The following is a 57,671-nucleotide window of genomic DNA, read 5'->3' as shown; positions in this document are numbered from 1 at the left end:
AAAGTATGGGAAGTCTTATTGGAAATTCCGTTTGGGAAGACCAGTTCTTATATGGAGCTTTCTAAAAAACTTGGTGATCCAAAAGCGATAAGAGCAGTAGCTTCAGCAAATGGTAAAAATCCGCTTTGGATCGTTGTTCCCTGCCATCGTGTAATTGGCAGTGATGGTTCGCTTACCGGTTATGCCGGAGGATTACATCGTAAAAAATACTTGTTGGAATTAGAAAGCCCTTCGCCACAGCAAAGCTTATTTTAGTCGAATTTCGATAGTATTTAATAAAGCCAGTGATTATTTCTTCAGAATCCTTAATTTTAGGCTATGAAGAAATTTTTAGGCTTTCTAAAGTACTTTTTGGGCATTTTGATCCTGATTGTTGCCCTACTTTATATTTTCGATTACGATTATATCTTAAAAGGAATTAAAGTCACGTATCTAAATGGACATAAAACTGCCTATATCGATGATTATCCCGAATTTGATAACCGCGTAATTAAAGCAGATAGTCTACATCCACAGCCATGGCCAGAAAGCACAAATTACAACTCGGTTAAAGCGACCGATTCCTTAGAAAAACTAAACACAAAACTAAATACCGCTGCTTTTTTGATCATTAAAAACGACAGTATTTGGTTTGAAAAATACTACGATCAATATTCGGTTAACAGTAAAACCAACTCGTTTTCGATGGCAAAAAGCGTAGTTGTTGCGCTTTTAGGAAAAGCTATCCGTGACGGTTATATCACTAGTATTAATGAGCCGGTGAGTCATTTTTTTCCGCAGTTCGATATTCGGTTAACGGTGGGTGATTTAGCATCGATGTCGTCCGGGCTTAATTGGGACGAGAGCTATTATAATCCTTTTGGGCAAACTGCTAAGGCTTATTTTGATGATAATATTCGTGATCTGATTTTAAATCTTGAAGTAACTGGAACACCCGGTAAAAAGTTCAAATATCTTAGCGGAAACACAGAGCTTTTAGCAATGGTTTTAGAAGAAGCGACTGAAAAAACACTTTCTGAATATTTAAGCGAAAGTTTTTGGCAACCTTTGGGAATGCAAAGCAACGCACTTTGGCAACTCGATAGTGAAGAAAGCGGGATGGAAAAAGCTTATTGTTGTATCGCTAGCAACGCACGAGATTTTGCAAAATTTGGTAAGCTTTTTAACCAAAATGGACAATGGAATGGGCAACGACTTATTAATCCTTCTTTTGTTCGCAAAATGAAAAATCCGGCATTTAAAGATGCTCCATATTACGGATACGGGCTTTGGCTTAGTGACTACAAAGACAAAGAAATCTTTTATATGCGCGGAATTTTAGGGCAATACGTTATAGTAATTCCTGAAGATGATTTGATCATCGTTCGCTTAGGCCAGGGACTTTTAAAACGTAAAGGAGAAGAGAAACATAGCCCAGATTTTTATAGATATATTGATGAGGCTTATAAGATGCTGGAAGAAAAATAAGCTTTCTGTATAATTTTTTAAATAAGCATTACGTTAATATCTTCAAGCAACCATCAAAAATTTATGAATTTAAGAATACTAAAGTTCGCTATGATCATAGCGTTACTTAACTCATCATTTTGCCTTGCCGGCAACCAGAAGACAATCAAATTTTCCGCAAAATCGTACCAAAAAGATTCTATAACAGGATCTGGTATTACATTTACTAAAATCAATGATCAGGAAGTTAAAAACTTAGCGCTGTTAGGTGAAGTTTGGGGCTTTTTAAAATACCATCATCCTGAAATAGCCAGTGGAAATTACAATTGGGACAACGAACTTTTCAAAATACTTGAAGAAACAAAAAGCGCTTCAACTAATAAAGAACGTGATCAAATTTTGCTAGATTGGATAAATTCCTTCGGAGAAATTAAGAAGAACAAAACAAATGATACTGAATATGATGCATATCTAAAGCCAGATCATGAATGGATTACAACCGAAATAAGTTCAGCAGAATTACAAAATAAACTATTAGAAATCTACGAAAACAGAATCTCTTCATCAAAAATGCACTACGTAGATTATGCCAGCAAAAACGTAAAAAATCCAGCATTTCTAAACGAAGAAGCTTATGAGAATATCCCCTATCCTGAAACAGGAATTAGGCTAGTAGGACTTTTTAGATATTGGAATATTATTCATTATTTCTATCCCTATAAAGATATTATTGACAAAAACTGGAATAGCATTTTATCTGAATACATTCCAGAATTTGTGGAAACCAAAAACGAGTTGGAATATGAGAAAGTATTTTTAAAACTAATCGCAGAAGTTAAAGATACTCATGCCAATTTAGCCGGAGAAACAAATGAAATTAGCAAAGAACTGGGCACTTATTTTCCTCCAGTCCATCTTCGTTTTATTAATGATCAACTGGTTATAGATGACATTTATGAATCTGAAAAAATAGATCAATTGCCTGTTAAAGTTGGAGATGTGATCACAAAAATAAATGGTAAGAAAATATCTGAGATTGTGGAAGAAAAGATTCCGTACAGCCCGGCATCTAATCAGGCTACTCGATTAAGAAATATAAGTTATCTAATTCTTAGAAATACAGAATCTTCCAGTAACATTCAAATTAAAAATGAAAACGGACTAAAAGAAGTCGAGTTACCGCTCTTTAAATATGACGATCTGGATTTTTACCTTTTATTCAGGCAAAGTTCAGAAACTAAATCATATAAAATCCTGGAAGATAATATTGGATATATCGATCTTGGAATTATTAAGCAAAAGGAAATTAGTGATATTAAAAAAGAATTGATCGATACAAAAGGAATTGTTGTGGATATTAGAAATTATCCTAACGATTTTGTTGTCTATTCCCTTGGTCGATTTTTAGTTCCAAAAAGAAATAGCTTCGTAAAATTCACGACGATGAATCTAAATAATCCAGGCGAGTTTAATTTTGACAGAAGCAAAAAATTAGGTTCTAATAAAAAGTCTGCTTACCAGGGAAAAGTTGTTTTATTGGTAGATGAACGTACTCAAAGTCAGGCTGAATTTACGGCGATGGGCTTTCAGGCTTCACCTAACACCACTGTTATTGGAAGTACTACTGCCGGTGCCGATGGTAATTATTCCAGAATCATATTACCAGGCGGATTAGCTACCGGAATTTCTGGAATTGGAGTTTTCTACCCAGACGGTTCACCAACTCAACGAATAGGAATTCTTCCTGATATTGAAATAACACCCAGCTTAGAAGGAATTAGAAATGGTAAAGACGAACTTCTGGAAAAAGCAATCGAAGTGATTAATAAATAAAAGTTGTATCTTCAGAATATTGAAAATCAGCACTTATGCAACTTCAAAAACTCAATTTAGAGCATATTTTATTTTTGGACATTGAAACCGTTCCAGAATATGCTTTATTTGAGGAATTGGATGAAATAAAACAGGAACTTTGGGCCGAAAAAACAAAATACATTAGGAAAGAGGAATATTCACCGTCTGAGTTTTATCCCAGAGCAGGAATCTGGGCCGAATTCGGTAAGATTGTATGTATTTCAGTCGGATTTTTAAGTTTAAAAGACGGCAATCGTGATTTTAGGCTTAAAAGTTTTTCTGGCGACGAAAAGTCGATTTTGGTTAATTTCAGCTCACTTTTAAACGAACATTTCAGCAAGACCTATCATCTTCTCTGCGCCCATAATGGTAAAGAATTTGATTTTCCGTTTATCGCTCGCCGAATGATTGTCCATAATCTTAAACTTCCGGAGAAATTAAATAGTATTGGCAAGCGCCCGTGGGAAATTCCGCATCTGGACACTATGGAGCTTTGGCGTTTTGGCGATTACAAGCATTTTACCTCCCTAAAACTGCTTACCAACGTACTGGGAATTCCGTCACCTAAGAACGACATCGATGGCTCGCAGGTTTACGAAGTTTTTTATACTGAAAAAAATGTATCCAGAATTATCGAATATTGCGAACGTGATGTTGTTGCGATTGCTCAGATTGTATTGCGACTAAAACAGGAAACACTTTTAAAAGATTCAGAAATCAGCTCTGTTTCCTTATAATCTCATCTCTGGGATTTCCCCCTCAACAATTAGTTTTCCTTCCGTAGCGGCTATTATTTCGTCTACCCTAACACCTGGTGCTCGCTCTAGAAGCTTAAATCCTTCTTCGGTTACTTCGATCACGGCTAGATTGGTTACAATTTTGGTCACACAACCCACACCGGTTAAAGGAAGTGTACATTTTTTAAGCAATTTCGACTGACCCGCCTTATTGGTATGCATCATGGCGACGATGATATTTTCTGCGGAAGCTACCAAATCCATCGCGCCCCCCATTCCTTTTACCATTTTCCCCGGAATTTTCCAGTTGGCGATATCTCCATTTTCGGCAACTTCCATCGCGCCTAAGATCGTAAGGTCTACGTGCTTCCCGCGAATCATCCCAAAACTTAAGGCCGAATCAAAAAAACTTGCTCCCGGTAATGCTGTAATTGTTTGTTTCCCGGCATTGATCAAATCGGCATCTTCTTCGCCCTCTATCGGAAATGGCCCCATACCTAAGATCCCATTTTCACTCTGAAATTCTACTTCTATATCATCGCGCACAAAATTGGCTACCAAAGTAGGAATTCCAATCCCAAGATTTACATAAAACCCATCTTTCACCTCTTTAGCGATACGCTGTGCTATTCCGTTTTTATCTAACATAGTTTAATGTGTTAATTTGATGATGTGATAATTTGGCGATTAAATTATCCTCTGCTCTTATTTGTTGAAATAATTCGACTAAGCAACTTTTGAATTGAAAGTAATTTTTCGTCCAATTCTTCATCATAATTTTTAATATGTTCGGAAGACTTACAAAGTAAAAGCCAGTACTCAACTTCTTTTGCTTCCTTATCTGCTATTTTTAATTTATGTCCAAAATCCTTTCGGCTTTCTGAAGATTGCGCTTCCCAAATATTTGCGCCAATAGAGGTTCCACTTCTAATAAGTTGAGAAGCAATCTCATAATGCTTTTGCTCTTTTAGTTGTTCGGAATAATCAATTATACCCAGTGCAAACGCTAAGGATATATTTAAAATAATATTTTCTTTTTTGTACTCCATTCACCTCAACTCATTAGCATATTTTCGCATTACCACATCATCACACTACCGTTCTCACCGTCCTTTTTTCAATTCGTTTTTCGTAATCTTTTCCTTCAAAAATTCGTTGTACAAATATCCCCGGAATATGTATAAAATTAGGATCTAATTCGCCGGGTTCTACCAGTTCTTCCACCTCAACCACGGTTACTTTTGCTGCGCCACACATCACCGGGTTAAAATTTCTTGCGGTTCCTTTAAAGATCAAATTCCCGGCTCTATCTCCTTTCCAGGCTTTGATAAATGCAAAATCGGCTTTAAAAGCTTCTTCTAAAACATACATTTTGCCATCGAATTCTCGGGTTTCTTTTCCCATGGCAACTTCGGTTCCATAACCGGCAGGAGTATAAATAGCCGGAAAACCCTGTTGCGCTGCCTGGCATCTGGCCGCTAATGTTCCCTGCGGAATTAATTCAACTTCCAGCTCTTCACTCAACATTTGGCGTTCAAATTCAGCATTTTCGCCTACATAAGAAGATACCATTTTATCGATCTGTTTTTTCTGAAGTAACAATCCGAGTCCAAAATCATCAACTCCGGCATTATTTGAAATACAGGTTAAGTTTTTGATATTAAGACGTACCAATTCTGAAATTGCATTCTCTGGAATTCCGCTTAATCCAAAACCGCCAAGCATGAACGTCATCCCATCGTGAACACCTTCTAAGGCTTCTGCAACATTATTTACCGTTTTACTAATCATCGATTACTATTTTAGCTTAAAAATAAAGAAATTTCAAGATAATTGCAATATTTTAAAAAGTCCTTAATAAAATATCGATTTTGGATATTTAGAGAATATAATTTAATTCCGAAGAAAATATAAAAAAAGCCCAAACAGATTATACTATTTGAGCTTTTAGTTGTCGTAAATAATCTAAGGGAAAACCCTTTAGATATCTTTTTAGAAATCCAGTTCTTCTACTACTCCGCTATCTGGATTATTTGATCTTCCGTAAGTATCGCAATCTACCGAGATGGATAGGTTTTCTGGTCGTTCGAACTCGTCTTGAGAAATATTTAAATCTTCGTTAGCATAAACGCTTTTCATATACATTCCCCAAATTGGTAAGGCCATTGTAGCTCCCTGCCCATAAGTAATCCCAGGGAAATGAACAGAACGATCTTCTGCTCCAACCCAAACTCCTGTTACAAGGTTTGGTACCATACCCATAAACCAACCATCACTTTGATTTTGTGTAGTTCCCGTTTTTCCTGCAATCGGATTTTTAAAATCGTAAGGATAGCCTGTCACCGCTCTTTGGTAATCTAATCTTACCTCTCTACCCGTTCCTCTTAAACGAGCACCAGATCCATAGCGTGTTACTCCTTCCATAAGATTTACAGTAACATAAGCAGCTTCCTCGCTCATCACATCGTAAGTTTCTGGCACATTTTGAAATAAAACAGTTCCATTCTTATCTTCGATACGAGTTATAAGTACCGGTTTTACACGAACACCTTTATTTGCAAACGTACTGTATGCTGAAACCATATCATAAAGGCTAATATCTGCCGTTCCTAAAGCGATTGCCGGTCCTGTTGGAAAACCTTCAGTATCTATACCCAATTTTGAAATTAAGCTAATTACGTTACCCGGAGTTGTTTTGTCAATTACTCGAGCTGTAACCGTGTTTACTGAATTTGCCAAAGCCTCTTTTAAGCTCATCATACCTTTATACACATCGTCACCACTACCAGAGTTTCTTGGCGTCCAGTCGTCGATATTACCATATTTTCCTTTCGGAATAGTAAATTTATTTAAAGGCAATGTATCACAAGGGGACATTTTAAGCTGATCGATCGCAGTTGCATACACAAAAGGTTTAAAGGTAGAACCTACCTGGCGTTTTCCCTGCTTAACATGATCATATTTAAAATGTTTAAAATTGGTTCCCCCAACCCAGGCTTTTACTTCGCCGGTTGTTGGATCCATAGACATTAATCCAGATTGCAAGAAAGATTTATAATATCTAATCGAATCTCTTGGTGTCATCGTGGTATCGATATCACCTTTCCAGGAGAAAATACGCATTTCGCGAGGCTCATCAAAAGAAGCTAAAATTTCTTCTTCAGATTTTCCTTCCTGCTTCATTTTCTTATACCTGGCCGATCTTTTTATAGAACCATTAATAATATTGCTGATCATACTTTGATCGATATCTCTAAATGGTGCTGTTCTATTATTTTTATTTTGGCGATCAAATTCCTGCTGAATATGCGTTAAATGTTTTGTAACCGCATCTTCGGCATATTCCTGCATTTTAGAATCGATACTTGTGTAAACCTTTAAACCATCGCGGTATAAATTATATTTTTCACCATCTGGTTTAGGATTCTCGTCGATCCAATCTGATAAAAATTGTCTTGTATATTCTCTAAAATAAGTCGCAATACCATCATCATGTCCTTCAGGAGAGAAAGTGATCTTCATTTCTGTTTGCTGCAACGAATCCTTTTGCTGCTCGGTTAAAAAACCGTTTTTATACATCTGTACAAAAACCTGATTTCTTCGGTTTTCAACCAAATCTGGGCGACGCACAGGATTATATAAAGCAGAATTTTTAAGCATAGCCACTAAAACGGCAGATTCTTCCAGCTTAAGATCTTTAGGCTCTTTATCGAAATAAATTCGGGATGCTGAACGTACTCCTACTGCCTGATAAAGAAAGTCGTATTTATTCAAATACATCGTAATAATCTCTTCCTTGGTGTACTGTCTTTCTAAACGAGTTGCAATAACCCATTCTTTCATTTTCTGAAGCACACGCTCAAAAGTGTTATCTGTAGAAAAGTCTTCTGTAAATAACTGTTTTGACAACTGCTGAGTAATGGTACTCGCTCCACCTTTAGCTCCTAAATAAACTGCGGCACGAACAGTACCACGAGCATCGATACCGGCATGTTTGTAAAAACGTTCGTCCTCTGTAGCTACCAGTGCCTGTACTAAATGCTGCGGAAGATCTTCGTATTTAATTGGCGTACGGTTTTCACGATAATATTTCCCAAGAGTTTCCCCATCTGAAGAAATTAACTCGGTTGCAAGATTGGTTTCAGGATTTTCTAATTCTTCAAAAGTAGGCATTTTACCAAATACGCCCCATCCTGCCATTAGAAAGAAAAGGATAACCGCAAGCACTCCGACACCAAAAAGTGCCCAAAAACCAATAATATATTTACGGTTGCTCTGCTTAGGTTTAGTTTGCTTTTTACGAGATTCAGCCATTTGCTCTAATTATTCTGTGTAGTTTTTTCTATTCTGAAACCAACATCTGTGATTCCCTCTAAATTTTCTATTCCGCTTACATTGCCATTTTTTCTCATGGCCTGCCTAATATTTACCTGATATTCTCCCGGCTCTGTAAATTTCACACCTTCTTTATACCAAAGTTTACTTTCTTTTACATCACCAAAACCTGTACCAAGCCATTCACCATTAGGTAACGCCATTTCGTACTCTAAAGTATCACTAATTACTTTTCCTTTTGGAAACTGAATTTCGGTAATTAAATGCAGGTTGCTATACTTGTAATCGCTGTTATTTCTAACATTAATAAATAAGTTATAAGCCTTTAAAGAATCTAATTCTCCAATATTAAACGAAATAATCGAATCTTTATTCCATTGATTCACAGATTTGTATTCATCATAAACCCGCTTGGAATCACAACTCCAAAAAATCAGGCTAAAAATGGCCAAAATCGGAATAATGTTATTTCGCATTTTTTGAGGAAGATGGTTTAGTTTTCTTTCTTCTTTTCTTATTTCTGCGTTTCTTTTTGGAATGTGGTTTATCGAATCTGGTTAAGCTATCCTGTCCAACAACATTATTAAAGTCTGGTTGCTCTTCTTCCATTTGAAGGATCACTTCAAACTCTTCAAGACTACCAATACTTTCTCTTTTTTTGTTGCTTTCGATAATTTTATTAGCCTGTTCTACGGTTAACTTATGCCACGTCATCCACTCACCTTCGTAAGCATACCATAAAAAGCCTTTAAAAATATCGATTTTCTGGCAAACTGCAGTTCCTTTCTTTGTGTGAAGTTTGATATCAGACTTCGGAAAAGTTTTTAGAGATTCCAGATAGGTGTCTAATTCGTAATTAAGACAACATTTCAATTTCCCACATTGCCCGGCCAATTTTTGTGGATTTAGCGATAATTGCTGATATCTTGCTGCGCTGGTACTTACAGATCTAAAATCTGTTAACCAGGTAGAACAGCAAAGTTCACGACCACAAGAACCAATACCACCAAGTCTTGCAGCTTCCTGCCTTAGACCAATTTGGCGCATTTCGATACGGGTGTTAAACTCACGCGCAAATTCTTTAATTAGCTGACGGAAATCTACGCGATCATCTGCCGTATAATAAAAAGTTGCTTTTGAAGCATCACCCTGAAATTCGATATCGCTAATCTTCATACTAAGATTTAATCGAATTGCGATTTCTCGCGCTCGGGTTTTAATCTTCTCTTCTTTCGAACGTGCTTCTTCCCAAACGTCGATATCTTTTTGGGTTGCCTTGCGGTATATCTTTAACACCTCATCGCTATCCTGGGCAACTTTTTTCTTTTTCATCTGGATTCTTACCAGTTCCCCGGTAAGGCTAACCATACCTACATCGTGACCCGGTGAAGCTTCTGTAGCCACCACATCACCCATACTTAGGCTAAGATTCTCGGTATTTTTATAGAAATGTTTTCTTCCGTTCTTAAAACGTACTTCAACACAATTAAAAGGTTCTACTCCGTTTGGAAGGGACATATTAGAGAGCCAGTCAAAAACCGTAAGTTTATTACAACTATCTGTTCCGCAGGTTCCGTTACTTTTACATCCTTTAGGCTTACCGTCTTTACCGGTAGAGCAACTGCTACACGCCATAAATGTTATATATCTTGATAAGGAGTACTAAAAAGCCGAATCTCTTTTCTAAAAATAACCCGATATCCCGACCATCAATCTCACTCCTAAATCCCGGGACCTCAAAGGTATATTTCAAAAATTCGGCTTTCTAATTACGCTCCTTTAGGTTCATAAATAAGTTCTTAAACAGTAAAGATACCAATATTAATTGGCATCACCATTTAGAACGCAGGCTTAACTCTTATATTTTAAAACTTCAGAGCGGCCTTTCTTAAATATTTTATTACTATTTCCTTTTCCTCTTCTAAGCTCTTTTTGCTCTTCATAGGGAAGGGAATTTACTTTCATACAATCTTCGCTACAGCAATTATTCATTTCCATAGCGCACTCTTCACATTGAATAAAAAGAAGGTGACAAGCCTCGTTTGCACAGTTCACGTGGGTATCACATGGTTTACCACACTGGTGACAATGCGCAATCACATCTTCACTAATTCGTTCAGATCGACGATGATCAAAAACGAAGTTTTTTCCAATAAATTTATTCTCTAATTGTTGATTTTTAACCTGGCGGGCATATTCTATAATTCCGCCTTCTAATTGATATACATTCTGAAAACCACGATGCTTGTAATAAGCACTTGCTTTTTCACAACGAATACCCCCAGTACAATACATTAACAGGTTTTTATCCTCTTTATGTTCTTCAAGATCCTTTTCGATAATAGGCAAAGAATCTCTAAAAGTGTCTACATCTGGAGTTACTGCGCCACGAAAATGACCAATTTCACTTTCGTAGTGATTTCTCATATCTACACAAACCGTTTTTGGATCGTCTAATAACTGGTTAAAAGTAGCCGCATCTACATGAATACCTTTATTGGTCACATCGAAGCTGGCATCATTTAAACCATCGGCCACGATTTTATCCCGAACTTTCACTTTAAGCTTAAGGAAAGATTTAGAATCATGCTCGATCGCGATGTTTAGGCGACAACCTTCTAAGAAGTAAATTCCGTCGATAAATTCTTTAAACTCGTTGAATTTTTTTGCAGGAACAGAAAGCTGGGCATTGATACCTTCGTGTGCCACGTAGATTCTTCCCAGAACATCCATAGAATTCCAGGCAACAAAAAGATGATCTCTAAAAAGTTTAGGATTGCCTATTTTAGCGTAGGCATAAAAAGAGAGCGTAAGCCTATCTTCACCGGCTTCCTCGATTAATGCTTCTCTTTCTTTAGCGCTTAGTTTATTGTACAGTTGCATGCTATACTAATTTTAAGAATTAAAGAAATATTACAGTTTTTTAGTGGTAATTATTTTTACCGGACAGGCATTTTGAGCCTGCAAACATTCGGCAAATATACTATCATCGTGTGATTTAAGCGTATAAAAGCCTTTTTTTTCTTTAGAATGTAATAAGACGCTCTTTCCATCCTTCTTAGACATCTGAAATTCTGAAGGTGCCATCTCTACACAATAGTTGCAGCCAATACATTTTTCTCGCTGCAAAGTTACTACTACCATTAAGCCTTAACGATTTTATAGAGTTTATCTGAATTTCTTATTCTGAATGGTAATTTTATCGTACACGAATCTCCTTTCGATGCCATTTCTAATTGCTCGTCATTAACCATCATTTCAGAAAGTTCTACTTCTTGTGCTCCTGTAGTTGGACCGGTAATTAATAGTGTATCGCCTAATTTAATATCGTAAGCTTCGATCTTAAATTCACCAATATTGGCTTTAGGAAAATAATGCATTCCCTTACCAACATAAACTTTCTTTTGCGTGGCGTGAGATCCTGAACCTTCACTCCACTCCCCTAATTTTTGGCCTAAATAGTAACCACTCCAAAATCCACGATTATAGACTTTTTTAAGCTCCCCCATCCAGGCTTCCACCTTTTCTTCAGAGTATTCTTCAGCATAATAAGCATCGATCGCTTCACGATAGGTTTTTATCACTTTTGCTACATATTCTGGTGCGCGACCACGACCTTCAATCTTTAAAACCTTTGTACCGGCATCGATCACCTGGTCTAGAAAATCTAAAGTACAAAGATCTTTAGGAGACATCATATACTCGTTATCCAGCTCTACTTCAAAACCACTTTCCTGATCGATCACCGTATATTTCTTTCGACAATTTTGTTTGCACGCACCGCGATTAGCCGAAGAATTATGAGAATGTAAGCTCAAGTAACATTTTCCTGAAACTGCCATACACAAAGCACCATGTCCAAAAATTTCTATTTCAACCAAATTTCCGGAGGGCCCTTTAATTTGTTCTTTTTCGATCTGGTCGCAAATCTTTTTTACCTGTCGTAAACTCAGTTCCCTGCTTAATACCATTGTATCTGCAAACAGCGCATAAAACTTAACGGTTTCGATATTGGTAATATTAATTTGCGTAGAAATATGAACTTCCATCCCTATCTGTCTCGCATAAGCAATCACTGCCTGATCCATAGCAATTACCGCAGTTAGATTTGCAGCCTTTGCTTCATCCAGCAATGTTTTCACGATAGATAGATCGTGATCGTAAATAATCGTGTTTAGCGTAAGATAAGTACGTACGTTATTAACTTCACAACGACTGGCGATTTCTGGCAGATCGTCTATCGTAAAATTAATGCTCGCTCTGGCGCGCATATTTAATTGTTCTACGCCAAAATAAACCGAATCGGCGCCATTATCCAATGCTGCCTGCAAAGACTCAAAATTCCCTGCCGGAGCCATAAGTTCTATCTTTCCAGTGGTCGTCATTTTTAATAAAATTAAGGGCTGCAAAGATACATATTCTTTCAATTATTGGTTACATTTAAGCGAATCCAAAATTTCAGAAATTAAAATTCAAAATCGATAAAATCTGGCCGGTTCTTTGCTATAAAAATGTCACTGTGAATAAACCTGGGGATTTAAAATTGTGACCTAGTAAAACTTATAGTAATTTAGCAACTTGCAAAAACAGGAGAACAAAAATGAGTAACGATAAAGAAAAAGACGCAAAACTAAAAGCTCTTAAACTTACCCTTGACAAAATGGATAAAACCTATGGTAAAGGGACGGTAATGAAAATGGGAGATCAGGCTGTTGAAAACATCCCTTCTATTTCTACCGGCTCTTTAGGTTTAGACCTTGCTTTAGGCGTAGGTGGTTATCCAAGAGGAAGAATTGTTGAGATCTATGGACCAGAATCTTCTGGTAAAACAACCTTGACGCTTCATGCTATTGCTGAAGCTCAAAAAGATGGTGGTATTGCCGCTTTTATTGATGCTGAACATGCTTTTGATCGTTTTTACGCTGAAAAACTTGGGATCGATATCGAGAACCTAATCATTTCTCAGCCAGATAATGGTGAGCAGGCTTTAGAAATTGCCGATAACCTAATTAGATCTGGAGCGATAGACATTATTGTAATCGACTCGGTTGCGGCTTTAACGCCAAAAAGTGAGATCGAAGGAGAAATGGGAGACTCTAAAATGGGGCTTCATGCTCGATTAATGTCTCAGGCACTTAGAAAATTAACCTCAACAATTAGCAAAACTAACTGTACGGTAATTTTCATTAACCAGCTTCGTGAAAAGATTGGGGTAATGTTTGGAAACCCAGAAACGACTACCGGTGGTAACGCGCTTAAATTCTATGCTTCTGTACGTTTAGATATTAGAAGATCTACACAAATTAAAAACAGTAGTAGTGAAGTGATGGGTAATAAAACCCGAGTAAAGATCGTGAAGAACAAAGTAGCTCCGCCATTTAAAACAGCCGAATTTGATATTATGTACGGTGAAGGGGTTTCTAAAATTGGAGAGATTATCGATATAGGTGTAGACTACGAGATCATTAAGAAAAGTGGTTCGTGGTTTAGTTACGAAGATACCAAACTTGGCCAGGGTCGTGACGCCGTAAAAACCATCTTAAAAGATAATCCAGATCTAATGGACGAATTAGAAGTTAAGATTAAAGATGCTATTAAATTAGCAAAAGAAGAGGCTTAATTCATTTCTAATCAGAATAATAATTAAAAATCCCCATTTTGGGGATTTTTTTATGAATTTTCTACGCAACCTTTGCAGATTAAATTCATCTAGATTAAAACAAAACCCAAAAGCAAAATGAAAAAAATCAGTTTTATTTTAATCTTAGCCCTAACACTTGCAAGCTTTGTAAGTTGTAATGATGATGATGGCCCAAGTATCGCGTATCAACTTGCAGAAATAACCGGAGAAACCTTACCAGATTTTTTTGAACCTGAAGAAGAGTACGATATTACAGTTACCTATGAATTACCAGATGCCTGTAATGAATTCTATTCCTTTGACGGCGTATATCATGAAGATGAAGATGATGAAAGCGTTTTAATTTATGATATTCGGGTTTTAACGACTTACGACCCTAATGTGACCGAATGTACCGAAGAAGGTGAATTAACTGAAACAAAAACTCTTTTTGAGGATTTTGGAATATCATCAGACTTCCAGTACGAAACAGTACGTTTTCGCTTTTTAACTGGTGCAAACGAAGATGACGAAGCAGAATTTTTAATTGTGGATGTACCGGTTGGCGCACCGGAAGAAGAAACTCCGGCTGAATAAGTAAACTACCTCGAGAAAAGCCCTCAAGGCATTCGTTGGAAACAAATTTTTAATTTCGAGGCATGACTCTGGATATTATACCCTTTGGCGGTGCCAATAAAAACCAGTAAGTGTTTTTAACAATTTTCAAGTAAATTTGAAACAACCTAGCCCAAAAGCTGAAATTTTAAAATTTCAGCTTTTTTAATTTTAAAAACGCAACCTTTTATAAAGTTGCCCATCTAATAACAAATAAACCATTAATAAAATGAAGAAAATTACCCTAATTCTAATCCTAACACTTGGTCTGTTTTCCTGTAGTATAGGAGATGATGAACCAAACGTTTCTTATAGCCCAGTAGGAATTTTAGATGCTACCTTGCCAGAATATTTTGTTATAGACCAGGAATACGAAATTGATATCACTTACGATCTTGGAAGTGATTGTAATAGCTTCCATAATTTCGAATATAGTTCAAGACAAGATCCAGAAGATGATTCGATATTAGAATTTTATGTGAATGCTATCGTCTCTTTTGATCCAAGCAACACCGCAAATTGTACCGACGACGGTATAACCGAAACAGAGAATTGGGCCGAAGATTTTGCAATAACCTCAGATCAATATGATACTATCCGGTTTAATTTTCTAAGCGGAAGAAATGCAGATGGTACCCCAGACTATTTAACTATAGATGTTTTAGTTGGTGAACCAGATGAAAACGAAGAACCTACAGAATAAGCTAATGGAAATACCGTAGTTTTTTCTAAAAAGGCTGAAATTTTAAAATTTCAGCCTTTTTTATTTCGGGCACGCAACCTTTTGGTATTTAGTGTATCTAGAGAATACAAAACACTAAAATATTTTATAGCCTAATGAAAAGAATATTATTAATTTTAGCATGTATCTGTACCCTAACCGGATGCTCTTTAGACGATGACGGTGCGTCTCTATCGTTTAGTCTTGCTGAAATTACAGATGCCCAAATGCCCGAATATTTTGAAACCGGCGAAGTTTATAGTTTTCCCATAAGTTACATACCAGATGATGGATGTGAACAATTTTATGGTTTTGATATTGACCGGGAAATTAATGGTAATGTACGCCACGTCTACGTGTTTGCTGTAACTGCAAAATATCTGGATAGAACGAACTGTGATGATGCAACAGAACAGGAAAGAGACTTAAGAGATATTGTAATTACCGGGGATGAAAATACCGAATATGTTTTTCATTTTTGGACTGGCGAAGAAAATAACGAAGCTCAATATATAGATATTACTATCCCGGTTGGTGAACCAGATGAAACCGAAGAACCAACACAAGAGTAAATCTCTTAAAGATTGATACCGAGAGGTAAATATTAGAAAATTGTTTTTATTGTTAGCAAGTATCCAATGATGTCCCGATATACTTCGGGACCTGTTGGATCAAAAAACAATAACTCATTACGATTATCGAGTAAGACCAACTAAACCAAACATGATCTTTTGACGCTAGAGAAGCTCATAAAAAGATGTAAACAGAATGACATAAAAGCACAGGAAGAACTTTACCGCTTGTATGCCGGTAAAATGTTTGGCCTTTGCCTTAAATATTCTGATAGCTATGCGCAGGCCGAAGATAACCTGCAGGATGGCTTTTTGACCATTTTCGACAAAATTGGGCAGTACAAACATCAGGGGTCTTTTGAAGGTTGGATGAAGCGAATAATGATCAATACCACATTACAGAAATACAGAAAAGAAAAATTATATAGTATAACGAACGAAGATCAAATAGAAGAAACAACAGTAGAATATGAAGAATCTTCATTACCACTGGATTTTCTTCTTAAGATCGTACAACAATTGCCACAACGCTATCGCGAAGTTTTCAATTTGTATGTTTTAGATGGCTATTCTCATAAAGAAATTGCCGAAATTCTACAAATATCAGAAGGAACTTCGAAATCTAATTTATCAAGAGCGCGCAATTTATTGAAAGAAAATATAGAAAGTAAACACTATAATTCTTCTGCAAAAACCCTATGAAAGAGAAAAAGAATATAGATCGACTTTTTCAGGAGAAGTTCAAAGATTTTGAGCAAACTCCAAATGAGGACGTCTGGAAAAATATCGCAGAGAAATTACAGGAAAAACAAAACAAAAAACCTGTAATCTTACCACTTTGGAACAAACTGGGTGGTGTTGCAGCTGTTTTGGCTATAATCTTAGCCAGTGTATATTTTTTACAAAACAGCCCGGCAAATTTTACTGAACCCCAAATCACATTCGATATTGAAGAATCTCAACTTCCTACAATAGAAATACCTAAGGATTCTCCTTTAAATAACGCTAATAAAACATTAGAAGAAATCACGGAATCCTCTAAGAATACTGGCGAAAAAGCCGAAGAAGCCAATACAAATGAGGACGTTTCAACTAACTCTGGCACTTTGGCTAGTCAGAATACCACGGGTGCCTCAGAGACAAATACATCTTCAGAAAAATCAACTTTAGAAAAAACGAACAGCAATTCATCGAATATTGCATCTAATCAATCAAACAACGAACATGAATTGGCAGGTATCGATCAAAAAAACGATGCTGAAATCATCGAAAATCGAGATACCGCAGACGAAATCGCTTCAGAAAAAACTTCAGTTAAAACAACAGAGGAATCACAAATTGCTGCAGTAGATTCTACGCAATCGCAAGCCGACAAAGATTACGAAAATGCAGTAGCTATTTTAGAAGCAGACAAGAACAAGGAAAACGCTTCAGAAGACGTGAAAATTGCTTCCGGTAAAGCAGGAAAAGTGAGTATTGCACCTTTTGCAGCACCGGTATACTATGACAATCTGGGTAGCGGCAATCCTTTAGATCCTTCGTTTGCCGGTAATCAAACCAATAGTGAAGTGACTATGGCTTACGGAGTTAAGGTAGCTTATGCAGTTTCAGAAAAAATAAAAATTCGCTCTGGGATCAACAAAGTGAGCATGAATTATCAAACTCAGGATATTGCTTACAATTATGCGGTAGCTTCCAATAATTTGTCTAGTATCAATTACGATACCGGAGGCGAAAATATTAGAATCGCAAATAATAACGCTGCTAACTCTCCAGCCGATGAATATTATGATAATTTGGAAAATGGTTTTTCATCTATGATTAATATGCCCAGAGAAAATGGTTCTTTGAGTCAGAATTTTGGATATATCGAAGTTCCGGTAGAAATTGAATACAGTTTGATCGACAAAAAAGTTGGGCTAAAAGTAATTGGTGGTGCGAGTAGTTTGTTTTTGGATGAAAATTCGGTTAGCGTAAATGGCCAAAACGGCAGCATCGAACTTGGAGAATCTAATAACCTGGAAAGCCTAAGTTTTACTACGAATATAGGGATGGGTGTAGATTACCAGTTAAACGATAAGTTTAAACTTAATTTAGAACCTACCTTTAAATATCAACTAAATAGCTTTAGCAACACTAACGGCGTTAATCCTTATTTCTTCGGAATTTATACAGGTTTTAGTTTCGAATTTTAATTTGATATTCGAAAAATTCAAGCGAACTAAATGCTGAAATTGGCTATTACAGACTAGGATTTTTTAGCTCATTAAAGATAATTTCCCTGGTCTTTTCTTTAATCTCTTTACGATCGTCCTGCGTTTTACCTTTGGTTGGAATAAAATCATGAATGGTAACACGTAATTTCCCGGGACTACCTGATAAAAAAGTATATGAAAAACGCTTTTTGGTATCGTGAAAAGTTAATGGTGCAATTGGAATTTGGTGATCTATGGCCAATTTAAAAGCACCTTCTTTAAATTCGTCTAAAATGATGTTTTCGTCATCGGGAACACCTCCTTCAGGAAAAATACAAATACTATTTCCCTGTTTTAATCGTCTCTCAGCTTCATTAAAAACTGCCTGGCGACTTTGCTGACTTTTACGATCTACCAAAATGCAGGTTTTGCGATAGAAAAACCCGAAAATGGGAATTTTAGCCAGTTCTTTTTTCCCAACAAACACAAAAGGGTGGTTAACGGTTGCCAACATTAACATGATATCCAACATCGAATAATGATTGGCTACAAACATATAACTACCATCTTTATCCAGCTTATGGCTACCTTGCGTACGGCGGTAAAAACCCATTCCAAAAATGATAAATTTCCCCCACATCCTGGCACAAAAGAAAAACTGAGGATAAAATCGCTCTGATGAGGTGAAAACGATGAGGATAGGCAACATAAAGATTATTGGTACCACGAGCAAAACGTAGAACCATATTCTCCATACCGCAATAGCAATATTTTTAAAAAATCGCATAGATTCCAAAAGTAGTAAATACAATCAAGTGAATTCCACAAAAAAAGTACCTTTGTATAAAAATTTAATAACTACATGTCTAGAATACTAACGGGAGTACAAAGCACAGGAACTCCTCATTTAGGAAATTTACTGGGGGCAATTATGCCTGCTATTAAAATGGCGAATAGCCCAGAGAATGATTCTTTTATTTTTATAGCAGATATGCACTCTTTAACCCAAATTAAAGATGCAGAAACTTTAAGAAATAACACCTACTCTGTTGCGGCAACCTGGCTTGCCTGCGGTCTTGATATCGAAAAAACCGTTTTTTACAGACAAAGTGATATCCCACAAACCAGTGAACTTACCTGGTACTTAAGCTGCTTTTTCCCGTATCAAAGACTTACGTTAGCACATTCATTTAAAGATAAAGCAGATCGTTTAGAAGATGTAAATGCCGGACTTTTTACCTATCCAATGCTTATGGCAGCAGATATCCTTTTATATGATGCTGAAATTGTTCCTGTTGGGAAAGACCAGTTACAACATTTAGAAATTACCAGGGATGTCGCTTCTCGTTTTCATACAAAAATGGGCGAAACCTTTGTAATACCAGAATCGAAGGTTGAAGAAAACACCATGTATGTTCCCGGGACAGATGGTTCTAAAATGAGTAAATCGAAAGAAAACACCATTAATATTTTTCAGACCGATAAAAAACTGAGAAAACAAATTATGGGTATCCAAACCGATAGCACTCCGCTTGAAGAGCCTAAAAACCCAGATACCTGTAATGTTTTCAATATTTATAAATTATTAGGATCTGAGGCTCAAACAGCAGATCTGCGCCAAAAATACGAAGCTGGCGGATTTGGTTACGGGCACGCAAAACAGGCACTTTTTGAATTAGTAAAAGAAATTTTTGCCGAGCCACGTGAGAAATACGAATACTACATCAACAATCTTGAAGAAGTAGATAAAGCTTTAGCGGTTGGGAAAGAAAAAGCAACTGCTGTAGCGAATGATGTTTTAAAGCGTGTTCGTGAAAAATTAGGATATTAATTACGATCTAAATTGCTTCAAATAATTTACCGGGCAAAGGCCTAATTACGCCTTTAAGTTCCATATTCAATAAAATTGAAGCGGTTTTAAAAGTTGGGAAATTGCAATAAAGCGCTATCGTGTCTAATTGTGATTTCCCTTTTTCTTTTAGCTGGTCGTAAATAAGTTGCTCTTCTTCATCCAGATCGATAAACAACTGTTGCTGCACAGGTTTAATTTCTTCATCGAGCTTCCAACCCAACATATACACCAAATCTGCTGCACTGCTTAATAAATGGGCATTGTTCGATTTAATAAGTCCGTTACAACCTTTGCTATATTTATCACCCGGCCTTCCCGGCACCGCAAAAACTTCGCGATTATAAGAATTTGCAATATCTGCAGTTACTAAACTTCCGCCCTTCTCTGCACTTTCGATCACTACAGTAGCTTCACTTAAACCAGCGATAATTCGGTTTCGTTTTAAAAAGTTATTGCGATCAAATTTATCGCTACTCCAAAAATCGCTAAAAAAGCCACCATTTTTTAAAACTTCATCAACATATTTTGCATGCACTTTTGGATAGATTTGATCTAAACCATGCGCCAAACATCCAATCGTTTGCAGATTATGAGTTATAGCAGCCCGATGGGCCGCGATATCTACTCCGTACGCAAAACCAGAAACAATTACAGGATCTAGCGGACTCAATTCTTCAATAAATTCTTCTACAAAAGCTTTCCCGGTACTTGTGATCTTTCGGGTTCCAACAATACTTATAATTCGGCGATTTTGAAGTTTAATAGTTCCTTTAGAAAACAGCAAAATGGGCGAATCGTGGCAATGTTTTAATTTTTCAGGATAATTTTCATCTAAAAAATAATGGGTTTCTAATTGCTCATTTTTGATAAATTCGAGCTCTTTTTCTGCAGCTTCAAAGTTCGCAGGATCCAGTAAGCCTTTTAGTTTAAGCTCGCCTATACCTTCGATTTTCAATAAATTTTGTCGCTTTTCTTTAAAAATTGCTTCCGCACTGCCTAATCTTGCTATTAGTTTCTTCGCTGTTCTATCCCCCAGATTAGAAGCTCTTTGCAAAGCCAGCACATATCTTAGATCACTACTATTCATTCCACCGCTTTCGACTAAAATTACGCAAAAAAAGATTTGTTAATAAAAATTATTTCGCTATTTTTATATACTTCACATTCGTCTTATTTTTGCAATTATGAAAATAGCTAACTACATACAGGATTTACTTTACCGCTACGAATGCGTTATCGTACCGGGATTTGGTGCATTTCTATCTCAAAGAGAATCTGCTTTTATCGATGCAGAAACCAATAATCTTTACCCCCCAAAAAAGACTGTATCTTTTAACCGTCAATTAGTTAAAAACGACGGATTGTTAGCCAATTACATCGCAGATGCTGAAAGTATAAACTACACTACTGCATTAAATAAGATCGCCGATTTTGTACATCAGCTGGAAAATTCTTTAAAAGAAAATGATAAAGCTGAAATCGCTAATGTTGGTGAATTTACTGTTTCTGAAGATTATACGCTTCAATTCGAGCCATTCAACAAAGTGAATTACCTGGCTGATTCTTTTGGACTTGATGTGGTTCATTCAGCAAAAATTCAGCGTGAAGTTTACAAATCTCAGGTTCAGAAAATAGAAGAAAAAGCGCCAATTCATTTCACTCCTGAACGTAGAAGTCGCAAAGCCGCATTCCTTAAATATGCTGCAGTAGGAATTCTTGCTATTGGTTTATCTGGTGTTGCTGGTTTAAATATTTATAGCAATCAGGTTGCTGAACATAATATTGCTGAACAACAGGAAGCTGAAAACCAGTTACAACAACAAATTCAGGAAGCTACTTTTGTGATCGATAATCCGCTACCGGCCATTACTTTTAACGTAGAAAAACAATCTGGTAATTTTCACCTTGTTGCAGGTGCGTTTAGAGTGGAAGAAAATGCCGAGAAAAAAGTAGAAGAACTTAAGAAGGAAGGTTACAAAGCCCGACTAATAGGTGCCAACAAATATGGTCTTCACCAAGTAGTATTTTCCAGCCACAAAACCAGGCGTGATGCGGTAAATGCTTTAAATAGATTAAAGCGAGAAGACAAAGCGGCCTGGCTACTGGTACAGGAACTTTAATCTTTTTTTAGTGATATTTAGCTAAAAGCTCACTATTATTGCCAAAAATTGGCAAATATGAATTCTAAGTACCCAAAAGATTCTAGAACTACATTAACCGATCTTGTTTTACCAAGCGAGACCAATCCCCTAAATAATTTATTTGGAGGCGAATTGTTAGCTCGTATGGATCGTGCTGCCAGTATTGCTGCCAGAAGACATAGTCGACGTATCGTAGTTACTGCCTCTGTTAATCACGTTGCCTTTAATAAAGCAATTCCGCTAGGAAGTGTTGTAACGGTTGAAGCAGCTGTTTCTCGCGCGTTTAAATCGTCTATGGAGATCTTTATAGATGTATGGGTAGAAGATCGCGAAAGTGGTCTTAGAAGTAAAGCAAACGAAGCGATTTACACCTTTGTAGCTGTAGACGAAACCGGGGCGCCAGTTCCTGTTCCTCCATTAGAGCCAGAAACAGATCTGGAAAAAGATCGTTTTGCCGCAGCCTTGAGAAGAAAGCAACTTAGCCTTGTGCTTGCCGGAAAAATGCAACCGGACGATGCTACCGAACTTAAAGCTTTATTTACTAAATAATTCTCTTTCCTTTTATTGAAAATTAACCATTTGGATTGTGTAAATGCACCCGTAATCCAAAACCAACATCTACCAGAAAATGCTTATTTAAATATGAATCATAAGCAGCATTCTCGATATCAAGATTTAAATAATATGGAGAGACTTTAGCGAAAATTGCTATGGTTTGATTAAAACGATAACCTAATTCTCCTGTAACTTTATAACTGGTACCATTCTCTCGAAAAGAATCTGGAGAAAAAGGCACCGTATTATTTAAAGTAACAGCACCTATACCCGCAGTGATCATGTAATTAAATTGTCGATTAATTGCCTGATAATAACCTAGACTAAGCCCATACTCGCTAAAATTGCTATCACTTATATTTCCAATTTTTTCAATATTGGTCACTTCGCCTTCATGCCATTTTCCATAAACGCCGGCAACAAACTGCGGAGTGATAAAAACATTTACTTCAAACTGAATTCCCGCATCAAATGAATAATCATTTCCTAAACTTGAGTCCCCAATACCATTGGGAAAATAGAAAGATAAGCCAAAAAATACAGTTTCTGGATCTTCAGGCTCATACCAGTTTTTATGTGGTTCTGGAATAATTTCAGTTTGTGCATTTCCTACAGAAATACTCAATATAAAGACTAAAAGTAATAATTTCTTCATCTGAAAAATTTATGCTGAAAATCGATAAAATCGGGATATAATTTTCAATTTAAAATTCTAAATCAATAATGCTATTTGCTGAATTTACAGTAATTGTTGTGTCTTTTTCAGCTTCATCGTTTACCGTATATAAGATCTTAATAGGTGATCCAACAGGCAAACGATATGAATTTTGAAAAGAGGCTGTTTCTTCATCCAATCTTTCGTAAGTATTTGATGTATTTTGATATTTTCCTATAGGATTGTTTTCTTCATCCAAACTTATAAACTGTGTGGTATTGTAATACTGTATTCGGAATTCTACACTATCGGTTTCAGGTAATCTATCTATGCTAATATCTACATCCTGAATGGGATTAAGCTTCACCAGATCCAGGTTTACACTTTCTTCCCTATCCATAAACTCTCTTGGATCCACATAACTTAGAGACATAAAATTTGGATTATGATCACCTGAAGAAAGCGGATTAAAATTAACAACTATCCCACGGTTATAAGCTACTAAAGAAACAAAGTCTACCTTACCAAGCGCTTTACTATGAGAAGCTCCTAAAACATTATTTTCTTCACCAACCTTAGTGGTTACATTTACTGCAAGATCTTGTAAAGCGACATTATTAGAATCTAAAAGCGTGGCAAAAACAGCCATTCTTTTATCTTCGGTGACCAGAACATCGTCTTTGTGGCAAGCAGAAAAACACAGAAATAGCACGACAATAGTCGCAAAGTATATTACTTTCATATTGATTAGTTACATCTACTAGATGCAAAATACAAAAAAGGTTGCGTTAAGAATTATCTAACGTCTTAAGATCCAACTTTCTGGATTATACTTTTTAGTATTTTGAAAGATAAGAAAATGTAATGTTGTCTTACCTGAGCTTTTACTTGTAGCGATCACGCCCAGGTCCTGCCCTGTACTTACATAATCACCTTTACGTACATACACGTCTTCCAGGTTATCGTAAATCGTGATATAATCACCATGTCTTAACATCACCGCTTTATTTGCTCCTTTTAAGATCTGAACTTCACTAACGGTTCCCTCAAAAACTGCTCTGGCTTTACCTCCTTTATCGGTATCGATATTTACACCACTGTTGTTTATCGTGATATTTCGTACAATCGGGTGTGGTTGCTTACCAAATTTCATGCTTATTGTTCCCGTTGCTACCGGCCAGGGCAATTTGCCCTTATTACTGGCAAAATCTTTGGCTAAGGCTTTAGCTTCTGGCGTAAGTTCGAAAACATCGCGCTTGGTAGAACCCGATTCTTTATTGGCTTCAGCGATCGATGCTTTGATCATTGCATCAATTTTACGCTCTATTTCATCAATTTCCTGTTGTGTTTTTCTAATTTGAGAAGCAAATTGTCCTTCTTTTGCCGTAATTGTTTTCATTAATTCCTGCTGCGACTTCTTATTTTCTTCCAGTCTGGCTCTAGTCGCTCTATTTTCAGCAATTAATTTATCTTTTTCTTCTTTTTGATTGGCAAGTCGCTTATTTAAACGCTGTAGATCTATCGTACGCTTCTTTATTTGCTCGCCCTGCTCTTTAGGGTAATCTGTATATTGTTTTAAATATTGAAGCCGTTTATAGGCTTGTAAAAAGCTTTCTGAAGAAAGTAAGAACATAATTCGACTTTGTTGTGATTTACTACGATATGATTTTTTGATCATTACCGCATAATCTTCTTTAAGCTCTTCCAATTCTTTTCTAAACCTGGCGATCTTCGCCTCATTTTCGTTCATCTCTTTGGTAAGAAGATTCGCCTGTCTGTTTGTAACTTTTATTAAATTCTCTGTACTTTTTATTTGTTGATTTAAATCTTGAACTTCATTTAAAATCGACTTTTCTTTCTTTTTGTTGCTGCTTCTTAATTCTGAAATTCGGCGAATTTCATTGCGAAGTTCAATTCGCCTTTTCTCTAAAGCCTCACGCGTGTTTTGAGCAAATGAATTAGTCACCACAAAAAAAGTAGCGATCAAAAAAAGGTATTTAAAAAAGCCTAATTTCATTCTACAGAAATTTCGTCGTAACCAGAAGGAATTCTAAATGGAAAACTTACCTCTTCATCAAACTCTATATTTCTATACTGCAAAGTGATATTGGTACTTTCACCACCCTCGTTGGCGATGATCGTAATTGTTTCTGGGATTAGTTTACCTGAAATATTTTGATAATCCTCGTAAGTTACCGTTACACTTCGATTTTCAGATTCTTGTGCCAGTTGCTGTGCTTTTGCCTTGTAAGTTTCAGCATCCAGCATAAACATTTTTTTTACGTCTGAATTTTTCTTCGGAAGTAACTGAAAGCCTCTGGCAGATTCACTTAATGTGTACGCATCTGTTCTAAGATCGTAAATTGCCTGGCCTAGTAATAAATTCTGAAGTTTTTCGAAATCTAAAGGTGTGCCTAACCATTCACTCACTAAACTAAAATCACCGTCAAAATAAGTTTTTCCTACTTTTTCATAATAGCTCACTTTTTGCGGAGTGATATAAACTTTAGCCATCGGAAAACCAAGAATACTCGCACTCATCCAAATAGCTTTATCTTTTTCCATTCTAAAGCTAAGATTTACAGATTGCGTTTTATCGGCATCTTGATAAGTTGCTCTTAGTTTTCCCGATAATGTGTTAAACTGCGTGGCATTATCGTAATGATTTTTAATCACACCGGCTGCTTTAGCGTTACTTTCTTCGAAACCGGTCGCTGCCTTTTTGGTTCCGCAGGCGGCAATACTTAAGGTTAGTAAAACAACCGCTAATATTCTTTTGATCATTTAGTAGCTTCTTTTAAAATTTTTATGGCTTTCGCCTTATACTCATTCGCGCGTTCTTTATCCTCCATCCCTGCGTAAGACACAGCGATCTGCTGATAAAAATCGGCTTCCATTCGCGGATTCTCTATTAAAAAATCTAATCCAAAAGTAAGAATTTCGACCGCTTCAGAATAATTTTTAAGTTTATTTAAGGCAACACCATTTAAAAGATAAAAAATGGGTTGCGCCGGGAAGATATCTTTAGCTTCAGCAGCTAATTCACTGGCGCCTTCAAAACGCTCCATATCGATTCTTAGGATCAATGTATTCTTAATCATTTCGAAATTGGCAGGATCTTCCTTTAGTCCCATTTCAAAATAACGAAGCGCATCTGCTTTATTATCTGATTTTAGATAATATTCGCCTAATTTTCGATATAATGACGGCTCGTTTTCAAGTTTAGAAAGCATTTGACTTACCTCCATAAGCTCGCCTTCCCACTCTGGATTTTGGTTTACAAATAATAAAAAATCGTTCAAAACCTTATATTTTGAGGCTGCATCGATCTCTTCGCTCTTAAAGACCATTTGCATAGATTGCATCGCCTGCTCTGGCTGATCTTTATTTAAATAGAATTTGTACAATGCCAAATGGGCTAAACTAGACCCCGGGCTATATTCTAAAAGTTCCTGCGCAGTTTCAAAAGCTTCCTCTTCCCTACCCTCGTCGCTATATACATAGATAAGGTTTAAATAGTTTTGCTCCTCTTCAGGATTATCTTCGATAGCTGTTTCTAAACTTGCAATTTGGGCATCTGTATTGTTTGTACGAGCATAGATCTGGCGTCTTAATCGCGTGCGATACTCGTTTTTACCATATTGGTTATCCAGGCTATCAATTAGTGATAAAGCATTATCATAACGATCGCTTAGAATATAAAGATCTGCAAGATCTTCGCGGTATTTATTGTCGATCTTTATTAATTTCTGAAGGAGTTTTATGGCGCTTTCGTAATCTATTGAAGCAATTTCGTTCTCATAAAAATCTCTTAGAATATTTTCGTCTTTGGGTTTACGATCGAGAGCTTTTTGAAAATTTGGCTGAGCTTTTTCAAATTCTTCCAGAGAATAGAAGTTTTTAGCCATTTCGTAATAAATTACGGCTTTACTATCATCTATAGAAAGGCATTTTTGAAGTGCTTCGTTGGATTTCCTGTAGTTTTCTATCCCACGCTGCTTTAAAGCTTCAAAAAAATATTCCTGAAATGCATCATTTACTTTACCAAGGTCGCTATTTACGGTGGCATTTTTATCCTCGGGTTGCTGAATTATAGCAAAGGCCTTTCCCGGCACCAAAAAAAGGTATCCAAAAAAGGCCAATATTAAGTTATGTTTCAGCAAAGTTTTTGGGGTTTGGGGTTCAATAACTATTCCAATACTGAATAATCACCGATACTAATCTCGGTAAACTCACCATTGAATTTAGCAAAATTACCGATCATTGCGTTATTCAGTTTTGCATTTTTCACTTCAGCAAAAGTTTGAATTAGACTATTTTTTATCGTAGTATTTTCAATTTTTGTACCGGCTCCAATAGAAACATTAGGACCAATTTTAGCATTGATCAACTCTACATTTTCACCAATAAAACAAGGTTCGGTAATTTCAGAATCTTTTATTTTTACATTATCCGCGATTAGCTTTTCACCATCCTGATGTAAGAATTTAAGCATACGACCATTAGTTTCTACAGTTACATTTTTATTTCCGCAGTCCATCCATTCGTCCACTTTTCCCGGCACAAATTTGAGTCCGCTTGCCTGCATGGCTTTAATTCCGTCATTAATCTGATATTCGCCACCATGAACTATATTGTTATCCAAAACTTTCTGAAGTTCGTCTTTTAGGATGGCAACATCTTTAAAATAATAGATCCCGATTACGGCAAGATCTGAAACAAACTCAGTAGGTTTTTCAACAAGCTCGGTAATTTCTCTATTCTCGTTAAGCTTTACCACACCGTAAGCAGACGGGTTTTCTACCTGCTTCACCCAAATTACACTATCAGCATCTTTATCTAAAGTAAAATCGGCTTTAAACAAAGTATCGGCATAGGCGATCACGGCCGGACCTTTTAAAGAATCCTTGGCACACATAATTGCGTGACCGGTTCCCAAAGGTTTATCCTGGTAATAGATACTTCCTTTAGCTCCTAAACTTTCAGCAATATTCTTTAGATCGGTTTCCACTTTTTCTCCAAAATCTTCACCGATCACAAAAGCTACCTCGTCGATCTTTTCATTTAAAACCTTGGCAATATCCTGTACCAATCGATGCACAATTGGTTTACCAGCGATAGGAATTAAAGGTTTTGGTGTTGTAAGGGTATGTGGCCTAAGGCGTGAACCTCTTCCCGCCATGGGTACAATAATCTTCATCTCTTTGTTTGTTTGATTCTAGAATAAATTTTAGAAAAACCTGAAATTACTTTGTTCCCGTACTGCCAAACCCGCCAGCTCCGCGTACGCTATCTGCAAGTACTTCAACTTCTTCCCAATTAATATGCTCGTGCTTAGCGATCACAAGTTGCGCAACACGTTCTCCATTTTCGATCGTAAAATCTTCGTTCGATAAATTCACCAAAATTACACCAATCTCACCGCGATAATCGGCATCGATTGTTCCTGGTGCATTTAAAACGGTGATTCCTTTTTTTGCTGCCAGGCCACTTCTTGGTCGCACCTGTGCTTCGTAACCTACGGGAAGTTCTATAAACAATCCTGTTTTTACGATCGCTCTTTCTAAAGGTTTTAGAGTAATTGGCTCGGCCAGTTGAGCTCTAAGATCCATTCCTGCGGAAGCTTCTGTAGCATAACTTGGTAAATCGTGTGAACTTTTGTTGATGATTTTAATCGTCATGATCGTTTTAAAATTTTCTTTATGTCTTCTTGTTCTTTAAAATACGTAATTCCCACAAATAAGAGAACAAATAATGCGGCAACTATATAATTTTGCCTGAAGTATATAAAACTTACGGCAGAAAGTGCAACCGAAAGCAGTAAATAAAATCCTATTTTCTTAACGTTATAAGGTACGCGGTAGTATTTTCTTCCGAAGAAATAAGAGATAAGCATCATACTACCATAAGCGGCCAATGTTGCCCAGGCGGCCACCATAAATCCAAATTTGCTAATTAGCGTGATGTTTAAAACAACGGTGACTAAAGCTCCAAAAAGTGAAATATACATTCCCATTCTGGTTCTATCAGTTAGCTTATACCAAACAGAAAGATTGTGATAGATCCCTAAAAACAAGTTGGCCAGTAAAATCACAGGAACTATGGACATCGCTATCCAGTAATCCTGGTTAGGAATTAAATACCTCTTAAAAATATCGATAAAACAAACCAAAACGAGCAAAATCAATCCTCCTGAAATCACAAAGTAATCTAATATCCTTGCGTAAGTACCTTTAGCATTTTTCTCTTTAGCATGATTAAAGAAAAATGGTTCTGCTCCCATTTTAAAGGCCTGGATAAAGATCATCATAAAAACCGCCAGTTTATAGCAGCCAGAATAAGCTCCCATAATTTCTTCGGAAAGAATATCCTTTAATAAGAGCTTATCAAGATTTTCATTGATAATAAAAGACAATCCCGCCAGCATGATAGGCCAGCCGTATTTCCACATTTGCTTTAACAGCGAGAAACTAAACTGAATTTTAGTCTTAAAAAAGTATGGCAGTAAGATCAAAAATGTAATTCCGCTAGCAGCCAAATTAGCCAGAAAGATATAGCTTAAAATGTCCTTTTGAGTATAGTGATCTAATACATATTGTGGTGCGACTTCAGGAAATTTAGGCACCAACCAAATAAAATAAATATTAATGGCAAAAACGACAAAAACGTTTAAAAGCTTAATAGATGCAAATCGTATGGGCCTATTGGTTGCCCTAAGATAAGCAAATGGCACAACCACCAGCGTATCTAAAATTAAGACCGAAAAAAGGATATTGAAAAAAAACGGATCCAGATCTACCAATCTTATAAAAGCATCCTGAAATATCATTCCCAAAGCAAAAAACAGCAAGGTCGTGGTCGTTAAAGCTATAAAAGAGGTAGAAAAAACCTTTTTTTTATCCTCTGCTCTGCTAAAAAACCTAAAGAACGAAGTCTCCATCCCATAAGTAAGCAGTACATTAAAAAATGCTGCCCAAATGTAGAATGTCGTGTTTACTGAATAGTCTTTTGTTCCCAGCGCATCGGTATGTAACGGCACTAAAATAAAATTTAGCAACCGCGGTACTACAGTAGCAACGCCATAAATAATGGTATCCTGAAAAAATCGCTTTAAAGTACTCAACAGGCTCTGGGTTTCCTGCAAATATCCTAATAATTAAGAAAACACCACCTATTTACGTTCTTCGATATTGCTAATTACATAATATTTGGTCTCACCATTCTCCTGGTATTCTAACAAAGCCTGATCTTTTTCGATACTCACCGGACTTTTCTCGGGTTTCTGTGGCATTTTATTCCCGTATTCTTCTCTTGGGTCTGAACTCATCACATAATCTGATTGGCGAATTCCGAAGCTCGCAGTGTAGCGATTTTGCCCATCTTGATTGTGAACAATTGGGGATTTTAAACCTTTAAAGTAAATATTCTTTAATTCAACTCTGTTTTTCTGAATTGCTGTCACCGGAAGATAGAAAGTCATCTCACCATCTGTTGTAGTATAAAAAGCCTGTTCAAATTGTGCAGGAGCTTCTTCCTGCAGGTTTTTATTTGTTCCGCAGTTGGTAAAAAGCGAAAAGAAAAATATGCTGAAGATAAAATAAGTATGTTTCATAACTCTATTTGTTTGATTGTTCGCTAAAAGAAATCAAAACAAGTGCCAAAGAAAAATTAAGCTTCAGAAACAGCTAATATTAGTTGAAATAAGCAGGTCTTTTGAAACAAAAAAGCCCGGAAAAAAACCGGGCTTTAAAATATCTAAAATGAGATTATTAGTTATTAAGTGCTTCAGCACCACCAACAATTTCAAGAATTTCGTTAGTAATCGAAGCCTGTCTTGCTTTGTTGTAAGACAATTTAAGCGAATCTCTAAGTTCTGTAGCGTTCTCTGTCGCTTTATGCATCGCCGTCATACGTGCACCATGCTCTGAGGCAAAAGAGTCTCTTAAAGCCTTATATAATTGCATTTTGAGCGACTTTGGAATAAGATCTTTTACGATCTCTAATTTAGAAGGCTCAAAAATGTAATCAAGTTGCTTTTCTTCTTCTGTATCAAACTTAGGAATGGGTAAGAATTGCTCAGTTAAAACAGCTTGTGTAGCGGCATTCTTAAAGTGGTTATACACCAGTACGATCTTATCGTAATTTCCTTCTAAGAATTGCTCCATTAAATCTTCAGCAATAACAGATACATTTTCAAAACTAAGATCATCAAAAATCTCGGTATTCGTTTTATATACTGTAAAGCTTCGTTTTAAAATATCGTTGGCTTTTTTACCAATACTGTATAAATGAACATCCTTATCTGAATATTCTTTAGCGACAGCATTTTTTACACCTTTAATAATGTTTGCGTTAAAAGCACCTGCCAAACCTCTGTTAGAAGAAATAGCAACTACAAGTACTTTTTCTACCTCACGCTGCTCTGCATATTTACTGCTAGTATCATCATCTAAAGTTGCGCTAAGATCCTGTAAAAGCTGGGATAGCTTTTGGGAATAAGGGCGCATAGATTCGATAGCATCCTGAGCTTTACTCAACTTTGCCGCAGAAACCATTTTCATGGCACTGGTAATCTGCATCGTTGAAGAAACCGAGGTAATTCTGCTACGTAATTCTTTTAAGTTTGCCATATTTTTAAAATTGGACTAGCCTAAATACTAATAGAGCAAAGAGTGCAATGCTATTTTGCACTCTTTGCTTATAAACTTTTATGCTTTATATTTTTCAGATAGCTCTTTTGCTACAGATGCTAAAGTATCTGTAACTTCATCGGTAAGTTTACCGGCCTTAAGCGTATCCATTACGTCTCTATGCTTAGCGTTTAGGAATTCAATATAATCTCTTTCGAATTCTCTTACTTTTTCTACAGGCACTTCTCTAAGTAAGTTCTTAGAACCTGCAAAGATAATTGCGATTTGATCTTCTACTGGATAAGGATCGTTTTGTCCTTGTTTAAGAATCTCTACGTTACGTTTACCTTTTTCAATTACACTCATTGTAGCGGCATCAAGGTCTGAACCAAACTTAGCAAAAGCTTCAAGCTCACGGAACTGTGCCTGGTCTAACTTAAGTGTACCAGCAACTTTCTTCATTGATTTGATCTGAGCTGAACCACCCACACGCGATACCGAAATACCTACGTTAATTGCCGGACGAACACCAGAGTTAAATAAATCTGAAGTTAAGAAGATCTGCCCATCTGTAATCGAAATTACGTTAGTTGGAATATACGCAGAAACGTCACCAGCCTGAGTTTCGATAATAGGAAGTGCAGTTAAAGATCCACCACCTTTTACCTTATCTTTAAGAGATTCAGGAAGATCGTTCATTGTTTTTGCAATTCCGTCATCATTGATCACTTTTGCAGCACGCTCTAATAATCTTGAGTGAAGGAAGAAAACATCCCCTGGATACGCCTCACGTCCTGGTGGACGACGTAATAAAAGAGAAACCTCACGATAAGCAACAGCCTGCTTAGAAAGATCATCATAAACGATCAATGCAGGACGTCCTGTATCTCTAAAATATTCACCAATCGCAGCACCAGCAAATGGAGCATAAACCTGCATAGGTGCAGGATCTGATGCATTTGCAGCAACGATAGTTGTATATGCTAAAGCTCCTTTATCTTCTAAAACCTTAGCAATACCTGCAACAGTAGACGCTTTTTGCCCTACAGCTACGTATATACAATATACCGGCTCACCAGCATCATAAAATTCTTTTTGATTAAGGATGGTATCGATACAAACAGTAGTTTTACCCGTTTGGCGGTCACCAATCACAAGCTCACGCTGCCCTCTTCCTACAGGTACCATCGCATCGATAGACTTAATACCTGTTTGCATAGGCTCTGTTACAGGCTCACGAAAAACAACACCAGGCGCCTTACGCTCTAAAGGCATTTCGAAAGTTTCACCTTCGATAGGTCCTTTACCGTCGATAGGCTCACCTAGAGTATTTACTACTCTTCCAACAATACCTTCACCAACTTTTATAGAAGCAATTCTTTGTGTTCTTTTTACTGTAGAACCTTCTTTGATTTCTTTTGAAGGTCCTAAAAGTACTACCCCAACATTATCTTCTTCAAGGTTAAGTACCATTCCTTCTAGACCACTTTCAAATTGTACTAATTCTCCGTATTGAGCATTAGAAAGTCCATAAACGTTCGCAATACCGTCACCAACTGTAAGTACGGTACCAACCTCGTCTAAAGAAGCCTTTGCCTCGAATCCAGAAAGTTGTTGCTTTAATATTGCTGATACTTCAGCAGGATTTACTTCTGCCATAATTATTTAAGATAAAATGCCACGTTAACTTACGGGCGGTTTTTATTAAATTTTAGAAACGTATGCGTTGCCTGTTTTAAATTCTGTTTTTAATTTGTTTAAATTATTAGCAACACTAGCATTGTACTGCAAGTCACCAACTCTTAAAACAAAACCACCAAGAATACTTTCATCGATCTTATTCTTGATTATTGCTTCCCTACCGGTAAGCTCTTTTATTTTAGCCTGAATTTTAGCTTCAAGCTCTTTTGTTAAAGGAACTACAGTAGTAACAACAGCATTTTGCACCTGTATAGAACCATCAAACAATCTTAAATATTGATCTGCTACAATACCTAAAATATCGATACGGTTATTCTCTACAAGTAAATTGAAAACGCCAGTGGTTAAACCGTTCACATCCTTAAAAACAGCCTTTAAAGCCTGGTTTTTAAGTGCTGGTTTAATTACTGGACTTGCTAACATATTTCTTAGATCTTCGCTGCCTGCAATTGTCTTAGAAATACTTAGCATATCATCCTTTACATCTTTAGCTACATTTTTCTCATTAGCTAAATTTAGGATGGCTTTTGCGTAACGTTGTGCTGCTCTGGTTCCTTTCATCACAAAGTATTAGTTTAAAGTAACATCACCAAGCATATCATCGATCATTTGGTGTTGTTTTTCTTTACTTGATAATTCTTTACGAACTACTTTTTCAGCAATCTCTATAGATAAGTTTGCAACCTGAGACTTAAGTTCTGCCATAGCAGCTTTTTTCTCTAGCTCAATACTTTCTTTAGCCTGTGCTACAATTTTATCTGCTTTGGTTTGTGCTTCTTCTGTAGCATCTGCCAAAACCTTTTCTTTTAATTCACGAGCTTCTTTAAGAATAGCATCTCTTTCAGCACGTGTTTCTTTCATTAACTGCTCGTTATCTGCCTTAAGATTTTGCAATTCTTTTCTAGCTGTTTCAGCCGAAGACAAAGCGTCGTTGATAGAATCTTCTCTTTGCTTAACAGCACCAAGAATAGGTTTCCAGGCAAATTTCGCTAATATCAAAATAAGTACAAGGAAAACTATCGTTTGCCAAAAAATAAGACCAATTTCAGGAGTGATTAATTCCATAATTTTTTTAATTTAAAGTAAATCCATTCGTAACCAACCGTTACGAATGGATAAATAAGAATTCAATTACTTAAGAACTCCAAGTAAAGCTGCTACTACTCCAAAAAGAGCAACACCTTCAACAAGAGCCGCAGCGATAATCATAGCTGTCTGGATTTTTCCAGAAGCTTCTGGCTGACGAGCGATAGCATCCATGGCAGATCCACCGATTTTACCAACTCCCATAGCTGCACCGATAACTGCTAAACCGGCACCTAAAGCTGCGAGACCTACATACAATAATTCCATAATTGAAAGATTTAAAATTAAAAGTTAATGATGTTCGTGTTCTTCTACTGCCATCCCAATAAACAGGGCAGACAGCATGGTAAAAATAAATGCCTGTAAAAATGCCACAAGCAATTCTAATATCGATATAAAAAGAGCAAAAGGAACCGAAACACCAGCTACTCCTACGCTTTCAAGAATAAATATTAATCCTATTAAACTTAAGATGATAATGTGACCTGCGGTAATGTTCGCAAATAAACGAATCATAAGTGCAATTGGCTTAATGAAAACACCCATTAATTCTACTACAGCAAGAAGTGGCTTCACAAATGTTGGAATGCCTGGCATCCAAAGTGTGTGTTTCCAGTAATCTTTACTACCGTTAATTAGAATTAAAACAAGAGTGAATAAACCTAAAGAAATAGTCACTGCTATATTACCTGTTACGTTGGCCGCACCTGGTAATAATCCAATCATATTCGTAATCCAGATGAAGAAAAATACCGTTAATAAAAATGGCATGAACTTCATATATTTTTTCTCTCCAATTTGTGGTCTAGCAATTTCGTCTCTAACAAATAGAACAAAGGTTTCTAGCACGTTATTGAAGCCTTTTGGAGCATGTTTATTTTTCTTGTGGAAAGAAGCTAATCGATTAAAAATGATCAACATAATGATAACGGTTATAAACATAGCCGCTACATTTTTAGTGATCGATAAATCGATAGGTCGCTCTGCATTTAAAGGGTGGTGATCTTCATCGAACTCTACCCCATGAGCTCCTTCTTCTAACTGATAGATTTTCTCGTGAAGATTAACGAAGTGCATTCCGTTTTTCTCTACCACATGATGCCCTTCGGTATCATGGTGAAATTCACTAGACATAAATGTTACAAGACCATTATCGGTATAAAGTATTACCGGAAGTGGTATTGTGAAAGAATTTTCGCCTTCTCCATAAAAATGCCATCCATGCGCATCACCAATGTGGTGAAGAATCATATCTGTAGCATTAAATTCTTTTTCAGCTTCTGCTAAAGAGTCCTCTTTTGATGCAAAAGAAAAAACCGGAAGTAAGGCTAGTGCAAATGTCACTATAATCTTTAACGATTTTTGTGCTATCATAATACCTGGTCTACTTATAAAATTATGGGCTCTAAATTTCGGTGCAAAGGTATACTTTTATTTTTTATGTGAAAGTCCCGGTTTTAATTTTTTATTTAGATTTCAATTAATCTTAAAGATTATTGATATTCAATCATTTATTATGATTAATTAATTTCACAGCAAAGGTGGTTTCAAAAATTAAAAATATAAAATATGGGACAAAAAAAGCGATCACCTGAGCAAAAATCGATACCTCATCATTAAGCAATGCAGGCAACAAAAATAATACTGCTGCCAGCATTTTCAACAAGCCCATCCCCATAAAGGCAAAGCCTGTTTTATCCTCAAAATTGAGATTTATAAATAATAATATCGCGTAAATTAATATTGTCGCTAAAATATGAAATGCGTAATTAGAAACTGTACTGTAGTATAGGGTCGCCTCTACAAAATTTGAAACAGTATAAAATTGAATCGCGAATAAGATCAATGCAAAAGGCAAAAATACCTTAAGGAAGTTTAAAAATGGTCGTCCCATCTAATCGTCGTCTTTACTTATATTTTTTACGCTTCGTATTACCTGAAATAAAGCAATAAAAACGCCTAAAAGTGATAATGATATCGTGTACGCAGAAAATTTATTCGGAAATTTTTCATCTAACCAAATACCAAGAAAAACACCTCCGGCAATAATAATAGCCATCTGAAAACCTACATTTACAAATACCAGGTACTTGTTACGCTGATTGTTTTTCATTCTTAACCGACTTCATTGCGCCGCGCATCTGGCAAGTAGCATTAAAATTAGCACCGGGTTCTACGGCAAGTTTTGCCGCTACAACCTCTCCATCTACCGTAGCTGTTGATTTTAAACTTAAAATACCGCTAACTTTCAATTTTCCCTTAAAAGAACCCTCAATATCAGCATTTTCACATTCCAAAGTTCCTTCTATATTTCCATTTTTACTTATAACCACTTTCCCGGTGGTAACTAATGTGCCTTTTAAAAAACCTTCGATCCTAAAAGCTCCTTTAGCCGTTATATCTCCGGTAATTTTAGTTCCTGCTGCAATTTTATTTTGCTCATTAGAAAATTCCTTAGCGCCAGAACTTTTCTTTTTTTCTGAAAACATCGTATTAAGAGTGAGAGTTAATAATCTGTTTTATAAGTGTCGAGGTTCTTTCTTAGAAGAATTACCCGGTAATTATTAGTTGAGATCGCAATAAAATCATTTTCAAGCTTATAATCATCATTTTCTCGTAATAATTCACCAAAACCTAAAGCTCTGGCGCGATCTTCTAGACCATGTACCACCACAAACAAGCGATCGATCGTATAAGGATCTAAGGACGTGGAAAGATTGGAATAGTCTAGATCTACCATAGCCGAATCTAATTTTTGCTGAAATTCCAGCGCTTCTTCTTTCTTATTAGCATCAAACTCGTACACCAGTTTGTAATTTTTGGCCAAACTATCTTGCTGAAGTTGAAGTCGGCTTAATCTTGGTAGCGATTCGCTTATCATCTGCTTTGCTTTTTGTCCCTCTGGCGATTGCGGATAGGTTAGCGAAACATGGCTTAATGCCGTACGATATTCAGACAAACCTTTTAATCGCCCTATGGCCATCGCTTTTAACAATTCGAATTTAGGAACGATCTCTTCACCAGAATATCGAGTGATAAATTTATTACTTTCTGAAATCACCTCTGTAAATTCTTTATTTTCGAATAATTCGAAGGTATTTTCATAACTCATTTTTGGTAAGCTCTCGCCGTTAGCAAGGCTTTGTGGATTCTGAATAAATATCGCGTATTGAGAATCTGGATAATTAGTGATGATATCTCTCTTCATCTCATCTTGTTTGGCCAGCATATTTAAATTTCCGTAGGCCTTATAAAGATTATATTTAGAAGGTAATACCAATCGATCTTCTGGATCACTAGCTAAAACTTCTTCTAACCGATTTGCAGAAAGTCGATACTCAGCAAATTTTTCATTATAAATTAAACCAAGTTGATAGTAAGCGTAATTTCTCTCTTTATACAAACTATCGATAACTTTATTATCTGTTGGAAGTTTATCAACATAAGTTACTGGATTAAATCTTGGATCGCTTGTAAAATCGAAATCTGCACCATCTTCAGAAGTTGCCATTGCAGTCGTATTTCCTGTAGCCATCCAACGCCAGTTATCTGCAAGTTGACGGTTTCCCCAAACTCTTAAAAACTCGCGCTCTCCTCTACTAATAAGATTGTCGTTATAGAAATAGAATTTATTCGTATTCTCTTCGCCAGGAACTCCAATGTTTGGAATTCCCGTATTTGGAACTCCCGGGCCTGCAGTATTTAAAGCTAAGGCTTCTTCTGTTTCCCCTTCTTCAATTTGATTTTGATAATCTTCCTTTAGCTTATTAGTATATTCTGTATAAAAAGCAATTTGCTCTTCGCGTGATAACTTTGTGAGATCTAAAATACTATCGTTTTTATCTGCAATCGACTGGTAAAAGATCACATCATCTAGGTTCTTACGCTTCTTTTCTATAGTTCTGTACTCCCTTAAACTAGAATTCATTTCGAAAAGCGTACTATCAAAATATTTCGCAGCTCTTTGATAATTTGATCGATCAAAATTGATATTCGCTAAGATCTCGTAATTTATAGATCTTAAATAAGGATCGCTGTTTGCGCGACTTCTAAGTGACTTATTGTAAAAAACAATAGCGGTATCTAAAGAATCTCGTTGATTATAATATTCGCCAAATTGAAAGTAAATTTTATCCAAAAATGGACGATTTTCGCGATCTTCTTCAAGACTTATAAGCAATTCTTTTAGTTGCTGATCGTTATTTTCTTCAGGGTCAAAATTTCTTGCTTTTTGGATATAGGCATTGATCATGTAAATCCGCGGTGACTTTCGATTAAGCTCGATAACCTCATCAAAAGCAAGATTAGCATTTTCAGGTTGATTTAGTAGATTATATAACTGACCTAAAATGAAAAAATAACGTCCTTTTTCTTCGTTTTTATTGGTGAAATTGGCAGCAGTAGTTAAAGGAGCCAATGCACTATCGGGATACTGAAGATTTATATAGGCCTGCGCCATGGCTGCTTTCGCATCTGCATATTCCTGATCCTCAAATTGGGCATTTTCGATGATCCTTTTTAAATTTCTAATCGCGATCCTGTTATTCTCTAACCTAATATTGGTTTTCTCTCGCCAAATTTGCGCATTTCTAATGCTATTACTGGCCGGATATCTTTGCAAAATATAGTTGAATGCTTCTAATGCGGGAATAAAACGTTGATCAAAATATCGTGCTTTTCCCAACAACATATAAGCTTCATCGATCTGTGGATTTTCTTCGTCCCCATCAATTAACATCGAATGACGCTGAATCGCTTTTACCGCTTTTTGCTCGGCAACACCAAAATTTTGATTTCGAACGCTATCGGGAAGAAGAATCTCTTCATCGATCTGCATACGTTCTATAGGTAGTAAATCCCAGTAATTGTCCTTATAATTCTGGTTTAACTCTTCCCGCCCTGCTTCAAGAGCAAGGTTTCCGTTATAAAGTGTATTATATTCCGCAGTAACCGAATGCCAGCTTCGACTAATAAAAGTATCTTTCTTTCTGGAGCAGGAAAGTATAGCCCCAATTAGAAAAAAAACAAAAACAACATGTAAAAATCTCCTCAAAACCAAGCCTTTCTTATTAGCATCATAACTCTGTTACGCAGGATTTAGTATGTAAAAATAAGTTTCTTTTTACAAATACAAAGATTTGCGCTTTAAATAAGAAAAATCGGCGTTGATTACTCAGCCTTATCAGCTTTGGCTTCTTCGCTTGGAGCTTCTGCGGTTTCTTTAAATTCTTCTGGAATTTGTTCTCCAGAAAAATAAGTTTCCAGTTCTTTTAGCGTAGCTTCAGAAGTTTTAAGATCTCTAACGATAACGCCTTTATCTAAAACCACGATACGCTCACAAACTTCTGTCACATGAATAAGATCATGACTGGAAACCAAAACCGTAGTACCAGAAATTTCAGAAAGATCCTTGATGATTTTCTTTAGCCTAATTTGAGTGGTAGGATCCAGATTAGCAAAAGGTTCGTCTAAGATCACCACTTTAGGATCACCAATTAACGCGGCAACAATTCCCACTTTTTTCTGATTCCCTTTCGATAAATCTCGAAGGTATTTTTTTCGGCCTATGATTTCTCCGTTAAAGAATTCTTCAAATTGTGCCAAAAAACTATCAATATCGGCTCGGTTTTGATTGCGTAGCTCACCCACGAAATAAAAATATTCTTCCGCAGTAAGATATCCTATCAAAAAGCTTTCGTCGATAAACGAAGCCGTAAAAGTTTTCCAATCTTCACTTTCGTTCACTGTAATATCCTGGTTAAAGATATTTCCAGAAGTAGGTCTTATTAAATCTAAAAGCATGCTGAAAAATGTCGTTTTTCCCGCACCGTTATTCCCTACAAGACCTAAATTTTGTCCCTCTGGGATTTCTAAATGGTCGATATCTAGAACCTTGGTCCCGTTATATACTTTAGAAAGATTAGTTGCTGTGATCATAGTATTTTGTTTTCTCGGTTTCCGAGATTTGAATAGTTAAGGTTAATTTTTAAGTCCTACTTTTTGGTTAAAAAGATCGCTTAGTCTCCGGTTTGTTTGTATCCATGAATCATGGCGTATTTGTTCTTTTTATACTGAATAGTAATTCTATCCATTAAATAATTTCTTAGAAGAATACCAATTACTCCTAAAATTCCTATCACTAAAAGACCAATATTAAAACTGAAGAGTTTATAGAACAGATAAAAGATCCCTAACGGAACGGCCAATAACGGAATCGCCACCAACCATTGCGCAGCACCAGTTCCCTGGTAGTTCATAAACGGACTCTTCTCCAGATCGATTCGTTTTTTATTAAATGAGCCTGTAAACATTAATAAAGGCACATTTACACCAAGATTATATAAGGCACAGGTAAAAATAATGAGTAGTATATTCCAGCCAAAGTAAACATAAGGCGTACTTAAAATGGTTAAAATAATGATACTAAAACTTATCAGCGCAGCTTTAGAAGCCAAATACTTTCGCATTGGTATATTTTGCGACATGATCATTTGGTAATAGGCAGCATCCCAGCTAGGCACAAATTGGCCAAAATTGATCATAAATATTCCTGATATAAAAATACCTGCGAAAACATACATTACCGGCATTCCCTCGTAAACCGAATTGGTAAAAAATAACAAGCCATATAACAGAAAGAAAACCGAAAGAAAAATTGTTGTTTTTGGGCGTTTGTTTCGCCAAATTAACTTCATATCTAACTGAAGGAAAGTTGAGACCTCTCCAAATCGCTTTAACCACTCAAAATCCTGAGATTTTACTTCCTTTTGCTTAGTTTTTAGACCAGCGTCCAGATAAAATTTCCTTTTCAGGGTATTCTTAACCCAAACAAAGAACAGAAAGCATAGAATTATTGGCACAATAGCCAAATATGGCATTTCTAAGACATAATTTAAGAAAATCCCGAACTTCTCACTAACCGGGACAATATTAAAATACTCTAATCCCGCTAAGGTCAAAATCACAATGATTGCAGGTAGAAAAGATTTTAGATCTTCAGCAAACTTCTTTTTGATCAGGAAATTGAAAAAATTGATCGAAAAACTTAAAAATAATACACTAATCGACCAGCCAATCATAGACACTGCGGTATAATCTGTTTTTACTGCAACCACTACGGCAAACGGTACGTAAATTAAAAGTGGTAAAATATTGTAGAACGAGAATAGCGATTTTAGCAACACAAAATTAATAACCTTAGACTTTCTTATATTTTGAAGCAGTAAAGGTTTTATTTGTACCACCGGAAGACTTTGCATAAAAAATCGAAAGATTAACTCAAAAGCCAGCCAGCCTAAAATAAATTCGTTCAATTTTAAAAGTGGAACATTATCTGGATATATCTTTTTCAAGATTGGGTAAAGTCCTATTCCCATAAAAAGAAACACGACAGCAAAATACACGGCTAAAAAGATCATGAAAATCTTCAAACCAAGACTTTTACCAAAGCTTGCGCTACGCGTAAAAGATTTCCACTCTAAACTGAGTAATTTCCCTACCATAAAAAATGCTTTACTTACTTGTAGCTAAATTTAGTATTTTGTTACACTCTAAAAGCTGATACTTTGTATTTTTGCCCACAAATTATTTTTGATGGGAACATTTCATAAACTAAAAATAAAAGAAATAATTAGGGAAACGCCTCAGGCTGTGAGTATTTCGTTCGAAATTCCTTCAGAACTTCAGCAGGAATACAAATTTACGGCCGGGCAATATATTACCATAAAAGCAGATGTTGATGGTAAAGAACTACGTAGAGCTTACTCACTATGCTCGGCTCCAAATTCCGGAGAGTTTAAAGTAACGGTTAAGGAGGTAGAAGGTGGTAAATTTTCTGTAGTTGCCAATAATAAACTTCAGGCGGGTGATGTTTTAGATGTTCATACTCCTGAAGGTAAATTTGTTTTAGAACCTTCTTCTGAAGCTAAAACTTATGCTGCTTTTGCTGCCGGTAGTGGGATCACTCCTGTGCTATCAATAATAAAAACAGTACTTTCTGAAGAAAGTCACAGTAGATTTATTCTTACCTACGGAAACAAATCTCCAGAAAACACAATCTTTTTTAAAGAACTTTTAGAACTACAGGCAAGTTATCCAGATCGACTTTTTGTTGAGTTTGTATTTAGTAGATCCAGAGAAGATAATGCACATTTTGGCCGAATTGAAACCAGCACGGTTAATTTTGTGATGAAGAATAAATTTAAAGATCATTCTTTTGATGCGGTTTATTTGTGCGGACCAGAAGAAATGATCAATCATGTAAGCGAAGTGCTGAGTAACAACGGTATTGCTGAAGAAAATATCTATTACGAATTGTTTACCAGCGATGATACCGGTGAAGTTGAAGCCGATCTTGAAGGCCAAACGCAAATTACAGTTATGGTTGATGATGAAGAAACCAGCTTTGTGATGGATCAAACCGATGTAATTTTAGATGCGGCTTTAGAAAACGATCTTGATGTTCCTTATTCCTGCCAGGGCGGAATTTGTAGTAGTTGTATCGCCAGAATCACTGAAGGTAGAGCTGAAATGCGTAAAAATCAAATCCTTACAGACGACGAGATTGAAGAAGGTTTGATCTTAACCTGCCAGGCGCATCCACTTACACCTACCATAAAAGTAGATTACGACGACGTTTAGGATCTAAAAACAGGATATTACTTTATTTACAAAAGGCTTTCAGTATTTCAGAAAGCCTTTTATTTTTTAGTTTATCACTGAGTTTATTTTCTCTACTACTTTATCTGGAGTTACGCTTCTTATAGCAAATTCGTAACCTTCTGGGTATTTATTTCCATAAACCGAGGTTGGTATTTTTGGAAACTTTTCTAAATCTGGGATCAATGAATTTTCAAAAGGCTGTAGAAAAGGTCTAAAACCGGCATAAGGATGTGTTACTCCCCAAATACTCACCACCGGAATTCCATACATTGCTGCCATGTGCCCGTTCCCGCTATCCATAGATAGCATTGTATCAAGATTGGAGATTAAAGCCAGTTCTTCTTCAAAAGATAAAAGCCCGGCAACACTTAAACAGTTCTCAAATTGTTTCTCCCAGGATTGTAGCTTTTTGGTTTCTGCATTTCCGCCGCCAAAAAGAAAGACCTGGATATCGTTCTGCTTATTCAGTTTTTTTAAAACCTCTTCCATTAGATCTGCCGGATAAGCTTTAGAAGCATGCTGTGCAAAAGGAGCAATTCCTAACCACTTTTTAGAAGAATGGGCTACAATTTCATGTATTTTAGTCGGAATTTGCTGCTTTTCAGGAAAAATATGGTAGTTAAAATCTATAGGAAATCCTAAGTCTGCAAAGACATCTGCATAGCGCTGGTGCGTACTTTTTAATTCTTTAAATACTTTATGATCTTCACGGGTAAGTTTCTTCTTTTCTGCCCTTCCCTTATCAATTTGTTTTACTGGAATTCCGAAGAGATAAAAAACAGATTTCAGTACATTAGTACGAAGTACATTATGAAGATCGGCCACCATTTCGATCTCGTGATTTCTTAATTCTCGAGCAAGTCTTCCCAATCCCATTACGCCATTATGCTCGCCATTAATATCGGCTTCATAAATCTCTACATTAGGAATTCCCTTAAACATAGGGGCAAAAAAAGGACGGGTAAGAAAAGTGATCCTACAATTAGGATATATCGCCATAAAAGTTCTAATCACAGGAACCGTCATTGCGACATCGCCCATTGCTGATAAGCGAATGGCTAGAATATGAGCACTTTTTTCTCTATTCTCTTCTGGAATATGTTGATGTGAAGTGCTCATAATTTTCTTATTTATTTCTAAGAACCGGGTTAAGTTCGTCGTCGTTATACATTTTCATCTGCTTATAGACTTTCATGTATTTATCCCCGTTCTCGATATCTTTTAAAAGCTGATCTATGGCCGAAGAAAGATCTACTCGCTGCTCTAACAAAATATCAAGTTTTGCCTGGCATTTTTCTTTATGATCTGTTGATGCATCTTCACGAGCTGCTTCTTCATGCATATGATAAATTTTAAGTGCTAAAATCGATAATCGATCTACTCCCCAAGCAGGACTCTCTGTATTTATCGTTGCATTTTCTTTAGGCTCAACCGCTTTATATTTTTCAAGGAAATAGCTATCGATATATTCAACAGTATCTGTACGATCCTGGTTAGAAGCATCGATAAGACGTTTCAGTTTTAAACCAGCAACAGGATCGATATTAGGATCTCTTACAATATCCTCGTAGTGCCATTGCACCGTATCTATCCAACATTTTCTATACAAAAGATGTTCGATAAGCTGTGATTCGCTATCGTAAGGATTTGTAAAAGGCTGATCTACGCTATCAATTTCGTGATATTTTTTGATCACTTCCTGAAAGATCTTATTTGCTTTATCTGTAAACATTATATCGATTTTTTAAAACTGAATAGTTTAAACGCCTCTAAAATTTCAAAATTTCAAGATTCGACGTTTTTATTGAATATTTTAAATTGAACTGCAAAGGTATTACAAAATCTAGAACTGCTAAACATGGTCTTGGGTTCTTCTATAGTTAACAATTGCCGAATGTCTTTTTGAATGAAATTATTTATTCTGAATAAAAAGTACCCCAAAAGGCATCAAAATCAATATTAATAAAAGTATTTCCCTGAAGATCTTATCCCGGCCGGTATCAAAATAATTTGAAACGATAATACTAAGCGGAATAAAGAAAAATATAAGCTCACTTCCGTTCTTACTTGGCGCCAAAATGCCTACCGAAACACCAATAATTAGTGTAAATAAAATCAAATTTAAAGAAGGTCTTAGACTGACTCCTGCCTTTTGAATTATGGAAAAATAATAAACCAAAGACCATAGCGTAAGCGCCAAAATAATACTTATTGGCGTAAGAAATTTAAAAGACTGATAATTTGAAAAATCGAAATTATACGGTTGATACCAATCTGAAATTAGATAAAATTGGTCATAAATTAATAGATGGATCGAGCAATAGATCAAATACACACAAACCGCTGAAGTTATTGGTATTAACCAGTTCTTAGGCCGTGGCGAATAAATAATAATTCCCCCTAAAACAATCAATAAGAACAAGATCGACCAAAAATAGAATAAGGAAGCAATACAGATCCAAAAAGCAGCATCAAAAATCTTTTTTTCAACCGTAATTTGTGATTTTAAGCTTATAATTCGGCGTAAAGCCAGTAGAATAAGTGTTGCTGAAACAATCACATTATAATCTTTCAGCAACGAAAAAAAAGAGGCACAAAACACTGAAAATAGCAGAATTTTATAAGCGCTTCGCTGAGTAAGATCGTTCTTTTTCGCAATAAAATTCAGTAAAAAAAGCGCTAACATTAATGCAAGAAAAACACCCAGGATTTTAAAGAATTTCAGGATTTCAAAGTCTAAAAACCAATTCTGAAAATTAGCAGCAATAAAAAATCCAGAAAGCAATACGAGGACAAGCGTAATATTAATTGGCTTTGATTTGGCAAAAAAGCTTGTTAGCATTGCTCTTTTTTCTATTTTTGTAGTGTTAAACTAACAATGTTAAACGATGACTGAAATATTTGAAGGGATATCTTGGCTGTTTGAAGAGGTTCTTCTTAAGCCTCTTGATTGGTTACGTTCCCTAGAACTTGACTCTTGGTGGGCTGCTAACGCCATCAACTTTGTATTTATTATCATTGGAATGATTGCTTTCGCTTACTGGTGTAAAAAACTTAAGATTTTCCAAGACGCTGATGACGAAAACACAAGATCTAAACCTTACTTAGGATAATCCTAAGCAAGGTCGAATCCTAGATCTTTTCTAAAATACATCTTATCAAATTGTAGTTTTTCTACATTTTGATAAGATTTTTTTAGTGCCTCTTTGTAATCTTCCCCAAAAGCAGTTACTGCAATTACACGACCCCCATTGGTCACAACTTTATCATCTTTTGTAGTCGTACCGGCATGAAATACTAATGCATCTTCAACATTTTCTATTCCGGTTATTTCTTTACCTTTTTCGTATGCTTCTGGATAACCACCAGAAACCATCATTACGGTTGTAGCCGCTCTTTCATCGATTTCTAGATCTACCTCATCAAGTTTTCCCTGGGCAGCTTTTGCTAATACCTCAACCAGATCTGATTTTACTCTAGGTAAAACAACTTCGGTTTCAGGATCTCCCATCCTTACATTATATTCGATCACATAAGGCTCCTCTCCTACTTTTATCAATCCAATAAAAATGAAACCTTTATAGTCGATATTTTCTTCAGCAAGACCATCTACGGTAGGTTTTACGATACGCTCTTCGATCTTTTGCATAAACTCGGCATCGGCAAACGGAACCGGAGAAATAGCGCCCATTCCACCTGTATTTAATCCAGTGTCTCCTTCACCAATTCTCTTATAATCTTTAGCGGTTGGTAAGATCTTGTAATTTTTACCATCGGTTAAAACAAAAACACTTAACTCTATACCGTCCAAAAACTCTTCGATCACCACCTTTGCACTGGCTTCTCCAAATTTTTGATTTTTCAGCATATTTTCTAATTCGGCTTTAGCTTCATTAAGATCATTTAAAATCAAAACGCCTTTACCAGCTGCAAGACCATCTGCTTTAAGAACGTAAGGAGCTTTTAAAGTTTCTAAAAATACTTTACCAGCTTCCAGGCTCTCTGCTGTAAAACTCTCGTAAGCAGCTGTTGGGATATTATGCATCGCCATAAACTCTTTTGCGCGCTCTTTGCTACCTTCGAGTAATGCTCCACGTTTTGAAGGACCAACGATTAAAAGTTCTTTCAACTCTGGCTCGGCCTTACAAAAATCTGTAATTCCCTTTACAAGAGGATCTTCTGGTCCTACAACCAGCATGTCTATATTTTTTTCAATAATAAAATCTTTAATACCAGAAAAATCTCCTACATTTAGGCTCACATTTTTCCCTACATTTAAAGTTCCGGCATTCCCGGGAGCTATATACAGTTTTTCACATTTTGGACTTTGTGCAATTTTGTAAGCAAAAGTATGCTCTCGACCGCCCGAACCTAGTATTAAGATTTTCATTTTTAAGAAATATTTATTTTGGGCTTCAAAAATAATTGTTTGTAAATTGAAGCACCAATAAATTTGAATAAAAAAAGCATTAATAAGTTTTGGATTGGTTTAAACTTTCGCTTCAGCTTAATAAATTCCCTGTAAACAGGGCTCGAAAAATGTTGGACGAAATCGACCAGATTCCGGTTAACCAATACCAAAATTTTATTGAAACAAAGAAAAAGGAAATTGTTGATTATCATCTAAATAATAACAATTTCTACAAAGGCTTTATTGGTGATCGATCGATCGAAAATTGGGAAGATATTCCTATAATGTCGAAAACCAATCTGCAACAACCTTTAGAGCAGCGTTTAAGCGATGGCTTTAACTTAAAAAATAGCTACATAGGTAAAACTTCTGGCAGTAGCGGCCATCCCTTTAGCTTTGCTAAAGATAAACTTTGCCACGCAATGGCCTGGGAAGGTTTTAACGATCATTATAACTGGCATGGGATCGATCTTAATAAATCGCTACAAGCCAGATTTTATGGTATTCCGTTAGATTTTTATGGTAATTTACAGGAACGTATTAAAGACCGAATAAGTCTTAGAAGACGCTTTAGTATATTTGATCTTAGCGAGATGAAATTGCAGAATTTTTTGGATCGTTTTAAGAAAAGTAAATTCGATTATTTAAATGGCTACACCAGTGCTATCCTGCTTTTTTCTAAATTTTTAAAGAAAAAAGAAATCGTGCTTAAAGAGATTTGTCCCAGTTTAAAACTTTGTATCGTTACTTCTGAACGTTTATTTGATAAGGATAAAAAAATTATCGAAGAGGCTATTGGTGTTCCCGTCGTAAATGAATATGGTGCCAGCGAAGTAGGACTTATTGCCTTCGAAAATCCAGAAGAAGAATGGTGCCTAAATTCCAGAGATCTTTTTATCGAAATTGTAGATAAAAACAATAAAACTTTACCTCCTGGTGAAGAAGGCAAAGTGGTGATCACTTCACTTTTTAATAAAGCGCACCCTATTATTCGTTATGCCATTGGAGACATTGGGGTTCTATCTAAAAAAAGTACGCCAAAAAAGCCAATATTAGAATCATTGATTGGACGAACCAGCGATGTCGCAAAACTTGCTGATGGAAAAATAGTTCCCGGACTTACATTTTACTACGTAACTAAAACGATTATCGACGATACCGGTAACACCAAAGAATTTGTAGTTACTCAAACTAAAATGGATTCTTTTGAGATTGAATACGTACGGGATACCGAATTTAATACTGAAGAAACAACCAAAATCGCTGAAGCAGTCGAAAAATACGTGGGAAAAAACCTGAAAGTTAATTTTAAAAGAAAACAAAGCCTTACCCGAAGTAAAAGCGGAAAACTAAAGCAATTTACTTCATTAATCGACTGATTTTACCTGCCTGGATTTCACAAAAAAATGTTCTCCCAAAAAGACCAAAATCCAATACATGCTTTTTAGTTTTCCAAAGCCTAGAACTTTATTGTAGATCTTATAATTATAGGACACCATTTCTAATTTATTTTCAGAAACCGAGCCTTTTCTTTTTCGGTATAAAGCAAGCGATTCCTCCATTCCATGGGCGGTACCTCCTTTTTTAATAACTTCAAGCCACATTGCCCAATCCTGTCTTTTTCGAATTTCAGGGTGGTAAACTTTACCAATTTTAGCTGCATTATACATCCCGGTAAGATTACCTATATAATTGCTTTTAATCAGTTTTGAATAGTTAACAAAAGGTAAAGCTTCGATAATTTCGTTCAAAGATTCTCCATTCTCACTAATCCGATCATAACTACTAAAAACAATCTTAGCTTTATTCTCCAGGCAAAATTTAAGCTGCTGAGAGAGCTTTTCTGGCTTCCAAAGATCATCTGCATCTAAAAATGCTATAAACTCTCCTGCGGCTTCCTTAATCGCTTTATTTCTCGAGTAACCTGCCCCATAATTGATTTCATTTCTGAAGATCTTAATGCGAGCATCTTTATTCACATAATTGCGAACAGTATTTACTGTAGCATCTTTTGAAGCATCATCTACGATTATAAGTTCCCAGTTTTTATACTGCTGAGCAATCACAGATTCGATCGCCTGCGAAATAAATTCATTCGAATTATAGGCAGGCATGATTACCGAAACCAAAGGGTTTTGCATTATTTACTTTCTATTATGCTTAGTAAAATCTTTGTGTTCTTTCTTTAGTAAATCTTCTTTCGATAGATTTTTGAAATAATCATAAGTAATCTTCATCCCTTCTTCTCTGGAAACTTTTGGTTCCCAACTAAGAATTTCTCTAGCCCGAGTTATATCTGGTTGGCGCTGCATAGGATCGTCTTTTGGTAATTCCTTGTAAACGATCTTTTGATCTGTACCGGTTAGTTTGATAATTTCTTCAGCAAAATCTTTGATCGTTAATTCGTCTGGATTACCAATATTTACAGGGTCAACATAATCACTAAAAAGTAATCTGTATATTCCTTCAACCTGATCGTCTACATAACAAAAAGACCGGGTTTGCAATCCATCTCCAAAAACAGTTAGATCTTCTCCTCTAAGAGCCTGACCAATAAATGCAGGTATTACTCTACCATCATTTAGTCGCATTCTTGGCCCATAAGTATTAAAGATTCTTACAATTCTTGTTTCTAAACCGTGAAACCTGTGATAAGCCATCGTTAATGATTCCTGAAACCGCTTCGCTTCATCATACACTCCGCGTGGTCCAATAGTATTTACATTGCCATAGTATTCTTCAGATTGTGGATGCACCAAAGGATCTCCGTAAATTTCTGAAGTTGAAGCGATAAGTATTCTAGCTCCTTTTTCTTTTGCTAAACCTAAACAATGATGTGTTCCTAAAGATCCAACTTTTAAAGTTTGAATAGGAATTTTTAAATAATCGATTGGGCTGGCAGGCGACGCAAAATGAAGAATATAATCCAGTTCACCGGGAACATGGATAAACTTGGTAACATCGTGATTGTAGAATTCGAAATCCTTGTTTTTAAAAAGGTGCTCGATATTACGAATATCACCGGTAATAAGATTATCCATTCCAATAACCCTAAAGCCTTCTTTGATAAATCTATCACACAAATGCGAACCTAAAAATCCCGCTGCTCCTGTAATTAATACAGTTTTACCCATTCAAATATTATTAATCGATCAATAAAAAACACTCAGAAAACATCTAAAATTCAAGTTACTACAAGAACTTTAAGAATTAAAGATTTGCTCCAGTATTTTTTCAGTAATTAAATAAGTTGGTTTTACACCAGTAGTCCCCAATCCTCCTGAAGCTAAAGTACTTCCGGTTTCTAATGGATTATCAGAGGCATAATAAGCATATCTTACCTGCACGTCTTCAGCAATACTTTTTCGTAGTTTGCTGGCCGCCTGAATCGCTTTTTGATAATGTGCTCCTTCCATTTCCAAACCACTTACATTCCACGTAGAATCATGGAAAAACTTAAGAATATCGCGGTTTTGTAAAGATGTTCCTAATACGGTGATCATACTACCATCAACTACTTTTATGCCGTGCCCTTCAAGATCGTCTTTGGCAAGTTCGTTTTTAAAAGGATAATTATCTGCGGTACCTTCAAAAATATGAGCTGAAGGGATCATAATATCGCCCTTACCTCCTTCTAAAATACCGGCTTTCCCCATAATAGAAACCGATCTTACATTGATCTTGATCTCTTCGCCTTCAATAATATAAGGTTTTAAAAGCTCGTCCATAGTTTCATAAGCCTGCTCACCAAAGGCATAATCCATAACGATAATAACAGGTTTATCTTCATCCTTTAAAGACTTAAATTCTTTATTTCTGAAGCCTTCTTCTAATTTAGCCGTATCAAAAACCTGAACATCGATATTTGTCCCGCTGGAATCTTCTATAAACTTCATCCCTCCTGAAAGCGCTAATTTTGAAACCTTCTGGCGAACCTGCCCATTTGAAGAGTCACTTAGCATTTCATAAATCTGAAGAATATCTTTCTTTTTAATTTCAGCTTTTAGTGCTAACGGCGCATACAGCGTGTTCATCACACTATGCATATTGGCACTGATAATATGAATAGGACGTTTTAATAATTCTTCTTCTACAAGATATTTTTTAATCTTATCTGCCCAAACTTCTCCATGAATATGATGTCCTAAACGTTCTCTAAGAATCGGACTAAAAGTGATGATCCTTTTATCATTATTTACTGTTTCTTCTATCGCCAGTTTTCCCATCCAGTAAATAATATGTAAAAACTGCTCTGGATTACCCGGAGTAGAAAACTTAGGATAAATGGTAGAAACCTCGAAAAAAGTTCGGCCTAAAATATTGGCAGTGTGGGTTAACGCAACTTCACGCTCAGATTTATCGATTTCTTTATCAGAAAGTACTACAGCTTCCAGTTTTTTCCAGTCCCTGTTTACACTTCCATCCTCGTCGATCACTACTCGTCTCATAATCTTATGAGATTCAATAAAAAGGAAGGTTAAATGCGTAAGAATATCATAGATTTCAGATCGTCCTCTGGTAATCTCGATATTCATTTGCTCCTCATCTATTCTATAACAGTTTCTACGACGTTTTGGTGGTACAATGGGTTGAAAATGTGAATCACCATAACCTTCGTCACTAGTTAGATTGATATAGCGACATTGTTCTATCCCAATAGGAAGACGCTCTAAAACATACAATAACCCGCTAAGCTCGGCTTTATCTTCAGCAACAGAACCATAAATTTCTGGTCTTAATGCCAATAATCCTTCTCTTAAAGTTTCTCCAGAAACACCCATTGGTTTATAAAAACCTCTGTTAAAAAGGTGTCTCATGGTAATATACATACGTTCTATCGCATTGGTACTTTCCTGCGCTCTCGTTCTTCCTTCTGTTTTCAACTTCAAATTGTTTATTTTTTTATTAATGCTTCTAAAGCATCTGCAATTTTACGATCGTTCGATAATCTTGGCAATTTATTTTGTCCGCCCAACTTGCCAATCGATTTCATATACGTCTGAAATCCATTTTTTGGGACTTTAGAGATTTTTACCGGTTGCAAAATATTTCCTTCAATTAAATCGAAATAATACGAGTTTTGTTTCTGAAGTGATTTATCCAGAATATTCCTGAAATTCGATAAATCTTCAGGTTCTTTTTCAAACTCTATAAACCACTCGTGATATGGTAATTCTTCTGCGGAAGGATTTACCTGTGGTGCAACCGTAAATTCATTAATTCTGGCTCCTGTTTTTTCTGAAGCAACCTGCATGGCTTCCTCTACTTCTTTTGCAATAACATGCTCCCCAAAAGCTGAAATATAATGCTTAATCCTACCCGAAACCATCACCCGATAAGGTTTTAAACTGGTAAACTGAATGGTATCGCCAACATTATACGCCCAAAGCCCGGCAGTAGTACTAATAATCATTACATAGTTTACGCCAAGCTCAACCTCAGCAATCGTTAGTCGTTTTGGATCTTCATCAAAAAAAGATTCAGCTTTTATAAACTCGTAAAAAATACCGCTATCTAGCTGAAGTAACATTCCCTTTGCTTTCTGGCTATCCTGAAAAGCGAAAAAACCTTCAGAAGCGGGATATAATTCGATGCTATCTACTTTGCGACCAATAAGATTTTCAAATTTAGAGCGATAGGGTTCGTAGTTTACTCCGCCATAAATAAACAGGTCGAAATTCTTAAAAATATCACCTACTTTTTTACCGGTTTTCCGCTGTAATTTCTCAAAATACATTTGCACCCAACTTGGTATTCCGCTTATTACGGTCATATTCAAATCTTGGGTTTCCTCTACAATTGCATCAACTTTGGTTTCCCAATCTTCGATACAATTGGTTTCCCAACTTGGCATTCTGTTCTTTTGAAGATAACCAGGTACATAATGTGCCACGATACCCGATAATCGTCCCAATTTCACTCCGTTTTTCTCGGTAAGCTCTGGGCTTCCCTGTAAAAAGATCATTTTACCATCTACGAACTTTGCATTTCCAGTTTCAGCAATATAACAAAGAATAGCATTTCGTGCCGTTTCAATATGCGTAGGCATACTTTCTTTGGTAATTGGGATATACTTTGCGCCGCTGGTCGTTCCCGATGTTTTTGCATAATACAAAGGTTTCCCCGGCCATAAAATATCTTCTTCGCCGGCAACCATTTTATCTACATAATTACGAAGCGCTTCGTAATCTCTTACCGGCACATTTTGGACAAAATCGGCATGCGTTTTTATAGCATCAAATTTATGATCTTTCCCAAAATTGGTGTTTTTAGCCTTAGAAATTAATTCATCAAAGATTTTCTGCTGCGCTTCAAGAGGATTTGAAGCCCAGTCATCAATTTTCTTTCTGATGATGTTAGCGAATATTTTAGCTGCAAAAGATTTTAATGACATAGACTATTCAAAATCAATATAATCGGTTGGGTTTACAGGGTTTCCTTCGTTCCATAATTCAAAATGCAAATGTGGGCCCGTGGTGTATTCTCCGGTATTTCCGGCGGTAGCCACCACTTCGCCTGCTTTTACAAAATCTCCCTGCTCTTTGGTTAATGAGGCGTTGTGCTTATAAACAGAAATTAATCCGTAATCATGTTTTACGATAATTACATAGCCGGTTTCTGTGGTCCATTCAGCAAAAATAACACGTCCATCTGCAACAGATTTTACGGGTGAATTCTTAGGAATTACCACATCTATCGCATAATGCTTTTCTTCAGCATCATATCCCTCAGTAATCGTTCCTTTTACCGGCGGAAATAAAGAAAAATTGATATTATCTGTAGCGCCCGGCAAAATATTGTATTTATCCTCTAAAGCCACTTCTTCTCTTAATAAACTATCTGCTCTGGATGGCGGGATAACCTCAACTTCGAGATTGTCCTGAGAGAATTTAGCAATAGAATCGCGGTTAAGATCTGAAGTTTGTAAATCTCCAGACAAAACTCCTTTTATCGATCCTAAGAACTGATTGTTCAGTTTCAAAACATTTTGAAGAGAATCTGTTTGGTATGCTAATTCTGCTGCCTGTTCTTTTAATTGTGGCGAAGAATATCCTGGAATATATTCTCTTAAAGGTGTAAAGGCAATAATAAAAGTGGTTGCTGCTACTAATAAAATAGCGCTTGTTGTTACCAGAACAAAAACATTTAAACGGGTTAATTTTAAAGAATATCTTTCTTCAAAAGTATCCTCGTTTAAAATTACCATTCGGTATTTATGAAGTAGTTTTCTGGTAAATTTCTTCTTATTTTTTTTCTTTTTCGACATACATAAAAACCTTAGACAAAGATACTGTAAAATTTATGCTATCTAACAGTTTTGATCGATAATCCAAAATTGCAGATTTCTATCTAATTGCAGCTTATTTGAAAATGAATAATAGTTTAAATTCCAGTAATTAAAAGTCGGGCACCCAATTAACATTTACAAGAGCTATACGCATTATAATTAATAAATTGCATATATTTTGTTCATATTAACGTATATATTAGTTTATTCTTGTTAAGTTTGTAATTATAAATATCGAGTTATGAATGCATTTATGTTACCATTAGCTATAGGAGCACCACAGATCGTATTAATCGTGATCGTGGTTTTACTAATATTTGGAGGTCGAAAAATTCCTGAATTGATGAGAGGATTAGGAAGTGGAATTAAGGAGTTTAAAGATGCATCTAAGGATGATGAAGATACCACTACAAGTTCTGCTTCTGATGCTAAAAAGGTTGAAGACACCAAGTAGTCCTAAAAAAATAATACTTAAAAAGCCCGTTCTCATCGAACGGGCTTTTTATTTGATAACCAATCTTAAAATTTTCTTTTAAGACTTATTGAATTTTAATGTTTTTAGTATCGCATCAAGCTCAAATACATGATCTCTTTTACTGCTCGCTGGTCTAAAAATAAATCCTTCAGCAATTAAATATCGATCATTTTCTTCGTCTCTAATCGCATAATTTACAAAGGGCCCAGCCATATAAGCGTTGTTCACTTCCCATGTCCCACGGGTTTCGTAAGCAAAATGTCCATCGATCTTAGTTTCAAATAAATATGGCGCAAAAGCTTCTTCCGTGATCATATAACTTCCTTCTACAGGTCCCGGAATATATTTTTCACCAATGCTATCACGCATTTTTACAATATTAGCGATTACACTAGAATCTTTATCGATAGTGCTTAACGGAACTTCGTAAACTAAGATCTCCATCAAGCCTTTTGGTATTTCCTTTCTTATCCAGATAAAATCGTCTTCCTGTGCTGCATATCGATAAGCTGTTGGAAACTTCATAGAAACGCCAAAGGCTTCTTCCAGCTCTTCATCAGATTCTGGCGACTTACCAATTCTACGCTGCTTTTCTTTAATTTCGGTAGCTTTTAAAACATCTATAATACTATCTGAAGATGAATTAATACGCTCAATAATCTGCTCCTGACTCTGGCCGCTAATTATGATTCCTGTTTGCGGAGTAGCATATTGATCCTTAACAATAGCCAAACTGTCGTTACCTTTTTCAACCTTTAAATATATACGGCTACGACGTACAAAACCGGTAAATGTATTTGGAGGAATCTGACTTAAACTGAATAAAGGCTCATCCTGTGGTAAACCTTCTACCGGTGCTGCAAGATTATCTCTTAAGGCATCACCAACCTGCCCTTCCCAAAGGCTATTATCCATTACTACAGAAAGCTGATTGATATTCCCTGAAGAATCTGCTAAAATACGTTTTGCGGGCTCATCAGATTTTTCTTTACAGGATATGATCGTTAGAAGAGAAAGCGCAAGAAATACTAATTTTTTCATGATATTAGTTTTGAATTTAAGTTTGGTTATTAGCCTTTAGACACCTTAATTTTCATCCCTGGTTTAAGGCGTGTACTGCTCATATCATTCCATGTCCTCAAATTCTGTACCGTAACGCCTGGGAACTTCTTAGAAATGCTCCATAACGAATCTCCCCGCTGTACTGTATATATTTTTGTATTTCCCTTTTTGTTGGTTTTCGCGCTACTGGATGCCGTAGCCTTTTGTGTGGTAGCTACTGGTTTTCTGGGGTATATGGTTAAATATTGGCCTATTCTAATATTATTCCCTCGTAAATTATTCCAGCGCTTTAAACTACTTACTCCTACTCCATATTTTTCTGCAATTCTTCCTAAATAATCTCCGCTTCTTACTCGGTATCTAATACGATCTTCTGTTTCAACGTATTTAGGCAAAGGCTCTTCCCTGTTTGCTATTTCCTGCTCCGCATATTGATAAATGGCAGATTCATTATTTACAAAAGCGCCTGTTTTTGTTCTTGGCAACCTAACCACATAATTTTTATCTTCTACAAAAGGAATAATATCCAGCTTATAACTTGGGTTTAAAAATTGAAGTAACTCCTTATTAGTTCCGGTGATCTTAGCAATATGATCAAAGGTTAGTAGTTCCTTTACCTGAATAGTATCGGTTTGAAAATAAGGAATTTCTGGTCTTTTAGGCTGAAAATTATGCTCATCTGCATATTCAAAAATATATAAGGTTGCTAAAAATGCCGGAACATATCCCGCAGTTTCTCTAGGCAAATAACGTCTTATCGACCAATAATCTGTAGATCCACCACTTCTTCTTATTGCTTTTGAAACATTACCAGGACCAGAATTATAAGAAGCTAACACCAAATCCCAATCTCCAAAAACTTTATAAAGTCGGGATAAATATTGTGCTGCGGCCTCGGTAGCTTTTACAGGATCCATACGCTCATCAACATAACTACTCACGTTAAGATCGTGCATTTTACCCGTAGTAAACATAAACTGCCATAAACCGGTAGCGCCAACTCGGGATTTTGCTCTTGGATTTAAAGCAGATTCTACAATAGCAAGATATTTTATTTCT

60 protein-coding genes (2 of these 60 running past the window's edge) are annotated in these 57,671 nt (G+C 36.1%); 17 read left to right on the top strand and 43 right to left on the bottom strand.

Annotated features, from left to right (window positions below):
• The 4 genes from BM201_RS02890 to BM201_RS02875 form a co-directional block, all read left to right on the top strand.
• A protein-coding gene (locus BM201_RS02890) for a methylated-DNA--[protein]-cysteine S-methyltransferase (protein ID WP_092539877.1) crosses the window boundary here: on the top strand, nt 1-255 show its 3' portion. It extends 225 nt beyond the left edge of the window; only the last 255 of its 480 coding nucleotides appear in the window; its start codon lies off the left edge, out of view; its stop codon occupies nt 253-255.
• Nucleotides 256-318: 63 nt separating this feature from the next.
• On the top strand, nt 319-1,467 hold the full coding sequence (locus BM201_RS02885) for a serine hydrolase domain-containing protein (RefSeq protein ID WP_092539876.1): 1,149 nt from the start codon (nt 319-321) through the stop codon (nt 1,465-1,467).
• 90 nt (nt 1,468-1,557) lie between these two features.
• Nucleotides 1,558-3,279 (top strand): S41 family peptidase, encoded by a 1,722-nt coding sequence (locus BM201_RS02880; RefSeq protein WP_175486961.1) that lies wholly within the window; start codon nt 1,558-1,560, stop codon nt 3,277-3,279.
• Nucleotides 3,280-3,314: 35 nt separating this feature from the next.
• Nucleotides 3,315-4,037, top strand: a complete 723-nt coding sequence (locus BM201_RS02875; protein WP_092539874.1) for a 3'-5' exonuclease — start codon at nt 3,315-3,317, stop codon at nt 4,035-4,037.
• On the opposite strand, the gene BM201_RS02870 is transcribed toward BM201_RS02875, so the two are convergent.
• The 9 genes from BM201_RS02870 to BM201_RS02830 all read right to left on the bottom strand — a co-directional run bounded on the left by BM201_RS02870 (nt 4,032) and on the right by BM201_RS02830 (nt 12,757).
• Nucleotides 4,032-4,685 carry a CoA transferase subunit B gene (locus tag BM201_RS02870; protein ID WP_092539873.1) on the bottom strand — a complete coding sequence of 218 codons (654 nt, stop codon included), beginning with the start codon at nt 4,683-4,685 and terminating at the stop codon, nt 4,032-4,034. The genes BM201_RS02875 and BM201_RS02870 overlap by 6 nt on opposite strands.
• Nucleotides 4,686-4,729: 44 nt before the next feature.
• Entirely contained in the window at nt 4,730-5,086 is a 357-nt protein-coding gene (locus tag BM201_RS02865) for a four helix bundle protein (protein ID WP_092539872.1), read from the bottom strand.
• Between the two features lie 40 nt (nt 5,087-5,126).
• Nucleotides 5,127-5,828: a CoA transferase subunit A gene (locus BM201_RS02860; RefSeq protein ID WP_092539871.1), complete on the bottom strand. Its 702-nt coding sequence runs from the start codon at nt 5,826-5,828 to the stop codon at nt 5,127-5,129.
• Nucleotides 5,829-6,029: 201 nt separating this feature from the next.
• Nucleotides 6,030-8,351, bottom strand: a complete 2,322-nt coding sequence (locus BM201_RS02855) for a penicillin-binding protein 1A (RefSeq protein WP_092539870.1) — start codon at nt 8,349-8,351, stop codon at nt 6,030-6,032.
• Nucleotides 8,352-8,356: 5 nt separating this feature from the next.
• Nucleotides 8,357-8,848 (bottom strand): gliding motility lipoprotein GldH, encoded by a 492-nt coding sequence (locus BM201_RS02850; protein WP_092539869.1) that lies wholly within the window; start codon nt 8,846-8,848, stop codon nt 8,357-8,359.
• Nucleotides 8,838-10,007, bottom strand: a complete 1,170-nt coding sequence (locus BM201_RS02845) for a PSP1 domain-containing protein (RefSeq protein ID WP_092539868.1) — start codon at nt 10,005-10,007, stop codon at nt 8,838-8,840. Before BM201_RS02845 ends, BM201_RS02850 begins: the two co-directional genes overlap by 11 nt.
• Before the next feature lie 216 nt (nt 10,008-10,223).
• Nucleotides 10,224-11,255: an oxygen-dependent tRNA uridine(34) hydroxylase TrhO gene (gene trhO / locus BM201_RS02840; RefSeq protein ID WP_092539867.1), complete on the bottom strand. Its 1,032-nt coding sequence runs from the start codon at nt 11,253-11,255 to the stop codon at nt 10,224-10,226.
• A 30-nt stretch (nt 11,256-11,285) separates the two neighbouring features.
• A complete protein-coding gene (locus BM201_RS02835) occupies nt 11,286-11,516 on the bottom strand; it encodes a ferredoxin (RefSeq protein WP_084841933.1) in 231 nt (76 codons plus the stop codon).
• Nucleotides 11,516-12,757 carry a peptidase U32 family protein gene (locus BM201_RS02830; protein ID WP_092539866.1) on the bottom strand — a complete coding sequence of 414 codons (1,242 nt, stop codon included), beginning with the start codon at nt 12,755-12,757 and terminating at the stop codon, nt 11,516-11,518. Before BM201_RS02830 ends, BM201_RS02835 begins: the two co-directional genes overlap by 1 nt.
• A 215-nt stretch (nt 12,758-12,972) precedes the next feature.
• On the opposite strand from BM201_RS02830, the gene recA reads away from it, so the two are divergent.
• The 6 genes from recA to BM201_RS02800 all read left to right on the top strand — a co-directional run bounded on the left by recA (nt 12,973) and on the right by BM201_RS02800 (nt 18,095).
• Nucleotides 12,973-13,992, top strand: coding sequence for a recombinase RecA (gene recA, locus BM201_RS02825; RefSeq protein WP_092539865.1), 1,020 nt, complete (start codon nt 12,973-12,975; stop codon nt 13,990-13,992).
• Between the two features lie 117 nt (nt 13,993-14,109).
• Entirely contained in the window at nt 14,110-14,589 is a 480-nt protein-coding gene (locus BM201_RS02820) for a hypothetical protein (protein WP_092539864.1), read from the top strand.
• 247 nt (nt 14,590-14,836) lie between these two features.
• Nucleotides 14,837-15,310, top strand: coding sequence for a hypothetical protein (locus tag BM201_RS02815; protein WP_092539863.1), 474 nt, complete (start codon nt 14,837-14,839; stop codon nt 15,308-15,310).
• Nucleotides 15,311-15,444: 134 nt separating this feature from the next.
• Nucleotides 15,445-15,900, top strand: a complete 456-nt coding sequence (locus tag BM201_RS02810; RefSeq protein WP_092539862.1) for a hypothetical protein — start codon at nt 15,445-15,447, stop codon at nt 15,898-15,900.
• A 159-nt stretch (nt 15,901-16,059) separates the two neighbouring features.
• A complete protein-coding gene (locus BM201_RS02805) occupies nt 16,060-16,602 on the top strand; it encodes an RNA polymerase sigma factor (protein WP_092539861.1) in 543 nt (180 codons plus the stop codon).
• Entirely contained in the window at nt 16,599-18,095 is a 1,497-nt protein-coding gene (locus BM201_RS02800) for a porin family protein (protein WP_092539860.1), read from the top strand. Before BM201_RS02805 ends, BM201_RS02800 begins: the two co-directional genes overlap by 4 nt.
• A 46-nt stretch (nt 18,096-18,141) precedes the next feature.
• Here the strand turns inward: BM201_RS02800 and BM201_RS02795 are convergent, their stop codons facing one another.
• The gene (locus tag BM201_RS02795; RefSeq protein ID WP_175486960.1) at nt 18,142-18,882 is read right to left on the bottom strand and encodes a lysophospholipid acyltransferase family protein; all 741 of its coding nucleotides are present in this window, start codon (nt 18,880-18,882) and stop codon (nt 18,142-18,144) included.
• A 75-nt stretch (nt 18,883-18,957) separates the two neighbouring features.
• Between BM201_RS02795 and trpS the strand changes: the two genes are divergently transcribed.
• Nucleotides 18,958-19,926 (top strand): tryptophan--tRNA ligase, encoded by a 969-nt coding sequence (trpS, locus tag BM201_RS02790; protein ID WP_092539858.1) that lies wholly within the window; start codon nt 18,958-18,960, stop codon nt 19,924-19,926.
• A gap of 7 nt (nt 19,927-19,933) precedes the next feature.
• Here trpS and dprA read toward each other — a convergent pair whose 3' ends face one another.
• Entirely contained in the window at nt 19,934-21,034 is a 1,101-nt protein-coding gene (dprA, locus tag BM201_RS02785) for a DNA-processing protein DprA (protein WP_092539857.1), read from the bottom strand.
• A 97-nt stretch (nt 21,035-21,131) separates the two neighbouring features.
• Between dprA and BM201_RS02780 the strand changes: the two genes are divergently transcribed.
• Both BM201_RS02780 and BM201_RS02775 read left to right on the top strand, forming a co-directional pair.
• A complete protein-coding gene (locus BM201_RS02780) occupies nt 21,132-22,067 on the top strand; it encodes an HU domain-containing protein (RefSeq protein ID WP_092539856.1) in 936 nt (311 codons plus the stop codon).
• Between the two features lie 57 nt (nt 22,068-22,124).
• Nucleotides 22,125-22,637, top strand: coding sequence for an acyl-CoA thioesterase (locus BM201_RS02775; RefSeq protein ID WP_092539855.1), 513 nt, complete (start codon nt 22,125-22,127; stop codon nt 22,635-22,637).
• Nucleotides 22,638-22,659: 22 nt separating this feature from the next.
• Here the strand turns inward: BM201_RS02775 and BM201_RS02770 are convergent, their stop codons facing one another.
• The 21 genes from BM201_RS02770 to BM201_RS02670 all read right to left on the bottom strand — a co-directional run bounded on the left by BM201_RS02770 (nt 22,660) and on the right by BM201_RS02670 (nt 42,217).
• Entirely contained in the window at nt 22,660-23,298 is a 639-nt protein-coding gene (locus BM201_RS02770) for a hypothetical protein (RefSeq protein WP_139219117.1), read from the bottom strand.
• Between the two features lie 49 nt (nt 23,299-23,347).
• The gene (locus tag BM201_RS02765) at nt 23,348-24,040 is read right to left on the bottom strand and encodes a hypothetical protein (RefSeq protein WP_092539853.1); all 693 of its coding nucleotides are present in this window, start codon (nt 24,038-24,040) and stop codon (nt 23,348-23,350) included.
• Nucleotides 24,041-24,097: 57 nt separating this feature from the next.
• The gene (locus tag BM201_RS02760; protein WP_092539852.1) at nt 24,098-25,315 is read right to left on the bottom strand and encodes a murein hydrolase activator EnvC family protein; all 1,218 of its coding nucleotides are present in this window, start codon (nt 25,313-25,315) and stop codon (nt 24,098-24,100) included.
• Nucleotides 25,312-26,082 (bottom strand): lipoprotein insertase outer membrane protein LolB1, encoded by a 771-nt coding sequence (locus tag BM201_RS02755; protein WP_092539851.1) that lies wholly within the window; start codon nt 26,080-26,082, stop codon nt 25,312-25,314. Before BM201_RS02755 ends, BM201_RS02760 begins: the two co-directional genes overlap by 4 nt.
• The gene (locus BM201_RS02750; RefSeq protein WP_245758556.1) at nt 26,079-27,461 is read right to left on the bottom strand and encodes a tetratricopeptide repeat protein; all 1,383 of its coding nucleotides are present in this window, start codon (nt 27,459-27,461) and stop codon (nt 26,079-26,081) included. Before BM201_RS02750 ends, BM201_RS02755 begins: the two co-directional genes overlap by 4 nt.
• Nucleotides 27,462-27,487: 26 nt before the next feature.
• On the bottom strand, nt 27,488-28,498 hold the full coding sequence (locus tag BM201_RS02745) for a sugar phosphate nucleotidyltransferase (RefSeq protein ID WP_092539850.1): 1,011 nt from the start codon (nt 28,496-28,498) through the stop codon (nt 27,488-27,490).
• A 46-nt stretch (nt 28,499-28,544) separates the two neighbouring features.
• Complete coding sequence (gene dut, locus BM201_RS02740) at nt 28,545-28,979, bottom strand: dUTP diphosphatase (RefSeq protein ID WP_092539849.1); 435 nt, start codon at nt 28,977-28,979, stop codon at nt 28,545-28,547.
• Complete coding sequence (locus tag BM201_RS02735) at nt 28,976-30,421, bottom strand: oligosaccharide flippase family protein (protein ID WP_245758555.1); 1,446 nt, start codon at nt 30,419-30,421, stop codon at nt 28,976-28,978. Before BM201_RS02735 ends, dut begins: the two co-directional genes overlap by 4 nt.
• Before the next feature lie 48 nt (nt 30,422-30,469).
• Nucleotides 30,470-30,910: a hypothetical protein gene (locus BM201_RS02730; RefSeq protein ID WP_092539847.1), complete on the bottom strand. Its 441-nt coding sequence runs from the start codon at nt 30,908-30,910 to the stop codon at nt 30,470-30,472.
• Between the two features lie 157 nt (nt 30,911-31,067).
• Nucleotides 31,068-31,928: an ATP synthase F1 subunit gamma gene (gene atpG, locus BM201_RS02725; RefSeq protein ID WP_092539846.1), complete on the bottom strand. Its 861-nt coding sequence runs from the start codon at nt 31,926-31,928 to the stop codon at nt 31,068-31,070.
• A 78-nt stretch (nt 31,929-32,006) separates the two neighbouring features.
• On the bottom strand, nt 32,007-33,587 hold the full coding sequence (gene atpA, locus BM201_RS02720) for a F0F1 ATP synthase subunit alpha (protein ID WP_092539845.1): 1,581 nt from the start codon (nt 33,585-33,587) through the stop codon (nt 32,007-32,009).
• A gap of 45 nt (nt 33,588-33,632) precedes the next feature.
• A complete protein-coding gene (atpH, locus tag BM201_RS02715) occupies nt 33,633-34,190 on the bottom strand; it encodes an ATP synthase F1 subunit delta (protein ID WP_092539844.1) in 558 nt (185 codons plus the stop codon).
• A gap of 9 nt (nt 34,191-34,199) precedes the next feature.
• Nucleotides 34,200-34,694, bottom strand: coding sequence for a F0F1 ATP synthase subunit B (locus BM201_RS02710; protein ID WP_092539843.1), 495 nt, complete (start codon nt 34,692-34,694; stop codon nt 34,200-34,202).
• Nucleotides 34,695-34,760: 66 nt separating this feature from the next.
• Nucleotides 34,761-34,982, bottom strand: a complete 222-nt coding sequence (gene atpE, locus BM201_RS02705; protein WP_084841957.1) for an ATP synthase F0 subunit C — start codon at nt 34,980-34,982, stop codon at nt 34,761-34,763.
• 24 nt (nt 34,983-35,006) lie between these two features.
• Entirely contained in the window at nt 35,007-36,089 is a 1,083-nt protein-coding gene (atpB, locus tag BM201_RS02700; protein WP_092539842.1) for a F0F1 ATP synthase subunit A, read from the bottom strand.
• Nucleotides 36,090-36,222: 133 nt separating this feature from the next.
• Complete coding sequence (locus BM201_RS02695; RefSeq protein WP_092539841.1) at nt 36,223-36,609, bottom strand: hypothetical protein; 387 nt, start codon at nt 36,607-36,609, stop codon at nt 36,223-36,225.
• Complete coding sequence (locus BM201_RS02690) at nt 36,610-36,828, bottom strand: AtpZ/AtpI family protein (protein WP_092539840.1); 219 nt, start codon at nt 36,826-36,828, stop codon at nt 36,610-36,612.
• On the bottom strand, nt 36,809-37,204 hold the full coding sequence (locus tag BM201_RS02685; protein ID WP_092539839.1) for a bactofilin family protein: 396 nt from the start codon (nt 37,202-37,204) through the stop codon (nt 36,809-36,811). Before BM201_RS02685 ends, BM201_RS02690 begins: the two co-directional genes overlap by 20 nt.
• A 17-nt stretch (nt 37,205-37,221) precedes the next feature.
• A complete protein-coding gene (porW, locus tag BM201_RS02680; protein WP_092540600.1) occupies nt 37,222-39,768 on the bottom strand; it encodes a type IX secretion system periplasmic lipoprotein PorW/SprE in 2,547 nt (848 codons plus the stop codon).
• Between the two features lie 116 nt (nt 39,769-39,884).
• Complete coding sequence (locus tag BM201_RS02675; RefSeq protein WP_092539838.1) at nt 39,885-40,652, bottom strand: ABC transporter ATP-binding protein; 768 nt, start codon at nt 40,650-40,652, stop codon at nt 39,885-39,887.
• A gap of 80 nt (nt 40,653-40,732) precedes the next feature.
• Nucleotides 40,733-42,217: a DUF5687 family protein gene (locus BM201_RS02670; protein ID WP_245758554.1), complete on the bottom strand. Its 1,485-nt coding sequence runs from the start codon at nt 42,215-42,217 to the stop codon at nt 40,733-40,735.
• A 91-nt stretch (nt 42,218-42,308) separates the two neighbouring features.
• Between BM201_RS02670 and BM201_RS02665 the strand changes: the two genes are divergently transcribed.
• Complete coding sequence (locus BM201_RS02665) at nt 42,309-43,355, top strand: ferredoxin--NADP reductase (protein ID WP_092539837.1); 1,047 nt, start codon at nt 42,309-42,311, stop codon at nt 43,353-43,355.
• A gap of 66 nt (nt 43,356-43,421) precedes the next feature.
• Here the strand turns inward: BM201_RS02665 and BM201_RS02660 are convergent, their stop codons facing one another.
• The 3 genes from BM201_RS02660 to BM201_RS02650 form a co-directional block, all read right to left on the bottom strand.
• Nucleotides 43,422-44,495, bottom strand: a complete 1,074-nt coding sequence (locus BM201_RS02660; protein WP_092539836.1) for a glycosyltransferase family 9 protein — start codon at nt 44,493-44,495, stop codon at nt 43,422-43,424.
• Nucleotides 44,496-44,502: 7 nt separating this feature from the next.
• Nucleotides 44,503-45,108: a DUF4254 domain-containing protein gene (locus BM201_RS02655; protein ID WP_092539835.1), complete on the bottom strand. Its 606-nt coding sequence runs from the start codon at nt 45,106-45,108 to the stop codon at nt 44,503-44,505.
• A gap of 180 nt (nt 45,109-45,288) precedes the next feature.
• On the bottom strand, nt 45,289-46,218 hold the full coding sequence (locus BM201_RS02650; protein ID WP_092539834.1) for a DUF6427 family protein: 930 nt from the start codon (nt 46,216-46,218) through the stop codon (nt 45,289-45,291).
• A gap of 46 nt (nt 46,219-46,264) precedes the next feature.
• Here BM201_RS02650 and BM201_RS02645 point away from each other — a divergent pair, with 46 nt between their 5' ends.
• Entirely contained in the window at nt 46,265-46,489 is a 225-nt protein-coding gene (locus BM201_RS02645; RefSeq protein WP_092539833.1) for a DUF6341 family protein, read from the top strand.
• A 2-nt stretch (nt 46,490-46,491) separates the two neighbouring features.
• On the opposite strand, the gene purD is transcribed toward BM201_RS02645, so the two are convergent.
• A complete protein-coding gene (gene purD / locus BM201_RS02640) occupies nt 46,492-47,766 on the bottom strand; it encodes a phosphoribosylamine--glycine ligase (protein WP_092539832.1) in 1,275 nt (424 codons plus the stop codon).
• A gap of 89 nt (nt 47,767-47,855) precedes the next feature.
• Here purD and BM201_RS02635 point away from each other — a divergent pair, with 89 nt between their 5' ends.
• Nucleotides 47,856-49,166: a phenylacetate--CoA ligase family protein gene (locus tag BM201_RS02635; protein ID WP_092539831.1), complete on the top strand. Its 1,311-nt coding sequence runs from the start codon at nt 47,856-47,858 to the stop codon at nt 49,164-49,166.
• On the opposite strand, the gene BM201_RS02630 is transcribed toward BM201_RS02635, so the two are convergent.
• The 5 genes from BM201_RS02630 to BM201_RS02610 all read right to left on the bottom strand — a co-directional run bounded on the left by BM201_RS02630 (nt 49,155) and on the right by BM201_RS02610 (nt 55,054).
• Nucleotides 49,155-49,928, bottom strand: coding sequence for a glycosyltransferase family 2 protein (locus BM201_RS02630; protein ID WP_092539830.1), 774 nt, complete (start codon nt 49,926-49,928; stop codon nt 49,155-49,157). The two genes, BM201_RS02635 and BM201_RS02630, sit on opposite strands and share 12 nt — an antisense overlap.
• 3 nt (nt 49,929-49,931) lie before the next feature.
• Nucleotides 49,932-50,921: a UDP-glucuronic acid decarboxylase family protein gene (locus BM201_RS02625; RefSeq protein ID WP_092539829.1), complete on the bottom strand. Its 990-nt coding sequence runs from the start codon at nt 50,919-50,921 to the stop codon at nt 49,932-49,934.
• Between the two features lie 69 nt (nt 50,922-50,990).
• The gene (locus BM201_RS02620) at nt 50,991-52,616 is read right to left on the bottom strand and encodes a DUF6909 family protein (protein WP_245758586.1); all 1,626 of its coding nucleotides are present in this window, start codon (nt 52,614-52,616) and stop codon (nt 50,991-50,993) included.
• 65 nt (nt 52,617-52,681) lie between these two features.
• Nucleotides 52,682-54,181, bottom strand: coding sequence for a GH3 auxin-responsive promoter family protein (locus BM201_RS02615; protein WP_092539827.1), 1,500 nt, complete (start codon nt 54,179-54,181; stop codon nt 52,682-52,684).
• Between the two features lie 3 nt (nt 54,182-54,184).
• Nucleotides 54,185-55,054, bottom strand: coding sequence for a M23 family metallopeptidase (locus BM201_RS02610; protein ID WP_092539826.1), 870 nt, complete (start codon nt 55,052-55,054; stop codon nt 54,185-54,187).
• Nucleotides 55,055-55,316: 262 nt separating this feature from the next.
• Between BM201_RS02610 and BM201_RS02605 the strand changes: the two genes are divergently transcribed.
• Complete coding sequence (locus tag BM201_RS02605; RefSeq protein WP_092539825.1) at nt 55,317-55,529, top strand: twin-arginine translocase TatA/TatE family subunit; 213 nt, start codon at nt 55,317-55,319, stop codon at nt 55,527-55,529.
• A 78-nt stretch (nt 55,530-55,607) separates the two neighbouring features.
• Here the strand turns inward: BM201_RS02605 and BM201_RS02600 are convergent, their stop codons facing one another.
• Both BM201_RS02600 and BM201_RS02595 read right to left on the bottom strand, forming a co-directional pair.
• Nucleotides 55,608-56,591, bottom strand: a complete 984-nt coding sequence (locus BM201_RS02600) for a DUF4837 family protein (RefSeq protein WP_092539824.1) — start codon at nt 56,589-56,591, stop codon at nt 55,608-55,610.
• 29 nt (nt 56,592-56,620) lie between these two features.
• Nucleotides 56,621-57,671, bottom strand: partial view of a lytic transglycosylase domain-containing protein gene (locus BM201_RS02595; protein WP_092539823.1) — the 3' portion only. The gene runs 548 nt beyond the window's last position; only the last 1,051 of its 1,599 coding nucleotides appear in the window; its start codon lies off the right edge, out of view; it ends in the stop codon at nt 56,621-56,623.

The sequence above is a fragment of the Zunongwangia mangrovi genome, from assembly GCF_900112105.1.
GTDB classification, from domain to species: domain Bacteria; phylum Bacteroidota; class Bacteroidia; order Flavobacteriales; family Flavobacteriaceae; genus Zunongwangia; species Zunongwangia mangrovi.
This window is presented reverse-complemented; position numbering and strand designations above follow the sequence as displayed.

What these genes read in the sequence shown, in the direction of transcription:
- BM201_RS02885 (WP_092539876.1), top strand. Translation starts at nt 319, where the DNA reads ATGAAGAAATTTTTAGGCTTTCTAAAGTACTTTTTGGGCATTTTGATC.
- BM201_RS02880 (WP_175486961.1), top strand. Translation starts at nt 1,558, where the DNA reads ATGATCATAGCGTTACTTAACTCATCATTTTGCCTTGCCGGCAACCAG.
- BM201_RS02875 (WP_092539874.1), top strand. Translation starts at nt 3,315, where the DNA reads ATGCAACTTCAAAAACTCAATTTAGAGCATATTTTATTTTTGGACATT.
- BM201_RS02870 (WP_092539873.1), bottom strand. Translation starts at nt 4,685, where the DNA reads ATGTTAGATAAAAACGGAATAGCACAGCGTATCGCTAAAGAGGTGAAA.
- BM201_RS02865 (WP_092539872.1), bottom strand. Translation starts at nt 5,086, where the DNA reads ATGGAGTACAAAAAAGAAAATATTATTTTAAATATATCCTTAGCGTTT.
- BM201_RS02860 (WP_092539871.1), bottom strand. Translation starts at nt 5,828, where the DNA reads ATGATTAGTAAAACGGTAAATAATGTTGCAGAAGCCTTAGAAGGTGTT.
- BM201_RS02855 (WP_092539870.1), bottom strand. Translation starts at nt 8,351, where the DNA reads ATGGCTGAATCTCGTAAAAAGCAAACTAAACCTAAGCAGAGCAACCGT.
- BM201_RS02850 (WP_092539869.1), bottom strand. Translation starts at nt 8,848, where the DNA reads ATGCGAAATAACATTATTCCGATTTTGGCCATTTTTAGCCTGATTTTT.
- BM201_RS02845 (WP_092539868.1), bottom strand. Translation starts at nt 10,007, where the DNA reads ATGGCGTGTAGCAGTTGCTCTACCGGTAAAGACGGTAAGCCTAAAGGA.
- trhO (WP_092539867.1), bottom strand. Translation starts at nt 11,255, where the DNA reads ATGCAACTGTACAATAAACTAAGCGCTAAAGAAAGAGAAGCATTAATC.
- BM201_RS02835 (WP_084841933.1), bottom strand. Translation starts at nt 11,516, where the DNA reads ATGGTAGTAGTAACTTTGCAGCGAGAAAAATGTATTGGCTGCAACTAT.
- BM201_RS02830 (WP_092539866.1), bottom strand. Translation starts at nt 12,757, where the DNA reads ATGACGACCACTGGAAAGATAGAACTTATGGCTCCGGCAGGGAATTTT.
- recA (WP_092539865.1), top strand. Translation starts at nt 12,973, where the DNA reads ATGAGTAACGATAAAGAAAAAGACGCAAAACTAAAAGCTCTTAAACTT.
- BM201_RS02820 (WP_092539864.1), top strand. Translation starts at nt 14,110, where the DNA reads ATGAAAAAAATCAGTTTTATTTTAATCTTAGCCCTAACACTTGCAAGC.
- BM201_RS02815 (WP_092539863.1), top strand. Translation starts at nt 14,837, where the DNA reads ATGAAGAAAATTACCCTAATTCTAATCCTAACACTTGGTCTGTTTTCC.
- BM201_RS02810 (WP_092539862.1), top strand. Translation starts at nt 15,445, where the DNA reads ATGAAAAGAATATTATTAATTTTAGCATGTATCTGTACCCTAACCGGA.
- BM201_RS02800 (WP_092539860.1), top strand. Translation starts at nt 16,599, where the DNA reads ATGAAAGAGAAAAAGAATATAGATCGACTTTTTCAGGAGAAGTTCAAA.
- BM201_RS02795 (WP_175486960.1), bottom strand. Translation starts at nt 18,882, where the DNA reads ATGCGATTTTTTAAAAATATTGCTATTGCGGTATGGAGAATATGGTTC.
- trpS (WP_092539858.1), top strand. Translation starts at nt 18,958, where the DNA reads ATGTCTAGAATACTAACGGGAGTACAAAGCACAGGAACTCCTCATTTA.
- dprA (WP_092539857.1), bottom strand. Translation starts at nt 21,034, where the DNA reads ATGAATAGTAGTGATCTAAGATATGTGCTGGCTTTGCAAAGAGCTTCT.
- BM201_RS02780 (WP_092539856.1), top strand. Translation starts at nt 21,132, where the DNA reads ATGAAAATAGCTAACTACATACAGGATTTACTTTACCGCTACGAATGC.
- BM201_RS02775 (WP_092539855.1), top strand. Translation starts at nt 22,125, where the DNA reads ATGAATTCTAAGTACCCAAAAGATTCTAGAACTACATTAACCGATCTT.
- BM201_RS02770 (WP_139219117.1), bottom strand. Translation starts at nt 23,298, where the DNA reads ATGAAGAAATTATTACTTTTAGTCTTTATATTGAGTATTTCTGTAGGA.
- BM201_RS02765 (WP_092539853.1), bottom strand. Translation starts at nt 24,040, where the DNA reads ATGAAAGTAATATACTTTGCGACTATTGTCGTGCTATTTCTGTGTTTT.
- BM201_RS02760 (WP_092539852.1), bottom strand. Translation starts at nt 25,315, where the DNA reads ATGAAATTAGGCTTTTTTAAATACCTTTTTTTGATCGCTACTTTTTTT.
- BM201_RS02755 (WP_092539851.1), bottom strand. Translation starts at nt 26,082, where the DNA reads ATGATCAAAAGAATATTAGCGGTTGTTTTACTAACCTTAAGTATTGCC.
- BM201_RS02745 (WP_092539850.1), bottom strand. Translation starts at nt 28,498, where the DNA reads ATGAAGATTATTGTACCCATGGCGGGAAGAGGTTCACGCCTTAGGCCA.
- dut (WP_092539849.1), bottom strand. Translation starts at nt 28,979, where the DNA reads ATGACGATTAAAATCATCAACAAAAGTTCACACGATTTACCAAGTTAT.
- BM201_RS02730 (WP_092539847.1), bottom strand. Translation starts at nt 30,910, where the DNA reads ATGAAACATACTTATTTTATCTTCAGCATATTTTTCTTTTCGCTTTTT.
- atpG (WP_092539846.1), bottom strand. Translation starts at nt 31,928, where the DNA reads ATGGCAAACTTAAAAGAATTACGTAGCAGAATTACCTCGGTTTCTTCA.
- atpA (WP_092539845.1), bottom strand. Translation starts at nt 33,587, where the DNA reads ATGGCAGAAGTAAATCCTGCTGAAGTATCAGCAATATTAAAGCAACAA.
- atpH (WP_092539844.1), bottom strand. Translation starts at nt 34,190, where the DNA reads ATGAAAGGAACCAGAGCAGCACAACGTTACGCAAAAGCCATCCTAAAT.
- BM201_RS02710 (WP_092539843.1), bottom strand. Translation starts at nt 34,694, where the DNA reads ATGGAATTAATCACTCCTGAAATTGGTCTTATTTTTTGGCAAACGATA.
- atpE (WP_084841957.1), bottom strand. Translation starts at nt 34,982, where the DNA reads ATGGAATTATTGTATGTAGGTCTCGCAGCTTTAGGTGCCGGTTTAGCA.
- atpB (WP_092539842.1), bottom strand. Translation starts at nt 36,089, where the DNA reads ATGATAGCACAAAAATCGTTAAAGATTATAGTGACATTTGCACTAGCC.
- BM201_RS02695 (WP_092539841.1), bottom strand. Translation starts at nt 36,609, where the DNA reads ATGGGACGACCATTTTTAAACTTCCTTAAGGTATTTTTGCCTTTTGCA.
- BM201_RS02690 (WP_092539840.1), bottom strand. Translation starts at nt 36,828, where the DNA reads ATGAAAAACAATCAGCGTAACAAGTACCTGGTATTTGTAAATGTAGGT.
- BM201_RS02685 (WP_092539839.1), bottom strand. Translation starts at nt 37,204, where the DNA reads ATGTTTTCAGAAAAAAAGAAAAGTTCTGGCGCTAAGGAATTTTCTAAT.
- BM201_RS02675 (WP_092539838.1), bottom strand. Translation starts at nt 40,652, where the DNA reads ATGATCACAGCAACTAATCTTTCTAAAGTATATAACGGGACCAAGGTT.
- BM201_RS02670 (WP_245758554.1), bottom strand. Translation starts at nt 42,217, where the DNA reads ATGGTAGGGAAATTACTCAGTTTAGAGTGGAAATCTTTTACGCGTAGC.
- BM201_RS02665 (WP_092539837.1), top strand. Translation starts at nt 42,309, where the DNA reads ATGGGAACATTTCATAAACTAAAAATAAAAGAAATAATTAGGGAAACG.
- BM201_RS02660 (WP_092539836.1), bottom strand. Translation starts at nt 44,495, where the DNA reads ATGAGCACTTCACATCAACATATTCCAGAAGAGAATAGAGAAAAAAGT.
- BM201_RS02655 (WP_092539835.1), bottom strand. Translation starts at nt 45,108, where the DNA reads ATGTTTACAGATAAAGCAAATAAGATCTTTCAGGAAGTGATCAAAAAA.
- BM201_RS02650 (WP_092539834.1), bottom strand. Translation starts at nt 46,218, where the DNA reads ATGCTAACAAGCTTTTTTGCCAAATCAAAGCCAATTAATATTACGCTT.
- BM201_RS02645 (WP_092539833.1), top strand. Translation starts at nt 46,265, where the DNA reads ATGACTGAAATATTTGAAGGGATATCTTGGCTGTTTGAAGAGGTTCTT.
- purD (WP_092539832.1), bottom strand. Translation starts at nt 47,766, where the DNA reads ATGAAAATCTTAATACTAGGTTCGGGCGGTCGAGAGCATACTTTTGCT.
- BM201_RS02630 (WP_092539830.1), bottom strand. Translation starts at nt 49,928, where the DNA reads ATGCAAAACCCTTTGGTTTCGGTAATCATGCCTGCCTATAATTCGAAT.
- BM201_RS02625 (WP_092539829.1), bottom strand. Translation starts at nt 50,921, where the DNA reads ATGGGTAAAACTGTATTAATTACAGGAGCAGCGGGATTTTTAGGTTCG.
- BM201_RS02620 (WP_245758586.1), bottom strand. Translation starts at nt 52,616, where the DNA reads ATGTATATTACCATGAGACACCTTTTTAACAGAGGTTTTTATAAACCA.
- BM201_RS02615 (WP_092539827.1), bottom strand. Translation starts at nt 54,181, where the DNA reads ATGTCATTAAAATCTTTTGCAGCTAAAATATTCGCTAACATCATCAGA.
- BM201_RS02610 (WP_092539826.1), bottom strand. Translation starts at nt 55,054, where the DNA reads ATGTCGAAAAAGAAAAAAAATAAGAAGAAATTTACCAGAAAACTACTT.
- BM201_RS02605 (WP_092539825.1), top strand. Translation starts at nt 55,317, where the DNA reads ATGAATGCATTTATGTTACCATTAGCTATAGGAGCACCACAGATCGTA.
- BM201_RS02600 (WP_092539824.1), bottom strand. Translation starts at nt 56,591, where the DNA reads ATGAAAAAATTAGTATTTCTTGCGCTTTCTCTTCTAACGATCATATCC.